The organism is Desulfuribacillus alkaliarsenatis (genome assembly GCF_001730225.1).
In the GTDB taxonomy this organism is placed as follows: Bacteria; Bacillota; Bacilli; order Desulfuribacillales; family Desulfuribacillaceae; genus Desulfuribacillus; species Desulfuribacillus alkaliarsenatis.
Window position 1 is genome coordinate 56,953 of the sequence record NZ_MIJE01000002.1, and the last position, 57,671, is coordinate 114,623.

A 57,671-nucleotide genomic window follows, 5' to 3' on the forward strand; every position below is an offset into this window, starting at 1 on the left:
CTGCAATTATTATACTATCTAGATTACCCATTTGATAACCCTTAGATTCTACAAGCTCCCATACATGCTCCAGTAGTTTAACACTTGATATACCTTTATATTTTTCATCTGTATCAGGAAAGTGCTTACCAATATCACCAAGTGCCAAGGCACCTAATATCGCATCCTTTATTGCATGCAACAGCACATCTGCATCAGAATGACCCAAAAGTCCCTGCTTGTGCTCTATTTTCACTCCACCAATAATGAGCTCGCGATTATCCGCAAAGCGATGGACATCGTAACCAATTCCTATCCTCATTTCTGTGTCCTCCTTGTAAGAATCATTTCGGCAAATGTAACATCTTCTGGTGTTGTAACTTTGATATTCTCATAGCTTCCTTTAACAACAGCAACTGGTTTGCCAAGTAATTCTATTAACATTGAATCATCTGTAATCGTGTCTAAGTCTTTAATTTCTGCAATAGCTTCCGCAAACAAAGTGCGTTTAATAATTTGTGGCGTTTGCGCAGCCCATAGTGTGTTCCTACTCGGTGTCTGCTGAATTAACTTATTATCAGAATTGATAATCTTGATAGTATCCTTGACAGGCACAGCAACAATTGCGGCCCCAATTTCTGTTGCCTTCTGAATACAGCTTTCTATTTCAGCCTGCGTAATTAATGGTCTGGCTCCATCATGCATTAATAGATAATCTATATCCTGTTGTTGAATGTTTTTAAAGCCATTTATTACGCTGTAAACGCGCTCTTTCCCGCCACCAACTACAGCTGTTACCTTGTGTAAATTATACTTATCTACTAACTCTTGTCCATATTCTATTTCCTGCTGACCTACGACAAATATTACCTCTGTAACCTGTGGGTGTGTACTAATTTCCTGCATCGTGCGAACAACCATAGGTACACCCAATAAATCTATGTATTGTTTATTATAACCTACACCTAATCGCTTACCAATTCCTGCTGCAGGAATGATAGCTGCTATTTTCGTTTCGTTGCTTATGTTTGTTTTTATGCTCATAACAATCTCCTCGCAGAAGAAAACTTGTATTCGCTAGTCCGTCAAACAGGTAAATGCTTGTGTAAATAAAGATAGGCTTCTAAATTAGAAGCCTATCTTTAACTTATTATGCTTACGATATAATATCATATTTTATAAAAACTTATAAAGCCTTTTCTAACAATTTTGGTTTAGCAAATATCATACGTCCTGCAGACGTCTGCAATACACTTGTAACTATTACATCGATTTCATTTCCTATATAGTTACTTCCGCCTTCAATGACAATCATAGTTCCGTCGTCTAAATAAGCTACTCCCTGACCGTGCTCTTTACCATCTTTGATAACCTGTGCTCGCATTTCTTCTCCTGGCAGCACTACAGGCTTAACTGCATTTGCTAGGTCATTGATATTCAAGACAGATACTCCTTGGAGCTCACTAACTTTGTTTAGATTGAAGTCATTCGTTACTACCTTACCGTCTATTAGCTTCGCTAGCTTCACAAGTTTTGTGTCTACCTCTGCTGTATCCTCAAAATCGCCCTCCCAAATCTCTACCTTCACCAGTAGTTCTTTCTGAATGCGTTTCAAGATATCTAGGCCACGTCTGCCTCGATTACGTTTTAATGTGTCAGAAGAGTCAGCTATATGCTGCAGCTCATGAAGTACAAACGAAGGAATAATAATTGTTCCGTCAACAAAGCCTGTATTGCAAATATCTGCTATGCGCCCATCAATGATTACACTTGTATCTAGTATTTTCGGTTTACAACCAGTATTCTCAGGTTTCTTATTAATAACTCTGTCCTTAAGCCCCTTAAATTGAAGGATACTGATAATTTCTTCCCTTTTAGAAATTGCTACCTTATACCCTATATAACCTAAAATAATCGATAAGAAAATTGGCACTATTGGCCCTACGACTGGTAGACCAATAACCGCAGGATGAATCAAATATGCAACTAACAAGCCTGCGAGCATTCCAATGACACCCATGACAATCTCTGTAAGCGGAGTATTCGATAAAAAATCTTCAAACCATTTTATAAGTCCAATTACGTAGTCAATAAAGCGTGACGCTAATAATAATGCAAAAACCAACGCACCTAGTGCTGCTCCAATATACTCGGGATAGGATACTCCACCTAAATTAAGTACTGAATCCATAAAAGCAAACATCATTGGCCCGAATTGATAACCAAGTACAACTCCCAGCACAACAAAAAAAGCATATATAATTTTCTTTAGCACCACTTTTCACCTCCTTTAATTCATTATTTACCATTTAATTATATTCTATAAGTAAGTATATTGAAAAAAAAATAATTATATCAATTTATTATCTGTTTTTTTGATATTTGTAATATAGATGTAATCAATTTTCATATACAAAAATGCGTCAGACAGACGCATTTTTGTTCTTCTCAATCAATTCTGTTATAATGCCCATTGCTTCTACTTCATCTATGCCTTTTACCAAAACAAATTCACTAACTAATATTTGCTTTGCATTTTCAAGCATTTTTCTTTCTCCCGTGGAAAGTCCCTTTTCTATCTCTCTAAGCATCAGGCTGCGTACAACCTCTGCTACTTTAAAAATGTCCCCACTTTTAACCTTATCCATGTTTGCCCTGTATCGTTGGTTCCAATTGATGGATGCTTCTGCTTCTTCAGTACACATATTATCCATAACGTTGTTAATTAAACATTCATCAACAACATCTCGAAGACCAATGTTCTGAACATTACCTATAGGAATCATTACTTTCATGTCTCCTACTGGCATCCTCATTACATAATACTTTCGTATTTCACCAAGAATTTCTTTCTCCTCTATGGATTCTATCACTCCAGCTCCATACATAGGGTACACAACTTTATCACCGACATTAAACATAGGACACCTCCACCGAGTATTCCATATATAGGTTAACAGAAAATCGGTAAAAAGTCAAAAGTAAAATATGTTAGCATATATCAGTCTTCTAAGTCAATAGTTAAAATGCTTATTCAGTGAAAAAACGTGCTTTCTTCATATTTAACTGTCTTTATTATCCGTTTTTTTCCTTTTTCTAAAAAATCTTTTGTATGGTCTGCCCTTTCTTCTTAGTCCATAAAGGGCATAGAGAGCCAGTGGTAAAAACAATAGCTTATTAACCTGACTCGGATAGAATAGAGACACTAAAATTATAATCAATATAACTAATGCTGAAACATAATATACTATCCGCGGAAGCCCTAAAGTCTTAAAGCTAGGATATTTAATATTGCTTATCATGAGGTAACTAAGCAATAGCATTCCGATAACCAAAACATAAAATGGTAAAGAAGCGTAATATAATGCAAACGTAGCTAAGATACCTCCAGCTGCTGTGATTGGTAAACCAACAAAATACCCGGGCACCCCATCCTGTACATTAAATCTCGCTAGGCGTAACGCACCACAAATTGGGAAAACGCCGGTGATAATCCAACCGATAGTACCTAAGTCGCTTAATACAGCGGCATACATAATAAATGCTGGCGCAACTCCAAATGTCACAATATCAGATAATGAGTCTAATTCTTTGCCAAATTCACTCTGAGTATTCAGCATTCTAGCCACTCTACCATCGAGTCCATCTAACAGCATGCCAACAATTACCATAATAGCCGCATAATCTGTGCGCCCTTCAAAAACTAGGATTATCGCAATTATTCCCAGAAATAAATTCCCTACTGTTAAAATACTCGGCAGAGCTTTGGCAAACATTAGACTAACCTCCCTATTGGAGTGATGCCCGCTTGCACCTTATCCCCAGGTTTAACAAGCACTTCTACGGAATTAGGTAGAAAATGCTGCGTACCTGAACTGAACTTAATCATACCAATTTTGTCACCTTGGTTAACCTTCTGCCCAACCTCAACCCAAGACACCACTCTGCGAGCCATAATTCCAGCAACTTGAACTAGTAGTACCTTTGTATTAGCATTTTCTATGCCGATATAGTTTCGCTCGTTAACCTCATAGCAGTTTTCTCTAGTTGCAGGTACAAATTTACCTTTTTGGTAATGCTGATATGTAACTTCCCCCGTGATTGGTGTGCGGTTTACATGTACATTCGTAGGCGACATAAAAATATGAATTGCTTTTGCCTCGCCTTTGAAAAATCGCTCTTCATTTACATCCTTAATTTCTACAACTGTCCCATCACATGCAGCATAGATAATATCATCAGCCGCTTCAATCTCCCGTAATGGGTCTCTAAAGAAGTATAAAATAAATAAAATAAGTCCAATACCTAAAACAACCAGTGGTATGTATAAAAAGAATAAAAAACCAGCTACAACAATTGCAAATAACAGTGTAAATATACCCTCATCTTTTAAAGCGTGTTTATTCATAGATAAATTATCACTCCTCTTTCGTATCTAATTGTATGCTATTATTGCAAACTTAACAATAACTAAATATGCCGTTCAAAAAAAGCTTGCTCGCGTATTCTACGTAATCCATCAGCAATCAATTTTGCCCTTACTTCTCCAATACCGTCAATAAGGTCAAGCTCCTCCATGGAAGCGTTGACAATATTAGTTAGTTTCCCATAATATTCAATCAGATTATCTATAACAGATATTGGTATCCTAGGAACCTTCGTTAAGGCACGGAACCCTCTTGGGTAGACTATTTTTTCTCCAATGTTGACCGTAGGCGGATATCCTAAAATGTTAATTATATTCTCAGGCTCTAATAGCTCATCTGCAGACAGGTTTTTCAATTCATTCTTCAGTACGTCTAGGGCACTACGCTCCTCACTATCATTGCAGTAATCCTTAATTACCAGATACGATTCTAGCTCCACGCCCGCTACGAGCTCTTCTAGCTGCATACTAATCAGTCTACCCTCTGTCCCCAATTCAACTATATACTTCTCTATTTCCTCTTTAATCCTTAGTACCATCTCTATACGCTGAATTACAGCCGCCACTTCATTAAATGTTACTATCTCTTCGAACTCTAAGGCACTCAAGTTAATTAATCCTTTATCTAGGACTGACTTGTATTTATCTAGGGTTTGAATTGCTTGATTAGCCTTGCCTAAGATAACACCGATATCCTTTAAGGCATAACGCCAATTACCTTTATAAAGGGTGATAACATTACGACGCTGGGAAATCGATACGACTAATTGCTTCGTTTGTTTCGCTACCCGTTCCGCCGTCCTATGCCTAATTCCAGTCTCCGTTGATGGAATTGAAGATTCAGGTAGCAATAGTGTGTTCGCATAGAGTATTTTCTTCCGATCCTCACTTACGATAATAGCACCATCCATCTTCGCAAGCTCGTACAAATTGGCAGGAGTAAGGTCGCAATTAATATAAAAACCGCCATCTACTAATGGTTCTAGTGCCTCATTGCTGCCAACAACAATTAGTGCTCCAGTTTTTGCCCGAAGCACATTATCTAAGCCATCTCGTAATCCTGTTCCAGGCGCTACTGATTTTAGTATTTTATATACTGGGTCATCACTTCTCATATCCTTCCCTCCAAGCTTGCTTCTAATGCTTCCATAACTGTTTTGACATAAATTAGTCCAATTCCACTAGCATTTAGTTTTCTTGATGTATAGGGTACTACCATTCTCTTAAAGCCAAGCTTTTGAGCTTCAGTTATACGCGCTTCTAGCTTAGTGACTGAGCGGATCTCGCCCGTTAACCCAATTTCCCCAATAGCAACCAAATCATGGGGTACGCCTGTATTACGAAAGCTAGAGGCAATTGCAACTGCCACTCCTAGATCTACCGCAGGGTCATCTAAGCGTACTCCACCTACAGCATTAATAAAAGCATCCTGATTTTGTAGCACCAGACCCGCCTTTTTCTCTAATACCGCCATTATTAAAGCAACCCTGTTATAGTCAATGCCCGTCGCTGTTCTTTTAGGGCTTACATAGCTTGTTGGAGATACTAAGGCTTGTATTTCGATCAAAAATGGCCTGCTACCTTCCATACTTGCCACAATAGTAGCCCCTACCACATCTTTATCTCGGTCAGGCAGGAAGATTTCCGACGGATTTTTGACTTCCTGTAGCCCTTGCTCATTCATTTCGAATACACCAAGTTCATGTGTGGAACCAAAGCGATTTTTCACCGTGCGAACTAAGCGATAAAAGTGGTTTTTATCTCCCTCAATATATAGTACTGTGTCTACCATGTGCTCTAGCACCTTTGGTCCTGCAATTGATCCCTGTTTTGTTACATGCCCAATAATAATTGTCGCCATTTGATGTTCCTTAGCTAAATGCATAAGCTTCGCCGTTGCTTCTCTGACCTGAGAGACACTCCCCGGCGCCGAGGTCACTTCTGGCACATACATCGTTTGGATTGAATCGATAATTAATAAATCGGGCTTATGTTTATACGCTTGCATTGTTATATCATCGAGGTTAGTATCTGCTATAACCAGAATATTTTCATGCAGGGCATTTAATCGCTCTGCGCGCATCTTTAGCTGACTCAGCGATTCTTCACCAGAAATATATAATACCTTCTTACCTGACTTCGCCAAATGGTATGCAGTTTGCAAAATAATTGTCGATTTGCCAATCCCCGGATCACCGCCAAGAAGTACTAAGGAACCTATTACTATGCCACCACCTAGCACTCTGTCGAATTCCTGAATCGTAGTAGACATACGTTGTTCCTGAGTATATTTGACATCTGTAATTGAGGTCGCCTTCCTAGATTCTACATCATTATTGAAAAGGCGCCCGCGTTTATGTGGCTTCTCTCTGCTCGCATCTATCTCCTCTACTAGGGTGCTCCATTGTGAGCATCCAGGGCATTTACCGTACCACTTTAAAGATTCAAAGCCACATTCCTGACATATAAATTTAGTTTTTGCTTTCATTGTTTATCGCCCTTCAATTATTTGTTAATTAAAACTATTGTATCTTTTTATAGCTGGACAAGCAATCTTTTGTAGGGCGCCTTATAAAGGATATATTCCACAAAAAAGGGACTATCTCTAACGAATGTTAATCATTCGTTTTACAACAGTCCCTTTGAAAATTTTTTATGCCTTTTTGTAGGTTAGATGTTTATCCTTCAAGACAATTTTTATTTTTTGTCCTTCTGTAATTTCTCCTAATAATATCCCTTCAGACAGCATATCTTCTATATGCTTTTGAATGGCTCTTTTTAGAGGTCTAGCCCCATATTCACGATCAAAGCCTTCCTTAGCTAAAAACTCTTCTGCATCGGCAGTCAATTCGAAATCTACCCCTTGCTCTTGCAGTCTTTTACGTAGCTCCTCAATCATGAGTTTGACAATACTTGCGATATGCTCCTGCTCTAAGGAATGGAAAACAATCAACTCATCAATTCTATTTAAAAACTCAGGCCTGAATGTTTTCTTCAATTCACTCATAATGCGCTCTTTCATTTGTTCATAATCCCTAGTTGTAGCATCAACTGTAAACCCGAGGGGCTTTGTTTGCTTAAACATACTTGCTCCAACATTCGACGTCATTATAACAACAGTATTTCTAAAGTCGACGGTCCGTCCTTTAGCATCCGTTAACCGCCCATCATCTAATACCTGCAGCAAAATGTTGAATACCTCTGGATGGGCTTTTTCTATTTCATCTAATAGAATTACTGAATATGGTTTGCGTCTGACCTTTTCTGTTAATTGTCCACCATCATCAAAGCCGACATATCCTGGTGGTGAGCCAACTAATCTCGACACAGAGTGTTTCTCCATGTACTCTGACATATCTACCCTAATCATCGCATCTTCATCACCAAACAAACTCTCGGCCAGCGCCCTTGCAAGCTCAGTTTTACCTACACCAGTAGGCCCTAAGAAAATAAATGAGCCAATTGGACGTTTGGGATCTTTAAGCCCTGCCCGTGCGCGACGAATTGCTTTTGCTACAGCTTTAACAGCATCATCCTGCCCAATTACACGTTGGTGAAGAATGTTTTCTATATTTAAGAGCCTTGCCGACTCATCCTGTGAAATCTTTTCCACAGGTATACCAGTCCACACGGAAACAATCTGTGCAATGTCTGTTGCATTTACTTCTGAGTCCTTACGTACTTGCTTTTGCTCCCAATTGCTTTTAATCTCTTCAAGCTTTGCCTTTAAGACCTTCTCTTTATCACGCATCTTTGCTGCTTTCTCAAACTCCTGACCTTGGACCGCTGCCTCTTTTTCACCCTTAACCTCTTCTAGCTGTTTTTCAAGCTCTTTCACATCAGATGGTTGTGTATAGGATTTTAGTCTTACCTTTGAGCCAGCCTCATCGATTAAGTCTATAGCTTTATCTGGCAAAAATCTGTCTGTAATGTAGCGGTCGGCCAAATTAACTGCAGCTGCAATTGCTTCATCTGTAATCTTTACACGATGGTGCGCTTCATAGCGATCCCTCAGACCAAACAAAATGCGCATTGCCTCTTCACGTGTCGGCTCATCAACCTTAATCGGTTGGAAACGCCTTTCCAAAGCAGCGTCCTTCTCAATATGCTTACGATATTCATCTAAAGTAGTAGCACCTATACACTGAAGCTCTCCACGGGCTAAAGCTGGCTTGAAAATATTCGAAGCATCGATTGCACCTTCAGCACCACCTGCACCAATTAACGTGTGGAGCTCATCGATAAAAAGAATTACGTTACCCGCGCTCCGTATTTCCTCCATTACTTTTTTCAGTCGGTCTTCAAATTCACCTCTGTATTTTGTGCCTGCTACTGCTGTACCCATATCTAAAGCCATTACACGTTTGTTACGCAGTGTTTCGGGGATTTCATTATTAATAATTCGTTGTGCCAGCCCTTCTGCGATTGCTGTTTTGCCCACCCCTGGTTCTCCAATAACAACGGGGTTATTCTTCGTCCTGCGACTTAGTATTTGAATTACCCGCTCGATTTCACGATCTCGACCGATAACTGGGTCCAGCTTGCCTTCTTTAGCTACTTCTGTAAGGTCACGGGACAGGCTGTCTAGCGTCGGGGTGCTTGTATTGTTTTTTTGATTTTGGTTGTTCTGATTATGCGACAGCTCACTACCTCCAAGCAGTTGAAGAACCTGCTGCTTAGCTTTATTTAGACTTACACCAAGATTATTAAGTACTCGTGCCGCAATCCCTTCGCCCTCACGGATTAGACCTAACAGGATATGTTCAGTCCCTACATATGTATGCCCGAGCTTACGGGCCTCATCCATAGATAGCTCGATTACTCGCTTGGCCCTAGGTGTATAAGCAACTGTCTGATTGTGATTTTCTCCATAGCCTATCATCTTCTCAATCTCTTGTTGGATACTTTCCATGCTTACATTTAAATTCAATAACGCCTTAGCAGCAATTCCTTCACCTTCACGCACTAGGCCAAGCAACAAGTGCTCGGTACCGACATTGCCATGACCTAGCCTAACCGTTTCTTCCTGTGCAAGTGTTAATACCTTCTGAGCTCTTTCAGTAAATCTTCCTAACATGGTTCTTCCCTCCATTTACTTATCTATTTGAATATTTGCTAATCTTTCACGAATTATTTTGGCTCGCTTGCTATCCCATTCATCTGAAGATAGTTCGCGATTAGCTAATTTTTGTAGATAGCCTGGCCCAGTAATAACCATAAGCTCCTTCAAAATATTAGCGGATATACCTTTTAACATTCCTAAATCAATTCCTAAGCGTACGTCTGAAATGCGCTCCATAGCTTCCTGACCAGAAATTGCTCTGGCATATAATAAAATTCCTAGGGATCTGTAGATTTTATCTTCTATGTTTATTTTCATATGTGCCAAAACATGCTTACGGGCATCTCGCTCATGCTCAATTACTTGTTTAATCACATCCTCGAGGTTTTCAAGGATTTCATCTTCACTATATCCCAGTGTTATCTGGTTAGAAATTTGAAACAAATTACCTACGGCTTCGCTGCCCTCGCCATAGTAACCCCTTACCGCTAATCCAACTCTCTGTATAGCACTTAATAATCGCTTTACTTGCCCAGTAATCACAAGAGCAGGTATATGAACCATAACAGACGCCCTAAGTCCTGTGCCTACATTCGTTAAACAGCTAGTTAGATAGCCCAATTTTTCATCAAAAGCATAGTCAATCGTGGCCTCTAAGGAATCATCTATTTGGTTAGCTAAATCATAGCTCGTTCGTAGCTGGAATCCTGGAAATATACATTGAATTCGCATATGATCTTCTTCATTAAGCATAACATTCGCTGCCTCATCGTCTTTCAGCACGACAGCTGTTTGCATATATTCACTGTCGAGCTTAGGACTTATCAAGTGCTTCTCGACTAATATTTTTCGATCTAACGGGCTTATATCCTTAAGCTTTAATAGCTCAAACGACCCTAACTCCTGTAGATATTGTTGGTTCATGGCATTTCGCGCTTGGTCAATAAGCTGTTTTGTGGCTTTGTCAGTCATTAAAGGCGCAAAGGGTAAGCCTTTAATATTGCGAGCTAGTCTTACTCTGCTGCTTAAAACAACATCTGATTCTGGACCATCCTGCTGCATCCAATCGCTCAGACCTTTGTCTATATATTTCTCCATGGCAAATCCCTCCTTATTGCTCTAATTGCTTTTCTAAGGCTTTGATTTGATCCCTGAACGCTGCTGCTTCTTCAAACCGCTCTTCATAAATACTGTTTTGTAGCTGCTGACGTAGCTGGCTGATTTGTCGTTTCACGGATATATCTCCCGCTATACGTTTAGGTATTTTTCCTGTGTGGCCTAGCTTACCTTGGACCTTCCTAAGTATGTGGTCTAATTGCTCGCCAAAATATTGATAGCAGTCAGCACAGCCCAGCTTTCCTACCTTATAAAATTGTTGAAATGTCATACCACATTGTTGACATTGCTTTTGCTCAAACACATTAGTTTTATTATTGTCGTAATTAAGCAGTCCCGATAATAAGTCGTGGAATGAAAAGTTAGCAGAAACGTCCCCTTTTTCTTTAGCACATTGTTCGCATAAGTGCATTTCGCTTTTTTTATTGTTAATAATTTTTGTCAAATGTACAGCTGCTGGTCGCTTTTTACATTCTTGACAATCCATGTCGACTCCTCCTTGCGATAATATAATAGTTCCCTTGCTCACAGGTCTTTGCCAAGGATTGCTGAAAACATAGCACCCAATAGCTTTGCCCGGAATTTATTCTTGAAAGCTACGTCATCCCCCAGTACATCCCTTGACATAGCGGCCTTAAGCATTTGCTTTTCGCGATTGGTAATGACACGCTCATCATGAAGCCTTTGTATTATACCTAGGCTCTGTTCCTGTGATGCCTCTTCTCCTACAAATTGCATGACAGCCCGATGAAGACTTCTTTGTTTAGGTATATCTATTTTTTGTATTCTAATAAATCCGCCACCACCACGCTTGCTTTTTACAATATAGCCTTTCTCTAGACTAAATCTCGTCTGCATCACATAGTTAATTTGCGAAGGAGCACAGTCAAATCGATCAGCCATCTCGTTTCGCTTTATTTCAATCATGGACACGTTACTTTTTAGAAAAAGTTCCTTTATATGTTTCTCAATAATATTTGAAACGCTCAGCATTCTACATCACCTACATTATGTTAATCTGCCCAAACGGGCTAATGACCTGTTTGACTTTGACTTACTTTGACCTTATAACCCTATTTTAATATATTGTGCACATATCAAGCAACTTATTATATTGAAATTTTTGTTACATCTGATATTTCTTTTATCTTATAATTGGCTTGTTCAAACTCTTGCTCGTCTCTAGCATAGCCATATAAACAACCAATTGACATTAAGCTGTTCTTGACACCCGCTTCTATATCTGTCTCTCTGTCACCAATCATACATGTTATATCATTTTTAAGCTGGTAGTCAGTTATAATCCTGTCCACTAAGTCTACCTTCGTACTCGTGTTAAATTCCCCTGCACTGTAAACTTTATCGAAGTATTGCGCTATTTGCATCCTATGTACTACATGTTTAACATATGCTTCTGCACCATTACTAGCTACAAATAAACGCTTCCCATTAGCTTTTAGGTGTTGTAATAATTGTTCTGTACCCTCGTATAGTTTTCCGTTGCCATCATCAATGTATTTTTGTTCGTAATATATCATGTAATCATCGGCTTTAGTTTTAACAGTGGCTTCTGTATCTGGCAGGATTTGGTCCCATATGTTATCAAGGGTATGGCCAAACATTGATAAGAGCTGCTCTCGTTTAGGTGGTTGACCTGCATAGAGACCCTCCTTACGCAGACGCGCAAAGGTTTGTTTAAATGCTGGTATGGCAACTAAATCTGCTTGAAATAAGGTTCCATCTAAGTCAAAAATATAATTCTTCAAAATCTCGTCCTCCAATATATTATTTCAATTTGTAGTGAGGTTAAACTTTATTATTTATAATTTTGATTTTATATGTAGTTATTTAGTCTAACACATATACACACGAACTATAAATTTTGGCTATGCAAAAGGAGCTGCCTAAAACACATAGACAGCTCCTCTAGATTATATTAAGTTTGAATTATACTTTAAAGCGTTGCACAAGCTCATTCAGCTTTTCTGCCAGCTCTGCTTGCGATTGTGTAACTTTCGCTATATCTTCTACGGCTCCAGCAGTTTCAGAGATATTACTATTAATCCCATGAGAGCTTGCTGTTGCTTCTTCAAGACCCTCAGAAACGTCCTTTAACCCTCGATCAATTTCTTGCATAGATGCTTTTAATTGTTCACTGGTTGCTGCGAAATCAGCTACTAGGTTACTTACAAGTTCTGCATCCTCAAGGTATGCTTGTCCATTAGTAACCATTTCTTGATAGTCTTTGGCTACTATTTCGTTAATATATTTAAGAATTTCCTCCGTATTAACTGATAAATTATTGAAGGCTTCGCGAACAAGTGAAATTGTAGTTTGTATTTCAGAAACAGTCGTTGATGAGTGTTCAGCTAGCTTACGGACTTCATCAGCAACAACAGCAAAGCCTTTTCCTTGCTCTCCTGCACGAGCAGCCTCAATAGCAGCATTTAACGCTAGTAGGTTAGTTTGCTCGGCAATGCCAGAAATTGTATCAGCCATCTTACCTATTTCTTCTACAATTTTCCCTTCCTCAATCGCCTTTACAACCTGTACTCTTTTATCTTCGTACATTTTCTGACTATTCTCCAAGGAAAGCTCCGCGTTATGCTTTAATCTCGTAGCACGTTCTTCAATTTCTTTTACAGATTGGTGTCCAGAATCGGCTTTCCCAGCTAATGTAGATGCTGCATCAACTACCTGATCACCAAACACTTCAACTGACTGCATTGTATCCTTCGTAATATCCATACCAGTAGCAATTTCCTGACTGCTATGCTTTACCGTCTGTGTCTGTGCTAATATTTCTTCAGTGGTTGCCGATAACTCTTCGCTTGATGCGCTTACGTCATTAGCAGCATCTAATACATTTCTCATTACACTACGAGTTTTTTCAATCCCTTGATTTAATGCTTTTCCAAGGTCGCCTATTTCATCATCATAATAGACAGGGACAGTTTTCGTTAAGTCGCCTTCACCAAATGCTTCAGCAAACTTAACAGTCTCCTTAATTGGATTGATAATTAATTTAGGTAATATTATAAACCTTACAACTGTAATCATGACAACGAAGGCAGCAATAACAACTCCCAGCATAATTGCAATGAGTTGCTGTGCTTGATTGTAATGATGCTCCACTTCCATTTTTACATCATTGAATACTGCATTCAAGGCTTGCTCCCTATCTGATACTTCCTGCAGACGGACAGCACCCTCCTCCGTCCTGTTTTCTAAAAATACTGCCTGAACAGCTACTATACTTGTATAGAAGTCGGTATATTCTCTTTCTATAATTGCTGCCTGCTCTGGAACTTGATCCTTTAAGTGTTCTATAGCATCAAACACCGCTAATGATTTTTGAGCAGCCAAAATCGCATATTCATCGTCATTAGTTAAAATACCACTTTTAATATCACTTACTATTTCTTTTGATTGGCTTTCTATATATGCTACATTATGCTCTAATTCTAACAACGACGACATCGTACTGTTTTGATGAACAAAGCTCCCAATCAGCGCGATTACAGTGAATATCCCAAGAACTGCAAAGGGAATAATGATTTTTCTACCAATAGATATTTTCATGATGCCCTCCTTAATTCACTGGAATGAATGAGTGTTTTTCAATAATTTCCTGCCCTTGGTCACTAAGTAATAGCTCTAATAGTGATTGGACCTTGGCTTCATTATCTGCACGATAAACCACATTCAATTCCCTTAAGATAGGATAACTTCCATTTACGATATTATCAGTCGTAGCTTCTACGCCTTCTAAGCGTAATATCTTGATTGGCATACCGCGTTCTTGCAACTCTACAGCAGTCCCTAAAGATAAGTAACCTATAGCATTTGGAATTCCTCCTACTATAGTCGCAACCTCAAGGTTAGCCCCTACTTCTATGGCACTTTCTAAAATTTTAGGCGTTTCTTGTTGCTCCCTGTATGGGCTTTTTATTCCTGCAAAATCTTCGAACAGATCAAGTGTAGCTCTACCTATCTCCTTAGATACTAATACAATAGGTGTATTAGTCCAACCAAAACGCTCCCAGGTTACGTTTTCTTGACTATACATTTCCTTTAATTGAGCTTGTGAAATTTCATTAATTGGATTCCTTTCGTTAACAACGAAGACAATTGTATCTAATCCAACTAATAAATCTTCTACTTGCAGCTTCTCACTATCACTTATTGACCTTGAAGCCATTCCTATATCCGATGCTCCAGAGATAGTATTATTAATCCCTGTTCCACTTCCACCAGCAGCAATCTCAAATTCCACACCATGTATTTCTTTGTGTAGCTCCAATATTTCTGCAACAAACGGAAACATCGTACTTGCTCCAGAAACTCTAATTTGTTCATCAGCTTGTCCATACACCGGATATACAACTGCTAGAACCATAAAACTTGCTATAATTACAAACGTAGTCCTTTTCATTACACTCCTCCTCATCTCCAACTATTTCATTAACACATACTTCTATTTGGAAATATTAGATCATTACGCACTTATTATTTGGCTTATTTTGTCAAACAAAGTAAACTTATTACCAATATCCAGAAAAACAGAATAGGGCAGCTATAAATAGCTACCCCCATTTCTTAGAATGTTAGGCAACTTGGCTATCATATCTATATTACATAGACTTAGACCCATAGCTTTGCGTCCTGACCTTTCAGTCAGTTTGCTATTTTCTGAACATTTTATATTATTGTGCTTAGCGACAAATACGACCAATTACCTACGTTTAATTTCCCAACTAGTATACTACATCACCTATCTATTAACTTCAATATATTTTTGCAATAAATTTCTACATTTTTCTGCTTTTTAACAATTTTCCTTCTATTGCTAACTATTTTAGTGACATTAGCAATGAATTTAACTTCCCCTCTGGAACGGGCTTACTAAATAAATATCCTTGAAATGCATCACAGCGATAATTACGAAGTAATTCAAACTGATCTAAAGTCTCTACACCTTCAGCAATCACCGTAAGGTTTAAGCTATGGGCAAGATTTATCACAGATTTAACAATAGCATCATCCTTTTGGTCAAAGGTGACCCTATTTACGAATGATTTATCTATCTTTAGCTTGTTAATCGGAAGGCTTCTAAAATTGTTCAAAGAAGAGTAACCAGTACCAAAATCATCAATCGAAATCGTTACACCTATTCTCCTGAGAACATGCAACGTCTCAGCCACCCACTCTACATCATTCATGGCCAAGCTCTCTGTAACCTCTAAATCCAAATAGCGCGGCTCTAAATTAGCCTCCTGTAATGCCTGTTCTACCGTCTCTATAAAGCCTTGATGCGTAAATTGTTTTACAGATATATTAACCGCCATATTAGTCGCTGGAAAGTTTGTCTCTAATAACTTTTTCATTGTCTTGCACGCTGTCTTTAGCACCCACTCACCAATCTGCACAATTAAACCTGTCTCTTCAGCTAATGGTATAAAATCCGCAGGGGACACAAACTTTAACCTTGGATGATTCCACCTAACCAACGCTTCTAATCCGATTATATTTTTAGTTTTTATATCTATTTGAGGCTGATAATATAAAACTAGCTGTTCCTTCTCTAGCGCTTGTCTTAACTCATTTTCTAATAGCAGCAGCTCTTCGGCACGTTCATTCATTGAAGTTTGGTAAAAAACATACTGATTTCTACCTTTATTTTTTGCAGCATACATTGCTACATCAGCATTTTTTAATAACATATTGACTTCAATGCCATCTTGCGGATAAATACTCACCCCCACACTTACAGTCATGTAAATTCGCCTATCGATTATTTCAAAGGGCTCCTTAAAAATCGTTAGGATATTCTCAGCAGTATCCGTTAATTTCTGACTTCCTTCATATACAACGGTAAACTCATCTCCACCAACCCGAAAAACTCTAGATTTGCTGTCTAAGCTTTCCTGTAATCGCTCAGTTACAGCTTGTAGCAAAAGATCTCCAAAATCATGCCCTAGGGAATCGTTAATATTTTTAAAACGATCAAGATCAATGATCAATACTGCAAAATCTTTGTGACCTTTGTCATCAAGAAGTCTATTAATGTGGTTAATAAAGCTTACTCTATTAGGTAGTCCCGTCAACGGGTCATGATATGCTAGGTAGTAATTGCTCCGTTCTAGCTCTTTTCGCTCGCTAATATCTTCTTTGACGGCTACAAAACGGATTATTTCATTATCGACATTCTTTATACTAGATATAGAAACAGACTCCCAGAACAACAGACCATTCTTCTTTCGGTTTTGCAATTCTCCACGCCATATACCACCAATTTTTATTGTATTCCAAAGATCAGCATAAACCTCTTCTGCTGTATTGCCAGAGCTTAAGATACGGGGATTGCTGCCAATTACTTCTTCCGACGAATAACCTGTCACTTTAGTAAAACGATTGTTAACATATGTAATGGTCCCCTGTACATCTGTCATTATAATTGAATTAGGGCTATATTCTAATGCATGGGAGTAGATGCTAACCTGCTCTTTAGCTAAGCTTAAATCAGTCATATTGATATATGTTCCGTATCCCCCGACGACCTCACCATCTAACATCAGTGGGACTCCCCTTATAATTACAGGCACTTCATTTCCATCTTTAGTATAACGAACAGTTTCCCTAATAATATTCTTGCCCTGCAGAATTTCCGCAGATGCATAATTATGCATTCTGTTTTCTGGGTCTACTACTTCATTAACATTTTTACCATGTACTTGTTCTAGGGTGTAGCCAAAAATCTCCGAAAATTTCTGATTAACATTCCGAATCCGTTCTTCCTTATCAAAGTACACAATAGCATCAGGACTGTTATGAAATAATGCATCAATAATCGATTCCCAGTACTGAGCAGACATTCTAACTCCCCCTACACCCATATTTTTCTTAATACCATTGTATCTTACTTTATTACTTTCATAAAGAAATTTTATAATCCACAATGAAAACCCCTACAAAAGCAACATTTCAAGTTGTTTGTAGAGGCATTAACTAGAATATTTATTATGTTAGGTATTTATTTTGTCGGCTTTTTACTAAGGTTTAACAACGACTAAAAACATTTTAAAACGCTCTACCGCACCTAGTGCATGAGGAATATTTGCTGGCATAACTACAACTTCTCCTGCAGATGCAATTATTTTTTCGTCTCCAATAGTAATTTCAGCTTTCCCGTCTAAGATATGCACTAATGCATCCCCTGGTGCTGAATGGGCACTGATTCCTTCACCTTTTTCAAAGGCAAACAACGTCATATTAAAGCTCGGCCTCTGCGTTAGCGTTAAACTGACAACTCTACCTTCCTGATACTCGACCAAATTTTGCATGCTTAAAGCTTGTGAAAACGGGATGTTTTTGATAAATTGTTGCTCCATTATTAACCCTCCTAATTTGGCAACTTATTTAAATTGCCGTTTAATAGCTCTATCATACATCTATATTAAGCCTTCTTCTATGAACTTAATCACAGCATTGCTTGAAATTTCACACAGCTAACTAGTAAAAATAACATAGGTCACAATCAAATAAGCTATCATCATTACAGCTGGTGGCATCGAATAAGCCCATGTAGATTTGGCTTTTCGATAGAACAAAGTCATCAATATTAACAAGGACATAACTAGACCACCAAATGCCGTCACTGCCTGAACTGGATCAATTGCCGACAGTATACTCCCTGGCCGATAGAGGCTATCTGAGAAGGTAATAATGAGCATGTTGAATATATTACTACCCAATACAGCTCCAATCGCTAAGTTAACATTCGATAATCGTAATGCTGCATAAACACTCACTACCTCTGGCAGGGACGTCGTAGCCGCAATCAGAAAGCTACCGACAAACGTTGACCCTAATCCAGTTATGACTGCAATTTGGTCCCCAAGGATTGATAGGGAGCTACCAGCTAAAAGTATTATAAAAGCAAATCCCACAAAACCCATGACTGCTTGTTTAACTGTAGTGGTATTAATCTCTACTGCCTTTTCAACATTCAATTCCATCGACGTTTTTTCTATCGTCTCTTTTAAAATCGAGCCCCTAACCTTTCTATTAATCGCCGAAATCAACCACATACCAACTATGTATATAACTATTAACAAATAGCTCGTAAGTCCAATTCCAAATATCTCGTAGCTCGTCCCAGACATAATACCTATTATCACTGTCACCATCATTAGTGTTCCAATTGTAGCTGTAATACGATGTTCTGAAGAAGCAAATAAAAACATCTTCTTTCTGCGAAACCATATATCTAACACCGCTATAATCAGGACATTAAAGATGTTACTTCCTAGGACATTACCTATTGCAATGTCTGGATTGTTAATGGCTATTGCCGATGCTGAAGTGGTAATCTCAGGCAATGAAGTTGCCCCAGCTAACAAAACCGTACCTATCATCAGACCACCAAACGATGTCTTCTCGCTTATGACATCAGCATACTTGGAGACTTTAACAGCCGCTACGATTGTAACAATCGATGCAATAAAAAATAGCACAAAAATCATTGATAGTCCCCCACTGAAATTATAAAAGTAACATTTGCTATGTTTAATATTTAAATTAAATCTATTTAAAAACTTAAATCTTTAATTGATTTCTACTATTAAAAAACGTTTTGTAGCCTAACTGCACAAACATAATAACTGACAAAGCTACGCTGCCGACTATACCTAACATTATAGCGATTTGGTATTCCACTGCAACTATTGGTGAAATGCCAGATAATATTTGCCCCGTCATCATCCCAGGTAAAAACACAATCCCCATACCTACCATTGAGTTAATTGTCGGTAATATCGCTGCATCAAAGGCTGAGTTAACTATCGTTTTTGAGGCCTCCTTCGGTGTTGCACCAAGCATTAATGACGACTCTACTACTGCCCTTTGTTCATAAAATCCGTCTGTTAGCCTGGCAACCCCTAAGCTTATTCCAGTCATTGAATTGCCTATAATCATACCTGCTATCGGAATAAAATATCTAGGGTCATACCATGGCGAGAACTGAATTACTACAAAGTTAAAATATAAAATACTCAACAGTGTACCCGAAACTAATGATACAGCTACGACAATTTTAGTATGGTACAACAACTCTGTTTTAACCCTTTTAAATACATTATGTACTGAAAAAATTAGCATACTGATTAAAAAGACTACGGTAAACCACGGATTATTTATATCAAACATATAGCTTAAAAGATAAGCTACAATTATAAGCTGTAACGTCATACGAATAGTGGCTAAAAGTATCTCTGTTTCCCTTTTGATTCCCTTGATTTTGACTATCACAATCAAAATGACAACAAACACATACGCTGCTGCCATCTGCCATAATTGCAGCTCAATAATGTCGTTCATTAGTCGCCACCTCGCTTTTTAACTTCAATAATGTGTTCAGCAAAAGAGCTTGTTAGCTTTTTTGAATGTGTCACCATAACAAGCGTCTTTCCTCTTTGCTTTACTTTATTTACCAAGCAACCAATAATGAACTCTTCAGTCCCTTCATCTAAAGCGGACGACGGTTCGTCCAACAGATATACCTCTGGATCCATAAGCATTACTCTTGCTATGGCGACACGCTGCTTCTCGCCACCAGATAGGTTTGCAGCATCTTCATCTAGCTGTTTTTTTACATTAACATCGCGCAATGCTTGCAGTAATAACTCTTCATTGGGTATTTGTAACTCTGAAAACTGCAGGCCAATTAACAAGTTCTCCCGAACTGTCCCCTTATAGATAACCGGTGATTGCTGCAGCATCACTACTTGTCTGCGGAGTGCGATAGTGTCTATATCTTCAATTGACTTTCCCTTAAACAATATTCGCCCTTGGTCCGCGCTAATAATTTGATTAAGAAGTTTCAGCAGGGTGGATTTACCGCTACCACTTTCACCGATAATGCACGTAACTTTGGCCGCTGGTATTTCCATGCTCTCTATATCTAATATGCTCTTAAACTTAACACCTTTTAGACTAAAGATATTGTCCATTTTTGTCTCCTCAGTTATCTCTATCTTTTTAACTCATTATAACGTAGAGTTTCTCAGAAGCATATTCTTGATGAGCGAAACTTAGAGCATTAAAGAAACTGCGTTTAAAAAGCTGTAAATTGTAAAATTAAATTTGCCTTTAGCTTGTGACTCGCGTATATTTAACTTTGTAAAATAAATTAGGAGGTTTGTATACATATGAATCCACAAGTTAAATTTAAAATCAAAAATTTTGGCGAAATTACAGCAGAATTATATCCCGATGTTGCTCCCGATTCAGTCAACAACTTTTTGTCACTTGCATCTGATGGTTTTTATGATGGTCTTACTTTCCACCGTGTCATAAAAGGCTTTATGATACAGGGCGGATGTCCTCAAGGAAGTGGAATGGGGGATCCTGGTTACTCTATTAAGGGCGAGTTTAGTGGAAACGGTTTTGACAATAACTTAAAGCACACCGCTGGTGTACTCTCTATGGCGAGGTCTCAGCATCCTAACTCGGCTGGTAGCCAGTTTTTCCTAATGCACAAAGATAGCCCTCATCTAGATGGGAGCTATGCTGCTTTTGGTAAGGTTATAGAAAATCAAGATGTAGTCAATAAAATAGCAGAAACTAAAACTGGTTTTGGAGATAAACCTAAAGATGATGTTGTTATTGAGTCTGTTGAAGTTATTTTGAACGACTATGAAATTGGTGAATTTAAAAAGTATTAATTCTAAATAAGAGTCAGCTCTTCAATCTGACTCTTATTTTTATGCCATAACTTATCAATACAGACATATTGATGGTTAGTTGTCACTTATCTTAACATCAATACCTATAACTCCAATTATTTTTTTATTATCGGCCAGAATAGGCATTGATATCGTAATGCACGGACGATATGAAATGGCGGATACATATATCGGCGAAACATACACCTCACCCTTTCTCGCCTCTTTAAACCAGTCACGATCGCTTGCGTTGGCAATCCCTGCTGGTGGTAGCGATATAACAAATTCTCCATTTAACTTATTCGTCCACGCCGCCTCTAAATCTTTTTCTCGCTTAATTAAACCTTCGAGCTGTTGCATATGTTCATCGGCATTCATTGTAAGAATCATTGAACTTTTTGCAGTATCTTGAATTACTTTACACAGTTTTTGTATCTTATAATCTACCTCTTGCTTTTTAGCGTCCGTCATGTCTAGTAAAGTGATTTTGCTTGTTGTATTTACTAATTGGTTTGCAACTTCACTTAAAATATCACCCATATCCTGTGTTTCAACAAGATGCTTTTCTTGCTCTATTAAAGCATCGGTAACTCCTTCAACCTGATTGCTAGTTTCTACGCACATGCTCACCATATCTTCTAAGAATTGACTAATTTTTTGGTTTGCTTCATATTGTAGCTGTCTTGCCTCACTTGCTTCAGACAGCTTCTTTTCCATAGACGCACTAGCCTTCAGAATGGTAGCCAAATTTTCTTCAGCTGTAGCTGTTGCCATGGTTCCAATCTCTACAGCTTTTGCACCATGCTCTGATGCCTTTGCCGCCTCACTAACTCCAGTATTTATCTGAACCAACAAACTATTCGCCGAATTGGCTGCTGCCGCGCTATCACTTGAAAGCTTCTGGATTTCTTGCGCTACAACCGCAAAGCCCCTACCATGCTCACCAGCTCTCGCCGCCTCAATCGAAGCGTTCAAAGCTAAAAGGTTAGTCTGTACAGACACCCCTTGAATTGCCGCCAGGAAGCTATCAATTTCCTTTGTCATCTGTGTTAGATGGCGTATTCGTTCCTGTATTTCCTGTGACGATTCTTCTATGTCTTCCATAGCACTTGTAGCCTCCGCAACCGCAGTGCTACCATGTTTAGCATATGTGCTTGTATCTATACTATCCTGATATATATCTGTTGCTATTGATGTAATCCTTTCTGACGCAGCACTTACTTCGGAGGACTGTTCATTGGCTTGTTCTATGGCTGCAACTATATCCTGGGTCATCTTTTTTGTATGTTCTGCCTTGCTGTTAATGTCTTTAGATAAATCACTGGAATTAACAATAGCGTTATTCACCTGCTGAACAGCTGCAACTACCTTACTAGAGGATACCTGCGTTTCCTTTGTGAACTGTCTTACTGTTTCAGAAAGTTCAGCAATATATGACGCTAATTCACGGATTTCCCTTGGATATTCTTCTGGCTTTAATATCTCAGACATATTACCAGATGCGTAATCAGCCACTTTTTCCGTTAACTTTTTTATACCTTCCTTATTAGACCACCACATTGCATCTCCCCCTCAAGCTCTATAGTAAATGCCATAAAGTTAACATATCAAACAATTGCAATTACACTTCACCGTCAATTATATTACATCCTGCGTTAGCTTTTATAACATTATACTACGCTCTTTTTTTTTTGTAAATGCATTTTTAAAAACAAACAAAAAACCCATTGCGTTTTCGCAACAGGTTCATAGATAGCACATTATACTTTTATCAAATCTAGCATCTGTGAGAGCTGCTTCAGATTTCGAGCGTCCCGTAACCCTAACTGGAAGAGTTTCTGAACTATAGCAGTAGCTTTCCCTTCGGTATAGTCACGTTCTCGTATTTTCTCTCCACTTATAATGACTACCGGCTTACCTTGTCGTAAGTATTCTTCAAGAAGTGAAAGATTCGCTAGGTTTCCTAAGCCGATTGGAGTGTCTGAAATAACCAAAACATCCGCTAGCTCGAGCATTTTTCTTTGTTCAGTAATCGCATTTTCTGAAATCGGTGCAAATGGTTCTTCTTCAATAACTGGAATTCCTAGGCTATTAGCAACCTGCCAGTCAGTATCTCCAATATTTAGGATTCCTGAAGACACTTGATATCCCGAACTCACTAATAACTCCATAAGTGCAGCGCCTTTTCCACCACCAGCTATGATATGCAGCTTCTTGCCATTGCCTGTTCTATTTATCTTAGCGGTGTTAATCATGATAACCTGCGGAATTCCCGTTACCGGGTGATTCATAATCACAGGATTACAATCGTAAACCTCTCCAATATTTTTCTTCGTCAACACTTCTTGTGGCGTACCAAAAGCATAAATTTTGCCCTGATAGAGTAATGCTAGGCGGTCACAGTGGGAGGCCGCCAGATTTAAATCATGTAGGACGCATACACTGGTCAGGTTTTCATCTTCATTTCGCTGTCGAATAAGATTTAGCACTTCTACCTGATGGTGAATGTCAAGGTTCGATATTGGTTCATCGAGCAATATAATCTTCGGCTCTTGTGTTAGCGCCCGTGCTAAAATCACCCTTTGTCGTTCGCCACCACTTAACGCTTGGACATTCCGATCCCGTAAATGCCACGTATTCGTTGCTTTCATTGCACGCTCAGCTATCTGGTAGTCGTGTTCTCCTTCATTTTCGAAAAAAGAAAGATGCGGGTGTCTCCCCATCAACACTACTTCCATTACCGTAAATGCAAATGGCATTACACTTTCCTGTGGTACAACGGCTAGCTTTCGTGCCAATTCCTTTGTATTCCATTGCTCTAAATCCTTCGAATCTATATATATGTGCCCCTGTTCAAGCTTCAATTGGGCAAGAATAGATTTTAACAATGTAGATTTCCCTGAGCCGTTCGGTCCAATGATACCAAGAATCTCGCCTGGCTTAATATCTAATGTTAGGCCATCCAATATAGGCTCTGCATCATAGGTACAGGTTATATTGTTGATTTGTATCTCTACACTCATTAAACCCACCTCATGTCTATACTCGTATCATTACACACTCAATCCTTGCTTCCAAAATTATTGTAGCCACTTCTATAAGTGGCGAGAGTGTTCAAATCCTATATTTCTTTCGCTTGCGCAATAAGTATCCAAAGAACGGCGCTCCAACAAAAGCAGTCACAACGCCAACCGGTATTTCTGAAGGAGAAAGCATTGTTCTAGCGATTGTGTCTGCCCATAGCAAGAAAATGCCTCCGACGAATATGCTCATCGGCAACAGTGCTCGATGATCTGGCCCTATTAGCAACCGAACGACGTGCGGTACAACCAGTCCAACAAACCCGATTGTACCAGCAATAGATACTGCTAAAGCTGTTACTAAAGTTGCTAGAACCAATACGAGTAGCTTTATTTTTTCCGTAGCAACCCCTAGGGTTTGTGCTACAGAGTCACCCATCGACATAATATTTAGTGGTCGAGCTAGCATACATAACCCTATAATGATAAAGACGAGGAGTAAAGCAGTCCAGGATAGTCGCTCCCATCCACTCCTACCTAAACTGCCCATCATCCAAAATACAACTTGATGTAAGTTTGAATACATTCTAATTAATAGTAAAGACAACACTGCCGACATAAAAGAACCAACAACTACACCTGCTAGTATCAATGTTGTTACATCAACCCGATTGCCTATTTTCGCTAAGCTATATACCAAGAACATCGCTAGCGCTGCACCGATAAAAGCCGCCATCGGAATCCCAACGACTGCACTGCCCACAATTCCCGTGATTGTAATTGAAATTGCTGCGCCTGCAGCTGCTCCAGAAGAAATCCCCAATATATACGGATCTGCTAATGGATTTCTAAGCAGACCTTGAAAACTCGCCCCCGCTACCGCTAAGCTACCCCCAACTAAAATGGCCGTTAGGTTCCGAGGTATACGTACTTGCCAAATAATTGTCTCTGCCATAGACGCCCAATAAGGATCAATGAAATTACGGACAAAAGGAACTTTACTCAACATAATCAACAGCGCAGTCCAGGCATCTATTCCCGCGCTACCAATTGAGGAGGTTACTAGAAATGATATTAAAAGTATTGCCGACAGCAATACATACCATAGCCACCTGTTATTCTTCACGTGCAGCCTCCTCTGTTCAAATTTCACTTAATAGCTCGATGGTTTAGTTAAATAACTGTGGATATAAGAACTCTGCTATTTCTTCAATACCTTGCGCAGCACGCTGGGTAGGGCGCACTAAAATATTCGGATCGATGTTATCGGTAACGCGATCTTCTACTACTGCCGTTACTTGACTATAACCACTACGCTTTGCTACATCGGCAGCAGTACTAGCTGGATGTGTTATAATAATTGCGTCAGGATTATCAGCAAGTACGGATTCCATACTGTATTCTACCCACGGACTTTCTACCGTAACAGCATTCACTCCACCTGCAATTATTAGTAACTCATGCTGCAAAGATCCTACGCTAGCAGAATATAGCGGCTCGTAACCAATCTCTAAAAATACACGCAAACGGTCTTCATCATTTATTGTCGCTATCTTTTCTTCTACAGTAGCAATTTGATTTTGCATATTCTCAATAATCTCTTCTGCCATAGCTTCTGTTCCAGTTACAATACCTACTTCTCGATATATCTCATAAATACCTTCTATAGATTGAGCTTCTACCGCTAGCACGTTAATACCTAAAGCCTCTATCTCATCTAAAGTCTGAAAATTAGCTGATGGCATTCCTACTACTAAGTCTGGCTCTAATGCCAGTAAGCTTTCCATATTAATAATCCAGTCACCTACGATTGCCTTCGATGCTGCTACGACTGGATAATCACAGTTTAATGTAACTCCAACGATTCTATCCTCTAAACCTAAATCGAATAACACCTCTGTCATTCCAGGTACTATTGATACAATACGTTGTGGCAAATCACGATCTTCTGCTACTTGGTCTTGCCCATTTTCCTGTATATCTATTGGCTTAGGTTGTTCTGTATGTTCAGACTGTGTTGATTGACCGCAGCCAATTACGGCTACTGCAAATAACAAGCTAATAATAATCAATGATGCCAATTTATGTTTTTTCATTATCCTTTAACCCCTTTTTATTTTTAACAAAATTAAAAATTCTACCCTAAGGTAGAATTCACTAAACAAGAGATTTTAGCAAATCTCCCAACCTCGGGGAGTTTGTTACTAACTACAGGCAGGTTCCTGGCTTCCAGTGCTTACTGACCTTTACTAAATACAAATTGGTAAGTTGATACTGGTTACAGTGGCGAGACCGCTTAGGCTTAACCTAATTCCCTTTTAACCCTTCTGGGCACCTATCGTTTATATAAGTTTGTACTCTAATTTTACTATGTTGATATTGATACAGCAAATTAAAATTTTATAAACAGACTCTAAATATCTATCACGACACCAACCTCTTGTATTTCAAACGAATCACGCTTACTAGAAATCATTGTGATTGACCCAGGTTTGATAGTGGTATCCCACAGATCGTATCTATTATCAAAATGATTTAAGAGAGCTTTAATTGTCCCCCCGTGGGTAACTACAATTATTGTCCCATCGATCTTGTTGTCGGTAGCAAGATTCTTCAGTAACTCCAATGACCTTTGTGTCATATCGGCAATCGATTCACCACCAGGTATTTTAACCATTTGCGTATCATTATACCAGCAATCAAATTGCTCACGGTAGTTTTCATAGACTTCTGTAAATGTCAGACCCTCCCATAGACCAAAGGATAGCTCACGAATTCTATCATCTTGAAAAATATTGTTGTTTGAAATTCCAAGCATCCTCCGAATAACATCTCCAGTCTCAATAGCACGAGCTAAATCACTTGTGTATATTGCTAAAACTTCTGTTTGCTGTCCCCGCTGCCAGTTGAGCATCCAACTGCCGACCATCCGTGCTTGCTCTCGACCTTTATCATTGAGCGCTATATCGCTATGACCTTGATATTTTCCTAATCTATTCCACTCAGTTTCCCCGTGTCTTACTAAGATTAATTGCATGCCATCAGCACTTCCTTTATTGCTTGCAATAAGCGTTCATTTTCAGCGCGGGTCCGTACTGCTATTCTAAAGTGATATGGTGTTAGATTTGTAAATGAATCACAGGTGCGGATAAGAATTCCCTGTTTTTCTAGCTGTTCATAAAGATTTTTTGCTGTTATTTTCCTTGATTTAATGCTTAATAATAGAAAATTCACGTCACTTGGCAGCACATCCAGTAATCCTATAGAACTTAGCTCGTTATATAAAAACTCACGCTCTTCGGCCACAGTGACCTTCGTTTGTTGTATATAGTCTAAGTCTAATAAAGCCGCTTCTGCTGCTACGAGGGCGAATAAATTGGTGTTCCACGGTGGTAATAGCGCTTGTATTTTCTTTATTGTTTGTTTTGAGGATACAGCGTAGCCGATTCTAAGTGCTGGAATCGCAAAAAACTTAGTCAAAGAACCCAAAACTATCAAATTATGATATTCATCTACATATGAGCGTAGCGATACATGCTTATCATCTGCAATAAAATCAATAAACGCTTCATCTACTATTACTGTTACATTCTTTTCCTTAGCAACATTGATGATTTCTAGTAATTCATCTCGCTCGAATACTTTGCCCGTAGGATTGTTTGGGTTACCTAGAAATAATAAATCCTCGAATTGCAATTCTTGCAAAATTTCCTCTATTGGTAATGAAAAATGATTCGCTATGTCTAATGGTATGGCCTTTATGTTGGCATCTAAAATCCCTTGTCCATACTCAGCAAATGTTGGTGCAAGCACAATTACTCGTTTTTTGTAAAATAGTCTCCCAAGTAAATATATCAATTCTGCTCCACCATTACCAAGTGATAGATTTTCGATGGGAATTGACAAGTGTTTTGCTAGTATCGTACGACACGACATAGCATCAGGCTCTGGATAGTTATGAATAGCCTTTATTGACTGGTTGATAGCATCTATTGACTGAACAGATGGACCTAAAGGATTTATATTTGCGCTAAAATCAATAATTTCTTCTAAGGGAGTTCCCCATTTCCGCGCCGCGGCCCAAACATTTCCGCCATGGAATGGCTTCGATTTCTGATTTATTGCTGGCACTAACGAACACCCCCAGATATCATCTTAGTAGTATATACTCGCCAATTAGCGTTTTTCTTTCGAATATATTCCGCTATTTCCTGCTCACAATGAACTCCTTGCTCAAAAAATATGCCCATAACTGTGCCGCTGTGAGCTACGTTCACACCTAGCGCATTCCAGTACTTACCGATGTCAACTATTTGCTGTAGCTGTGGTTTTGGCAGAATCTCCTGATTGGCCCAGGCGCTTATTGTTGCACCTGCACCTAATTTTTCGGAATCTTTTTCTATCACGCCTTCTTTTATTAGCTTAAGTGCCTTTTTTACTTGAGTTTCTTTTTTATCATTTAGCTGTTTAAGCTTTCTTCTATTATTAAAGGCAATCGTATCAACAGTGCCCCCAGGGTCTATTATGACAATGCTAATATTGAGTGCTTCTCCAAGCTTCTCCGTCCAGCGTCCTGTTATGTGGTCAAAAATAGTAATACCAGGGTACATTATGCCATCGCTTGGCTCAATCGAGATTGCCACATTTGCAAGTTCATCAGCCGTAGGATCCACGCCAAAAAATCGACGGGTTGCAGTGTAAGCCGCAACTATATCTGCCGTGCTACTAGCCATACCTTTGCCTGTTGGTAAATCAGAGCTGTGTATGTATTGCAAAGTCTGATTATTTGCTTGTTGATTCGAATTTGATTGTTGGTTCAAATTTGCATATTCGTTTGAACTTGCGATTGAGATTGCCCTTTGGACTTTTGCCAACGAAGCACTCTCACCATCTTCTGTTCTTTCTTTAATTGCTTTAAATCCTTTATCTGATATATCATCTGACTGAAATACAGAAACCTTTGACCACATATCAATTGGACATGTCACTAGAAAATCAATTCCATCAATTCGCCCCTGCACTAGCTCTCCACAAGTCCCTGGAGCCGCTGCCGTACCTATTTTAATTTTATCCATAGAAGCCTTTCAGTCCCATCACGGCAAAAATTATTAATAATGTTTCTGACACTTCACAGGTTGCTCCGTAGGTGTCACCTGTATGGCCGCCTAATTTCCCTGCTATCCAATGTACGAATAGCGCTGCTGCCGTCGCAGCAAGTAATATTATAAGCATACCAAATAACGACGCAACAGGAGAAGCTAATACACTTACTGCTACTACCGTAATCATCGCTACTATCACTATATTGGTTGTAACATAGGAGCCATAACTCTTACCTAAACCAGAACCTGAGCGTGCGTATGGGTAATACTTAATAGCATATACAATCATCGCTCTCCCGAGCACTGGGGCCAACAACAATGCCCACATCTTAATGTTCACTGGCAAAGATGCTAGAAAAGCAAATTTCAAAAGTACATTCGCGACGAACACTAAAACGCCCATAGCACCCACGCGACTGTCACGCATGATTTCTAATACTTTTGAGCGCTCCTTGCCACTGAACACCCCGTCAGCAGTATCCATTAGACCATCAGCGTGCAATCCACCATGAAGAATCAGCCATAATACGATTATCAGGGCATCTCCGCCTAGACCTAGGCCTAAGGCATTCGCCAAATAGGCAGTAGCCGCTAAAATTAACCCGATTAATATCCCAACAATCGGATAGTACCGTAGTGATTCTGCCATTTCCCGTTCTGTGGCTATATGATTACTGCGGGCTGGAATAATCGTTAGAAAACTAACTGCTAACAAAAATAGCCGTATCTGATACTGTATTGCTCCCACTTCTCTACCACCTCTAATCAATACTCAATACCTCTACGTGCTTCCACTCCAATTTGGTACGGATGTTTAATCATTTTCACTTCTGACACTAAGTGCGCTACCTCAATAAGTTCTTGCGGTGCATTTCTACCCGTCATTACGACTTCTATGTCTTCCGGAATGCCTTTCAACCAAGTAACTACCTCTTCCGCAGTCACAAGATCATACTTAAATGCATTAAGAAGTTCGTCAAGGATTACAAGCCCATATTCTTTGCTGGCGACTGTATCTTTTGCAAGTTTCCATGCCATTTGCACCTTCTGTCTGTCTATATCCGTAATATTCTTAAGCCCAATCCAACACTGACCGCATTTCTGGCAATTCATAAACCCCGATTTAATAACAGCGGCATGTGGGCATGTTCTACCAAATTGATAAACTTCAATACCGAGCTTTTCAGCTGAGCTGAGCTCACCAGTATAGGTGCTTCCCTTCATAAACTGAATAATACGCACTTTGACTTTATGACCCGCTGCGCGCATAGCAAGACCGAGTGATGCTGTCGTTTTACCTTTGCCGTCACCTGTATATATTTGAATCATCTTCAACCATCCTCCGATATGTTTTACATTAGAGCAAACTTCCTAGTGCAATTGCGCCTACTATAGAGCTTAATAAAAACAAGCATGAGACAGCTACCATAATGTATAAACTTTGTTGAATGTGCTTTGCTTCTATCGATGTAATTGGTTTACCCATCCTGGCTCTATGTGATGGGACTCCTTCGTAATAATTCGTTCCACCTAGTTGGATTTGCAATGCCCCCGCCACAGCAGCTTCTGGTATCCCGCTGTTAGGGCTTGGATGCTTAGCTGCATCATTCATTATTGCATGCCAAACGCCCTTTATCCTTCCTGGTACCAATGGAGCAATAACAAGGTAGAACAGACCTGTTAATCTGGCTGGAATAAAGTTAGCAATATCATCCAACTTAGCACCTGCCCAACCAAAGTGTTGATACCGTTCGTTTTTATAGCCAATCATTGAATCCAAGGTATTCACTGCTTTGTATGCCATAGCTAGTGCAGGCCCACCAAGCATTCCATAAAAAATCGGTGCAGTAACACCGTCAACGGTATTCTCTGATACCGTTTCTATGACGCCGCGACTAATCTCGTGTTCATCCAAAGAGTCGGTATCTCTGCCAACAATCATCGCCAATGCTAATCTAGCTGCTTTGAGATCACCACGAAGTAGTGGTTTTGTCACGTCAAGAGCATGTCTGTATAGACTGTTGAGAGCTATCGTTTGACTCATAATTAAGACACTGATAAACCACCCTAAATATGTGTGCACCCGAAACGCCGCTGCTATCACTCCTAATACTAGTGCATAAGTTCCAATAACGATAATAATAACAACAATAGTACCTGCTAGTTTAAGCTGTTTATCGGATTTTGCCCATGCCCTTGCTATCCTTTCCAAGAGGGAAATACTTTTACCAATATAAATAACAGGGTGCGGAAGTCTCTTCGGGTCACCAATTAAAGCATCAACGAGGAATGCTACTATTAAAATAACCGCCAGTTCCATAATCATGCACCCTTAGTCTTTTTCGTTAAGCCAATAATCTCATACAATCGTTCCATATCCAATGACTCTCTTACGGCATCTGCTAGACGGTTATAGTTTTGCTCCTTCTGATAAACCCCTAGCTGCTGCTCTTCTATCGGCGAAAGGCCTTTCTCTGCACGCAAGTCATTAATAAAGGCTTTTAGTATAGTGATATTATCAAAAAAACCGTGTACATGGGTTCCAAAGATCTTACCATTTTCAGAATAAGCGCCATCGACTACGTCTGTTTCTTGACCTGAACGGGCTTTTATCTCCAGCAATGGTGCTGCTCCAGCATCCAATTTGGATTGTCCCATATGTATTTCATAACCGCGTACTGTCTGACCGCTTACATCTTTCCAAAATCCTGTGGTTGCCATGAGTTTTGCTTCTACTTGGAAGGTGCTTTTTGTCGCACTATAGGTCGTACTTATCGGTAGCAGTCCTAGCCCCTGTTGATTACCAACATCGGCCTCTGTGCCAGTTGGATCTAACAGCTCCTTGCCAAGCATCTGATAGCCTCCACAAATCCCTACTATCCTTGCCCCTTTTGCAGCTAATTCAATAATTTCTTTGTCATATCTCTGTTCTTTCAAATAAAGTAAATCTAGAATTGAGTTTTTTGTACCTGGTATTATAACGACATCAACATCACCTATACACTCGCCTTTATTAACAAAGCGCAGTTCTGTGTCAGGCAACCGCATAAACGGCATCATATCTGTAAAATTTGAAATTCGTGGCAGCTGAGTTACAGCAATCTTTATAACATTTTCACTCGTTTGTTTGGCTTTGTTGCCGGCACGGTTAGCTTTGTTACTCGCTTGTAATTGCTTTATCTCTGATAACCATACGGAATCCTCTTCCTCGATTCCATGGTCATGCAAGTAAGGTATTACGCCTAGAACGGGAATGCCAGTCTTTTGTTCAAGAAAGTCTAATCCTGGCTTTAACAAGTCAATATCCCCTCGGAACTTATTGATGATAAAACCCTTTACCCGTAATCGTTCTTCTGGTTCTAATAGCTCAAGGGTTCCGACCAATGAAGCAAATACACCACCTCGGTCAATATCAGCAATTAATAGCACAGGGGAATCAGCGAGTTCTGCAGTCTTCATATTGACAATGTCGCGACTTTTTAAATTCACCTCTGCAGGACTTCCTGCTCCTTCAATTACTAGAACCTCATATTGTTGTTTAAGCTTATTGATACACTCAAGTACTAAACCATGGGCACCAGGTAGAAATTTGCTCCGATAATCCTTAGCTGACATATCTGCATAGGGCTTCCCCATCACAACAATTTGTGCATGCATATCCTGCTTCGGTTTAATCAGTACAGGATTCATTTCTACTGTTGGTTTTACACACGCTGCTTCCGCCTGTACTGCCTGTGCCCTGCCGATTTCTCCACCATCAGGGGTTACAGCCGAATTCAACGCCATATTCTGCGCTTTAAACGGTGCCGTTTGAAATCCATCTTGATAAAAAATTCTACATAAGGCCGCCGCCAAGACACTTTTTCCCACATTGGAGGATGTCCCCTGTAGCATAATAGGTTTTCCTGTCATTCTAGAATCGCCTCCACACTGCTATTTGAACAAAGCCATTACAAATACTTTTAATCAACTATAAGCTATTATTTAATCTGCACTGGAATGCCACAAACAACGAGATGTACTTCGTCTGCTTGCTTTGCAAGCTTTTGGTTAGCTAGACCATTCAAGTCACGAAAAACCCTCGCCTCCTTATGTTCTGGGACAACATCCATACCCACTTCATCAGCTACAAGTATAATCGTCCCTGAAGCATTTGCACACCCATCTATAAAACGCTCGATTTCATTAATGCATCGTTGTTCAATTCCTTCATCCCAGTGAAATACTCCAGTCACAAGCTCTGGCTGGAGCTCTGACTGATACATCAGATTGGCTACCCAGGTGCCTACGCCATCGATTAGATACAATGGAGTGCCTTCGCTTTGAATCCTATGCTTTGGAGCACCTTCGCCTTGAAGTACTTCTGAGATAAAAATGGGTTCTTCAATTGTAATCCAATGCTTTGGCCTTCTGACCGTGTGTTGTTTCACTCGCTTCGCAAACTCTTCATCAAAGATTTTGCCCGTAGCAATATAATAAACGGTTGTATTTTCAGATGTATTTTCATTAGCTTTCTCGTAATCAAAGGCTAACTTCTCAGCAAATGAGCTTTTACCGCTTCGACTTCCTCCGACAACCATAACCAATTTCGCCATTACGTAGTCTCCTTGGATAACATTAATCACCACAATATTCTTTTTCGATTTTAATTCCCTTGGTAATATAAGAGTGCATTTACAACACTGACTGCGCTTGGGCTTCCACCGCGTGTGCCACGCACCGTTACATAGGGCACGAGGTTTTTTTCTATCATTAGCTCCTTGGATTCCATGGCCCCAACAAACCCGACAGGTGTACCAACGATTAATGCTGGTTTTGCTATGCCCTTCTCAATTAAATCAAGCACTTCAAATAGAGCTGTCGGAGCATTACCAATTGCAACAACCGAGCCATCGAGCTGACTGCCCCACAGTCGCATAGCTGCCGCTGCCCTAGTAATCCCTAACTCTTGGGCCGCTTTGGCAATATCTTCATCGGCAATTTTGCAATAGGCATCGCCTCCATACCCTTGCAATTTTTTGCGATTGACTCCTGCAAGTAGCATATTTACGTCTGTATAGACATTGCAGCCTCCACGCAGGGCTTCAATTCCTGCTCGACTTGCTTCTTTATGGATGCATATACTGTCAAGTATGTCTGGATCACCTGTTGTGTGGATGATGCGCTTAATAATATCTTTTTCCACGGGAGCAAAACTCTTCCCTTGAAGATACTCATCTATAATGGACATGCTCTTACGTTCAATTTCTTGCGGATTCCAGATGATTTGTAAGTTTTCGCCGATACTCATAGTGCTTGTGCCTCTTTGATTCGATCTTCAACGATGTCTAATATGCCTGGATGTGGACCAAAATGCTTTGCCAGCACAAAGACAACATCTGGATGCGTAGTCTTTAGCATCATTAAACGACTTGGAATATCACGTTTTATATGATTACCTGTAACAAGGAACATCGGCATAACAATAATTTTTTCTACACCCTTCTTAATTAAACGCTTTGCTGCATCTCCAATATTCGGCTCACCAAAGGATAGAAAGCCTACTTCATACAGACCTTCAGGGTTTCGCTCCTGAATATTTTTCGCCATTTGATGAATTTCTTGATTTGCCTCTTCTCTACGACTTCCGTGTCCTAACAAAATTATGCCTTCTTTCATATTAAAAACCTCCATTTTTTCATGTAATTGGCTGACAGCGCTCTTGGTGAGCACTGCTTTGATTGCTCTGCTCGATTCCTACTCCTGTGACCTTTTCTATTAATTGTTCGATAGTATCTGCTATCTCTGGATATAAGAGCTCTGGTCTACGAATTACTAAGCTTGTTATATCGAGCTCGGATGCCGATTTGATTTTCTCGTGAAAACCTCCACTATGACCACTTTCTTTTGTCAGCATGACATCAATATTGTATTGTCTAAACAAAGCCGTGTTCAGCATTTCCGTAAATGGTCCCTTCATTGCAACTATGTTTGCTAGGTCTACCCCTATCTGCTCACATAATTGTATCGATTCTGTACAAGGCAGGACACGAACAATTAGCTCAGCTCCTACCCTTTTCATCATTGGTACTAATACTGGTAGGCTTTTACTACCTAAGGTACTAAACACTCTTTGATTAGGTTTAATCAGAGTCTCTACCTCTTCAAGATTTTGTACATGTTTTACCAGAGGATGCTCATGCACATCGCCGGCCTGTCTTTCATAACGGATATACGGGATTTGCAAAGCTGCAGCTACTTTCATTGCTAACTTGCTAATCTCGATGGCATAAGGATGTGTAGCATCAACCAGGCATTGGACTTGATTATCCAAAAGCGCTGTTGTCAATGTATGTTCATCAAATCTACCTTGATTGATATATGTGACACCTTGCCGAGTTAGGAGGTTCGAACCAAATGCCGTGACTACGGATGCACCGACTCGATGCCCCGCATTTTGCAATGCACTAATCGCTGCCCTACTCTCTGTCGTACCCGCTAAGACAAATATCATAATTGATATCCCCTTGGCGTTACCATTTTCCCGTTAATAATCTTCGTTTGCGAGTTTCCAATAACTACAGTTGTCAGCATGTCAATTGGATGATTCAGCATTTCCTTCAGGTTTGTAATAATTACTTCCTCTTCTCCACGTTTTGCATTGCGGACAATGCCAACAGGCGTCATCGGGTCTTTATGCCATAGGAAAATTTCCCGCGCTGTATTAATGTGATTGGGTCGGCCGTGGCTCTTAGGGTTGTAAAGAACGACAATAAAGTCCCCTAGCCCTGCTGCTTCGATGCGTGTCATGATTTTCGTCCATGGTGTTAACAGATCACTTAAGCTAATGACAGCAAAGTCGTGCATAAGTGGTGCTCCTAGCGCCGCAGCAGCAGCTGTAGCGGCTGTAATCCCTGGTATGACTTCTACTTCAATATTTTTGTCATTATACTGCTCCTCTACGAGCTCCAAAACAATTCCCGCCATGCCGTACACGCCTGGGTCGCCACTGCTAACGACAGCTACGCACTTCCCTTCGCTGGCTAAGTCGGCTGCTGCCTTGGCACGGTCTATTTCCTTGCGCATGCCTGAGCTTATAACTTCTTTATTTACCAATAAATCTTCGATTAAATTCAAATACGTTTTATAGCCGACAATTACATCTGCCGTTTCAATTGCCGTTATGGCTGCTGGCGCACTGTAGCTTCGGTCACCAGGTCCCAGTCCCACCACCAGGATTTTTCCATGGCAATGCTGATTGTCACGCTGTTGATTATTTGTTTCGGTATGATTGTTATTCCATACTTGGCTGCAATCTTTGCTGCTGGTTCGCATACTCCACCAACTCCTATGCTTTTTCTCACCCATTCGGATGGAATATAATTTTCTTCTAATCTACTTATTTCGTCTTTTGGCACTTCTATAATAGGCAGCTCCATTTTTGCTGCCAGTTCCTTAATTCCAGGTTCTGCTGCTTTGAAATCTATGGTAGCTAGTGCCTTCAAGCTGTTTCTATGAATGTCGTATTGCTCTAGTGCACTTTCCACCGCTGCCTGGAGTTGGGTATACAGCGCCCCTTTACGGCATCCAATGCCGATGATTAATGTCTTTGGTATGATTTGAATGCTATTGTGTTGCTGTTTGTGCACAAACGGACTTACGATTACCGTTGGATTATTTGTTGCATCTTTATCCTGGTCGTTATACACAAACCCTTCGGTTATATTGTTTGTAAGCGGAAATGGGCTTGTTATACTTACTGTTTGGTTTTCAACGAGCAAGCGATTAAAGGTTTTCACCTGACTTATAGGTTCTATGACTGCACTCAGTCTTTTTGCTATAATATCGATGGCTGGTTTGTGATTGACATCGGTGGCAGTGGTAATTACAGGCATAGCTCCAATCGCACTTGCAACATCTTCAGCTAGCTGATTGGCGCCACCTACATGTCCTGATAAAAGGCTTATGGCAAATTTACCTGCTTCATCAAGTACAACAATACCTGGGTCTGTATACTTTGACCTTACTAGCGGCGCTAGACTACGAACGACAATCCCCGTGGCCATAATACAAATGACATGAGAATACTGGTGAAATGCCTCCGAAAATACATTTTGCCATTCGTCGTAAAAGCTGACGGTAACCGTAGGTCTTAATACCTCTAAACGATCTTCAATCAAATCCTCTAGTTTTGTATGCAATCGTTTAGGTATATACAAGCTGATTGATTGATATTGACTTGCTTGTATCTTTTGTGTATTTTGCATGTTTTCTGCTAATACTGTTGCCAGCCTTAGACCATTCTCCGTCAAACATAACACCGCTATAGATTGATATTGTATCTGATCTTGCGTAAACTCGTTGCTACTGTCGATATTCATGGGCAAAATCCTTGTCGTATAATTTCGATTTGCCTGTATGATTTAGGAATTCCCCTACTAATATAAGTGCTGTTTTCGTTATACCTGCTTCCCTAGTAAGCTCCCCTATTGTTTCCAATGTGCCCTTTACAATGCGTTCCTCTGGCCATGAGGCTTTTTCTACTACGGCAATTGGCATATCCAGTGGATGCACCTGTGACAATTCCTCTACGACTCTATCAATCATGCCAACAGATAGAAATATTGCCATCGAAGACTTATGAGATGCTAGACTTTTCAAGCTCTCTGAAGCGGGTACAGGTGTCCTTCCTTCTAAGCGTGTTACAATCATCGTCTGTGTTCCATCTGGAATCGTGTATTCTCTACCAAGGCTAGCGGCGGCGGCCAAGAAGGAGCTAACCCCAGGAACTACTTTATAAGGAATATTAAACTCGTTTAGCATATCGATTTGTTCACCGATTGCACCATACAGGCTCGGATCTCCTGTATGTAAGCGCACTACTAGCTTCCCTACCTGGTACCCCTCAACCATCTCTCGAACAATTTCCTCAAGGGCTAAATGCGCACTATTGACAATTTTCGCCCCTTCTTTGGCATGTGATAAAACCTCTGGATTTACTAATGACCCCGCATAGACGACGACATCCGCCTGCTGAAGTAGCTTATACCCTTTTAGCGTAATCAAATCTGGATCGCCCGACCCTGCACCAACAAAATATATCATTGTCTCAACTCCCACTCTTCATAGCTTTCGTTTCTAGTAAACTTATAGTAGCTACCAATTTTACTTTTATAATTTATTTATTTTTTAAAGTCTATTTTTTCTTCTTTATGATTATGGTTGATAGATAATCGAGCTTTCTATCTAGCAGTTCTGTGATGTCTTCAGTATAATAGCTGTCTGCAAAGCCACAGCGACTTGCATAGTAAAAATCTTTCTCCTGACCTAATTCAGCTAAGATGTCTGAGAGCTTCTGTATTTGGTTCCCTGCCTTAAGCAGTACTACATTGTCAAACTGATTTATCGTTTGCTCTAGGCTCTCTTTGTCTTTTAGTGCAGGGATTATCACTACGCTTTCTTCCGATTCAGCTAATGGCACCTGGTATGTAGCTGCCATCAAATTGATAGAGCTAATTCCGGGTACAATTTCAATCAAGGCTTCTGGGGCTAAAGCTTTAATGTGTTTCATTACATAGGTAAATGTTGAATAAAGCGAGGGATCACCTAAAGTAACAAAGGCAGCATCTTTACCCTCTTGTAATATGTTCGCAATCTGCTTAGCTGCTTGTTGCCAGCTTTTTATGAGTTCTGCCTTGTCTGCTGTCATTGGCATATGTAAATCAACCTGCTGCCAATCCTTATCAACGGCTCCTTTGGCAATTTCTAAGGCGATACTGCGCTTTTCCATCTTTGATTTGGGGACAAGCAACACTTCTACTTGTTCTAAAATTCTTTTTGCCTTAAGTGTCAGAAGCTCAGGATCGCCTGGACCAACACCGATTCCGTATAGCTTACCGTTCATTGGCTGCTCCCTCCTTTGTATAGTCTGTTTTTGTATTGTCTGTTTTTGCTGCTGCTATAATAGTTACTGGATTTCTTGCTTGCCACATCTGTGCGTTGCCGCGACTCACTATGTAGGAAATAGCCACTTGTGTAACTTCTATTTCATACCCTAGTTCTTCAAGTATTTTATAGGCGTCTGTCGCCGTATTGAGAGTGACGGAGTTCAGGACGATTCTTCCACCCGTTGTAAGCTTGCTATCACAAACCCGAAGAATTTGTTCGAGATTACCTCCACTCCCTCCGATAAATATGCGGTCAGCAACAGGCAACCCTTCTAGCGCATCTGGCGCAAGCCCTTCAATAACGTCGATTGCTACCTTAAATTTCTTGCTATTTTCCTTCAGCACTTTGATGGCTTCTGGATTTTTCTCAATTGCTATCACTTTGCCATCTGGAACCATCCGCTTGATTTCAATAGCAACAGATCCGCTCCCTGCCCCGATATCGTATACTGTAGCTGCAGGAGTTAGTTGGAGTTTTGCAAGCGATAGAACACGAATTTCGTTCTTCGTCATCGGCACACCTTCGCTGCGAACGAATTGTTCATCGGGAATGCCGAATGCTTCATACACTTTATTATTGAGAGTCATTCCATATCACCATCACACTATTACTATAGTCGTTCTTATCATCGACTAGTGTCCCAATCGTCGTATTTATAATTTGTTCATGGGCATAAGTTAAATCTTTGCCGATTGCTACTCGCCAATCGCACGCTACTATTTCCATCGCCAGCGAATCTAGCAATTTTTTGGCAATAGTTTGAGGTGTCCAGGGAGTCCCTGTAACCATAGCCGTAACCTTTGCCCCCTGTATAATGTCAACTAAGCCCGCTTCCGTTCGTCCATGCATACTGATAATTTGCGCCTCTACCCACGGCCTTTGTAGCCTTGCAAACATCACTTGCACAGAGCTAATACCAGGAATGAAAACAAGTTCTTTTGCTTGAAAATGTTTTGTAAGATAGTTAGCAAAGCTGAAAATCCCTGTATCTCCAGATACCAATACGGTAATATTGTTCAGCTTCTGCAGGTTTTTCATCTGGGTCACTACATTCAATAATTCTTTGTCAACTATAAGCTGTTGCTGCCCTGGGACTGCAAATGCTTCTAGTAATCGCTTCGCGCCCACTACGACATCGGCCTGTTCAATTGCCTGTTTCGCTATTGGTGTTATATACTCCACAGCACCTGGCCCTGTGCCGACTACCTTAATTTTTCTCTGCGATGTAGATTGTTGTTTTTCCATCATAGTCTCCACCCCAGTTCTTTCCCTAAGTCCGCTGCCTCAAGGTCATAGCCTAAAATCTGTCCGTCAAGGGCATACATAACTGTGCCCACACTAATCTGCGGTAACGACTCAGCTTCGTTATGATATCGAACCTCTTCAATAAGGTCGATTACCCTTTGGCTAGCCGCTGTAGCTAATGATGTATAGACCTGCTGCAAGCCATACTGTTCAACTATGTCCTTCCCAGCATCAATTGTGTTGAGTGCCATGATGTCGCGAATTGCCTGTACAGGTGCTTCCATTAGCGCTACATGGGCGGCTAGAGTTTCCCTTCGCCCATCTGCTACTTTACTATGGGTATGAAAAATTCCCGCTGAAACCTTTATCAGCTTGCCGATATGTCCAAATAGGAGAATCCCTCTAATCTGTTCGTGCTTGGCGCATTCCTTAATCATAGCGCCTATGAAATTACTGGTCTGCACAATGGCATCTGAATTTACTCCCAGGCTCAACAGCTTCTTTTCACCCATACCCCCTGGAGTCAGTGCAATAACCGATTGACCCATGGCAATTGCTTGGTGTATTTGCGGGATTAGCGAGTCGAGGTAAGCTTCCTCTGACATCGGCCGCACAATACCGGTCGTTCCAAGTATAGATATGCCTCCGATTATACCTAGCTTTGGATTGAGGGTTTTATTAGCAATCTTGGCTCCTTCTGGTGCAGAAAGTGTTATCGTAGCCCCCATACCGCTTGACAAAAGCTCCTGCGCTTGCTGCATAATCATCTGCCTTGGCACTGGATTTATCGCATATTCTCCGACTGGAACGGACAAGCCAGGCTTTGTTACCTTACCAATGCCTTCTCCACCTGTTATTACAATTTCTTGGTTACCCCCAGTATGTAGTTGAACCTCGGACTGGATGCACATATTGTTAGTAACATCAGGGTCGTCGCCCGCATCCTTGATCACTCCCGCTTTCGCTGTTGTACCTTCGATTTTAGCAAAGGCAACTGGGATTCTTACCTGTTCCCCGTTAGGAAGGGTAATAGTAACCTCAGTAACATCGTTCCCTAGTAGTCTTTCTATGGCAGCACGGGTAGCTGCTGCCGCACAGGTGCCAGTTGTATAGCCTGATCTGAGTTTGGTCTGATTGCCCATTTATTTCATGCCTCCACGTTTATACGCACGACAGGCTACTAGCAATCTAGTCACTGCCTTTGGATTCGAGCGCAGGTGTAAGTGTAAGTATGATGCACAAATATTGCCCTTGCTATAGCCTTCTAATCGTCCAGCGGCACCCTTACCTCCAACCAACGAGAAAGCTGCATGTGCTTTTAAACCTGTGTCTGCATCTAAGCTTCCCTGTTCCGCTTGAACCCGCTTTGTAGGAATTATCTTAGAGTAGTGAAATTCATGTCCTCGGAGCAATTCCCCTGCGCCTGCAATCAAAGAATCTTGCAGAGCCGTTGCCTGCACATAGCCCAAGGCAACCAAACGTTTCGTCATTTCAATTTGAATAGGAACAATCCCTACTCCATTCCAACTGCGGCCCTCACGATCTCTAATCGATTCTGCTAAATACATATATCCACCGCATTCTGCAAATATAGGTATGCCACTATCCGCCATCAACTTGATAGAATCTACCATTGAGCGATTATCTGCCAGTTGTTCAAGAAACATTTCTGGAAAGCCTCCACCTATATATAAGCCATCTACATCTGGTAGCTTTGCATCTCGCAAAGGACTAAAGTAGTGAAGCTCCGCTCCAAGTTCTTCTAAAAAATCGAGACTATCCTGATAGTAGAAGCTAAAGGCTTCATCTTTAGCGACGCCAATTTTTACTTTTTCCAGCTTTTTTGCTTCAATACCGTCAGTACTTCTAATTGTTTCATACTCTTTATGATTATAATTTTGATTATGCTGCGCCTGTCGGCCAACTGCTAGCAGTTCATCAAGATTAATCTCTGCCTCGACCATGTCAGCCATTTTTGAAATCGCAGCTGCTAGTTCTTGATTCTCTTCTGCTGGCAGTAGGCCTAAGTGACGTTCGGGCATACGAATATCATCGTTTTTACTTAGGCAACCTATGACCTTTACTCCTAGTTCTTGTTCAATCTCTTTTTTTATGAATGATTTGTAATAGTCACTACCTGCATTGTTAAGAATAACACCCTTTATCCGCAGTTGTGGCTCGTACTCGCTAAAGCCTTTAATCAATGCTAGACAGCTTCTGCCCATGCCTTTGACGTTAACCACAAGCACGACAGGGATATCTAAAATCATCGCAATATGGGCACTACTCCCTAGCAGACGTTCATGCTTTGCGCCATCAAACAACCCCATTACACCTTCAATTATTGCCACGTCTGCTTGCTGAGTATGCTTCGCATACAAGTCTTTAACCACTTGTTCGCTGCCCATCCAACTATCCAGGTTATGAGAACGCGTGCCCGCCGCATGATAATGCAAACCAGGATCTATATAATCCGGACCAACTTTAAATGGCTGAATTGTTAATCCACGCCTTTTAAGTGCAGCCATAATTCCTAATGTCAATGTTGTTTTGCCTGCTCCACTTTGCACCCCAGCTATCAGCAGTTGCGATCCCATATCGTCACCTCAAATCCTTTTATTACTTCCCTTCACTTACTCCTGCTTCGGCAAAGGTAGCCATCTCATTTATGATCCTGGTAGCTGCTTCTATCATATGAAATGCTAATACAGCTCCTGTACCCTCACCTAAACGCATATCAAGGTATAACATCGGTTGAAGCCCAATCATATCCAGCATAACCTTATGTCCTGGCTCTTGAGATATGTGAGAAGCTATTATGTAATCTTTTGTCTCTGGTTTTAACTTATACGCTACTAAGGCTGCCGCAGTAGAGATAAAGCCATCAATCACAACAGGCACCTTTTTGGCTGCTGCTCCTAAAATCACACCTGTTAAGGCCGCAATCTCTAGCCCTCCGACTTTTCGTAATACATCGAGCGGATTATTTACATCGGGTTGATTAATTTCTATCGCTGTTCTAATTGCTTGTTGTTTTTTATGTAATCCTGCGTCATTAACGCCAGTCCCTCTACCTGTAATCCTTTCTAACTCATCACCGCTAAAGCAAGCTAGTATAGCGCTACTCGGAGTCGTGTTGCCAATGCCCATTTCACCTGTGGCGACAATAGTAGCACCTTTGTCTATTTCCTTCGTTACAATCTCAATCCCCACTTCTATGGCTTCGATTGCCTCTTCCATAGTCATCGCTGCTTCCTTGACCATATTACGAGTGCCACGACGTACATTTTTCTGATATAAACTCGGATGTTCGGCTATTGGAGACGCTACACCCACATCTGTAACAACTACCTTAGCGTCAGCCTGTTTAGCTAATACATTAATGGCAGCTCCTTCACCAAGAAAGTTCAAAACCATTTGCGGCGTTACTTCTTGTGGAAATGCGCTCACACCCTCTTCTACCACTCCATGGTCACCTGCCATGACGAGCACCGTTTTTTTGCCTAGCCTCGGCATTGGGTTTTGTTGAATGCAAGCGAGCTTTACGGCTATTTGCTCCAATACTCCTAAGCTCCCAGGGGGTTTTGTTAAAAAATCCAATCGTTCCTGCGCCTTTATTCCGTACTCTGTGTCTGTTTCCACTACTGCTTCTAGCGTTCTCTGAAATTGTTCCATTTGTTAAACCTCCATCAATTATAATTCCCATGGAAGCTGTATGTTCATTTCACGTTTGTTTCTAAAAAAATAGCCTCTACCCTGAAGTAGAGGTTATTATCTCAGAATTTCTCTGACCATACCTTCCTCGAGGGGTCTTCCAGCTACTCATTACAGGCAGGTTTCCTGGCTTCCAGATCATCCTCCCCATACCCTTCCCAATTCATGGTGGTTACGTATGGTTCGTAGCTGGTTACAGTGGCGGGACCGCTCAGGCTTTCCTGATTCCCTTTTAACCCAATTATGGGCACCTATAACTATTTGGTAGTTGCTTACATTATATCGCTCAAATGAAGCTACAACAAATTAAAATTTTATAAAATACTTGCCTTTTCATCTAGTCTATTTACAATCTGTTTGGCTTCTGTAACTGATTTCGGTCGATAAGAAGTTTCAGAAAATATTTCGGCCACCTGGGGTGTCTCTAATGCTGTTCTTGCTACCAGTTCTTTATCTCGTAATAGATCGCCTGAGCCTGTCGCACAAATTTTCCCATCTGCCATTACAACAATTTCACTTGCCCACTGAAAAGCAAGGTCAACATCGTGAGTTGATATGATTAATGTCTTTCCTTGTTGCTCGAGATTCGCTAGGATTTCGAAAAGCTCCCTTTTAGAGGCTGGGTCCAGACCGACAGTAATCTCATCAAATACTAAAATATCAGGGTGCATTGCTAGCACTCCAGCAATGGCTACTCTCTTTTTTTGGCCTAAACTTAAATTTTGTGGAGGCCGCTCTGCTAGATTCTTAATCCCAACCTGCTCCATTGCTTTGTTTGCTCGCATTTGTACTTCTTCCTCATTTAGGCGTTGGTTTCTCGGTCCAAATGCTATATCCTCTCTAACAGATGTGGCAAACAGCTGGGAGTCTGGATTCGCAAACACAAATCCGACCTTCTCTCTTATTTGTTGGATATTTTCCTCGTTGACTTCGCTTCCAAAAATTTTGACATTTCCTGTTTGAGCTAGCAATAAACCATTCAAATGATATAGTAATGTCGATTTCCCGCAGCCGTTAGCCCCCAAAATTGCTACTTTCGCCCCTTCAGGTATAGAAAGACTGACCTGATGTAGCGCCTTCGTGGAATCAGGATAACAATAGCTTATACCTTTGATTTCCGCGGCGTATTGCATATTTGTGATTGTACTTCTATCAATATCCATAAAACAGCACCCCCCTATCTATTAAAATTAGGAGTATCGCTATAAATATTACTATAGTCGCTAACAGCAAATCCTTAATATTAATCGTTTTCGCGGGCCCCATTCGTAATGTCCCGTCAAACCCTCGTGCCTCCATGGCGCGATGTAGCGTCTCTGACCTATCGAAGGCGCCGACAAACATACCACCTAAGACCTCACCAAGTGTATTATACTTCCTAGGATTATTTTTGAATTTGAAATTTCTTGACCGCAGCGCCTTCTCTACATCTCTTATTGCATCTCGAAATAGGAACACGTATCTAAACGTTAAAAACAAAATCGCTGTCATATAGGGCGGTAGCTTTAAATTTCCTAATGCTTGAAAAAACGAGCTTATTGATTGTGTTGATAACAATATAATCATCACCGCTGCGGATGTTAATGCCTTTAATAATAGTGCCCCTGTAAATTGGTATTGTTCAGTAGTTGGCTGTAATCCATTACCAAATAGCAATGGTATTGCCATTAATACGAGAAAGGGAAGCAGCCAAGATATCTTCTTTACCGTGGGTTTTAAAGGCACCTTCCCAGCTACCGTTGAAAACAGAACAAGTGAAAAGGCGACAAGCAATGTTGAAATCGATGATAAACTCAGCGTTAATATGATGTAACTTACCGCTGCGACAATTTTCGTTCGTGGTTCCCATCGATATAACCATGAATCGTTATGATGTTGTTTGCATGTTGCGTATTCCCACTTGTTTGACTGTAATGCCTGTTGTCTCATACCATTACCAACTTTCCCATATCAAGCTTAGCACTAACGAGCAAAAACCGTTCTACTCTGTTCAGTAGGTGATTAATTGTGGACGAGTGCGCTGAATAAATCGGATAACTAAGCCTGTCATCAACCCTTCTATGAAAATCAATGGTACGTGACTCATTACCAGTACATTGATAACAGAGAATACCCCTTGATTGTATATATCACTACTTAGTAATAACGCCATAATCATAATGGTAACAATTAATATTACGGCCAATCCACCTGTAATGGCGCTTCTCCAAAACAATTGTACGTTTGATAGTTTGCGGAATATGTAGGCAACGATTAACGCTGGAATAGCCGTAATTAAGAAATTAACTCCAATTGCAATAATGCCACCATGCTGTAAAATCGTTGCTTGTAGCAATAAGCCAACAAAGATTGCTATTGGCGCTCTTCTACCCAGTAGAATGCCTAACAATCCTATTAGCAAAAGATGCACCGAACTCGGCCCAATTGGAAGGTGAATCGACGATGTTACAAAGAACGCTCCCGTTACTAAGCTAATCTTTGGTATCTCCTTTGATTGTAAGCCTTTGACTGAGTATGCTAAAATCCCCGCACTTATAGCAGCTGCTGTACCTGTAACTGGCAAGCTAAATACTCCATCAGAAATATGCATAACTTATTTCACTCCCTTTATAAAAATAAAAGATTCCTTAGCCTTAGCTAAGGAATCTCCCCATCTTAGAGTCCCTAAATACTCTGAGCTGCACTTTTCCATGTAACAACTCATTATAGCAGGCAGGTCTTCTGGCTCGCAGGTCATTCTCCCCTCTTTCCTTCCCGAGATTTATCTCAGTGGTATTAAGAGGTTCGTATCTACTTACAGCGGTGGGTCCGCGCCGGAATTACACCGGTCTTCCCTATTCTCCCAGCTCTCGCTGAGCACCTTGCTATTTCGTCTCACTATTTATTTGTATTCATCCTATCACATATTTAACTATTATTATGCAATTTGCTGTATTTTTTATAATTTTTTAATCTTTTGTTATGTTCTTTGTTATGCTATTCTTTCTTCCAGTATTTATGAGAACGAGCACTAAGTCCATCCAGTGAATAGATATCTTCTAAGCTATCAATCATATTGTTTGAGTTAGTGTTACGATCGTCAGTTAAATCTAGTACATTTCGTGTCCATCTATATCCTCTATTATACGGACACACATACAAGCAGATATTACAATTAGTACCGCACTCCGCCCAATATTTATAGCATCTTTTATGGTCAATTATCCAACGTAAATAGTGTGAATTCCCAGTCTCATCTACTGCTTCTTTCGCTCGTTTTCCATTGCTAATCGCATTGCTAGGACACTCTCGTGCACATTTCTTACATGTATCACAAAACTCTGTAACACCAAAATCGATTGGTTCATCTGGCAATAAAGGCATGTCCGTAATAATTTTAGCAACCCTCGTTCTTGACCCTAATGTCGGACTGATGACTTTCCCATGTCTACCGATTTGACCTAGCCCTGCATCAATCGCTAAAGGAACATTTAATGCCGTACAATTGATACTCGGTAAAGCATTAAAGCCTAATGCATTAATAAACCCTGCTACATTCATGCTCACCTTACACATGTCTGTATAGACCTTAGAGGTTTCTCCATAAGCTAATAAGGTGGGAGCGTAGCGAAGTCGGTCATAATTCATTTCAAACATTAAAACAATAACGGTATCCATTGCCTTTGGTAACACACGAGTTCCATCTGCCATTAAAACTGGCTTCGTAATTTGATGATATGCTGAATTTTCGTCAGAAAACCTAATAGGAAAGCTCTCTTTTTTCTCTGGATCATACCATTCTGAATAAACCCATCTCCGATCGAGCTTCGTAATACCTACAGCATCTGCACCATACATCATAGCAGCTTTTTTGACGACCTTAGTCGTTTCCACTGGGTCTTCGAAGGCTCCTTCATATGGTATTGAACAGACAAAATTGTCCCAGCTATTGGCCGACTGGTCTGGCACATTAATACCAAAACCAATTTTGTCAATAAAATTCATTGCACCATGGTGAAAGGCATAATCAAAGCGATTATACCCTTGTTTCCCAGACTGAACATGCTCTTTTAATATTTTATTTCTTTCAGCGTCAATATCTTTTAATTCCTCGTTCCAGAGCGTTTGCATGATTACATGGTTTTTTTGGTTAAAGCGCTGATACTCTTCCCCTACCTCATGAATCTTTGCTGCTGTATTCTGATTGTTATTCATAGTCGCCCTCCAAATCGTGACCTATCATCATATATCCGACCGTTGGTACAGTTTTTATAAACCCTACATCACCTTTTAGGATATCGAGCTTACGACGAATTCGTGCAACGCAGACGCGAAGGTACTGGGTTTCGTTACGATATTCCGCCCCCCAAATCTTGCCTAGCAATTCCTCGTGTGTTAATACGCAGCCGACGTTTTTCGCAAGCTCAGCTAATAATTTAAACTCTGTAGGAGTAAAGGTAATTTCTCTGTCCTTTACATGAACACTCATACTCATAAAGTTAATCTTTATGTCCCCTAATTCAAGTAATGTCTCACTGTCGGCTCGTATTTCACTTTGAGTCCTACGTAACACGGTTTTAATTCGAGCCAGTAATTCCTGAATATCAAATGGTTTTACAATATAATCATCAGCGCCTAGCTCTAATCCTTTCAGTACATCTGCCAAATTCCCCTTTGCCGTAATAACAACAATCGGTACTGATGAAAATTCTCGAATTTTCTCTAATACCTGGAACCCATTTAGTTTTGGAAGCATTATATCTAACAATATTAAATCGGGCAGGTTTTGTTCAAACATGTCTATTGCTTCTTGTCCGTCAGAAGCTGTTATAACATTATATTTACTGGCAACGAGGTTCGCTCGAATAAACCTTTGAATTTTATGTTCATCTTCGACGACGAGTATTTTCTGGTGCATTGATATCATTCCTTTATTATTTTTTAGGTAAAATAAAGTGAAATGCACTGCCTTTGCCCTGCGTACTCTCGGCCCAAATTTTCCCTCGATGTGCTTCTATAAACCCTTTGCAGATAGCTAGACCAAGTCCACTTCCCATTGTGATTAAATCGCTATCAATTCTATAATATTTAGTGAAAATTTTCTTTAGCTTCTCCTCAGGAATTCCTGGCCCTTGATCTCTTACTATGAAATGAACTGAGCGACCTTGACTCTCTGCGTAGACTTCAATCAATCCATCCTCCGGCCCATATTTAATGGCGTTATCAATCAAATTCAATAACACTTGGAGGACTCGATGTTCATCAATATAAAGCAAATCTGTCCCTCCATCAATATGATACGTGATATTATCTGCATAATGGCGATTAACTATATGGCCGTATCTTTTTATAACCCTTTCTTCTAGCTTTTCAACAATTCTATTAATCGTTACATAGGTTTTATCTAGCTTAATAACGCCTGCATTGATTTTAGATATATCTAGAAGCTTTTCTATAAGATCGTTTAGCCTTTCACTCTCTTCGTAAATGTCTAGTAAAAATTCTTTACGATCTGTCTCTGACCAAATTACATCCTCTCGTAGCAAGGTGCTGACGTTACCCTTAATGCTTGTGAGCGGAGTTTTTAGCTCATGACTTACTGTTGCGATTAAATCATCCTTGATTTTATCCGCTTCCTTACGTTTTGTTATATCATTAATTAGATATCCCCAATGTTTAATTGGGCTGCTATCTTTAGATATTGGGAACTTGGTAAAGCGCAGAAATTTACGATCTGTAGTCTCTATCTCAAAAAAGTAGGTACTATTATTGTTCTCTGCAGCTTCCATATATACTTGTACTTTTACAGAATTGACTGCTATATTAGTAATCTTAGAAATCATTTCATCTAATGTGTTCATTAATCCGCCATCATTATGAATCAAATTCATAGCTACTTTATTGCTATAAATGATGTCGCGATTATTAGTTAATATTATGCCTTCAGTCAAACCCTCTAGTACTGATTTAAATAATGATTTGTAATAACGTGTCTTCTCCTTCTCAAGCTCCTTTTCTAGAGCTTGACTTGCCTGGTTGCTAATTATCTCCAGTATAGTTAACCATGATTTTTCTACTTTCAGTTCTCTATCAGCAATAATACATAAACATCCTCTTTTTTTGTCTTGTAAGTAAAGAGGAACCTGTAACAGCAATAATTCTCTCCTGGTTACCTGAGCTTCTCCCAGCATAGAACTCTTTTCTAGATTCGACAGTATATATTCTTGCAAAGATGTTCGCTCTTGATAATCCTTGGTGGATACATAACTAGCAAGCACATTAAAGCTACCTCGGTTATTTGCAACAACAATTGCTGCTCCTTTAATAGACCAATCGTTAACCATCATTTCTAAAACATCCTCTAGCACGCAGCTACAGCTTGGTGAACGCACGAGTAATGTTGATATATCTTTAGCTGTCTGTAGTTGTTTATCTAATATATGGTTCATCATAGAAACGCCCCATCATCTTGTTTCTTTTTAAAAGTATTATGAAAAAGTATGAGTCCTAATAATATTGCACAAATAAATACAATACCTAAATTGCTATACATCGCAGCCGTATCGTTTGCTAGAAATGGATTTAGTTTAATTGCTGTAGCCGAATAATCGAGTGCCTTCCCACTAATAGCAGTAAATACAGCACCCGATAAGTAGTATGTTAGGTTAAAAATTCCCATCCCGACACCTATTTGTTCAGGAGGAAGAATTTGTGATACCGTGTTTGCTATTGATGAATGAAATGTAGCAAAGCCAACGTATGAAACAGCAAGTACAAATCCAATCAAGATAGGTGATTCTCCAGCAATAACTGATAATAGAAAGAAACTAAACAGTAATATTCCTGTTCCTGCATAAACAACTGGTATACTTCCCACTCTGTCAGCGAACTTTCCACTATAGCTTCCTAGGATAGCTGCACTAATAGCCGCTGGAAATATCATCAGCCCAATCTCTGCACTCGAAAGCCCATACAGTTCCCTAAGCATCAGTGGAATAAAAAAGAATAGGGCTGCCATAAATGTTCCCGAGACAAGAAATGTAGTTAACAAGCTCCTTCTAAATTTCTGGTTTATAAACAGCTGTGGTTTAATAAATGGGTTTTCAACCCTTAACACATGCCATATAAATAAGGCTAACAATATTAAGCATGCAGGTACAAGCCATAGTAGCAACTGATTTATCGCAATTAACACACTTGTTATAAATAAAATCAAAATAAATGCCCCTACTTTGTCAAAGCTCCCCGCTTTTATAGTTCCAAATGGCAACCATTTATTGTGTAAATAAATACTAAATATAGAAAGTAGTGATACTAAAAATAAATAGTTCCACCCGAAGGAGTCTATTATTATTCCTCCAAGCATATATCCAATACCTGCACTAAATGCTATAGATGACGAAATAATACCTAATGCTTTTCCCCGATCTTCTGGTGGTGCATATCTAGTTGCAACTATCATCATTAAAGCCGGAATCGCACCCGAGCCACAGGCCTGAAGATATCTTGCAAGCAGGAGCATCCAATAAGTATCTGACAGAAATCCTAAAATAAGTCCGACATTGAAAACAAGCAATCCCAGCGTTATTAAATATTTAACAGGGTACATATCCGCTAGTTTACCAGTTATAATTGCACTTAATGCAAATAATACAATAAAACCAATAACAACCCAACTAATCTCAGAAGGCAATAGTTGGAATTGTTCGGCAATGTCAGGCAGGGCCACATTGAACATTGAATTATTATTAGCTGAGAAAAAGATTGTTAAGCTTAATAACGGTATTACTTTATTCATTGTTTGCTTGTCTAATATCAAACACTCTTGCTGTCTTTCCCCCATAATAGATGACCACCTTAACTAGTATCTGCAAGTTATAAATGTCCTTTTATATCACAATAACACAGACATATAATTTTTTTATATTTTACTTATTTTTTTTATGTTTTTTTAAGCTTTTATTTCCATCAATAAACATCATTACTAGATTTTATTTAAATTGTTAATCAAATCTGCGTGCCTTCTATAATTAGGTTTTTATCTTTTTTTAATTATGCAGACATCTTCACATATGCTATCATTAAATAGAACTGCATGTTTATGCAATATCTGCTGAGGTGAACTTAAGTGGCATGTACTTGTCGAAATCAAGCGAGTAGAGCTATATCTATACAAACAGTATTATGGACATTGGCACTTATAACATTATTTATGGCTTTACTGTATGGGTATAACAACGACCCGTTCCAGCATGAGTTAGAGCTTAGAAACGCCTATCCAGATATATACCATTTAACAGAAGTTAATGTTAATCCTATTATCTTTGAAGCTACCGATATCGATAATAATAGTTTAGGGTTTATCTCTATAGTCCAGGCCCAAGGCTATGGTGGACCTGTGACGGTCGCAACATTTATTGATTATGAAGGCACTATAGAATCCGTTCGTATCATTAACCACAAAGAAGATTTTCCATTTTTAATTCGAATTGAAAACGCGGATTTCTATAAGTTTTTTGTCAACCAGAACGTAGTTGAGGTCTTAAACCCAAATTATCAAATTGACGGAGTAACTGGAGCAACCATCTCTGCTAATGCAATTGCTAGAGCTGCTCTTCAAGGTAGCTACGGAATTGGAGATAGAATGCTTAGTCTTGAAGTATCAATGCCTAATTCTGAATGGAGAATACAGCCAACGGAATGGATGTTTATAGCATTATATTTAATAGTTATTTTGTGTATTCTTAAAAAATATACAAAACCACGCTTTCTAATATTATTGGCTAGCATGATATTGCTAGGGTTTTATTTGAATGGTGCTATAACAATTTCAAATTTCGTTACCATATCCTTAGGGTATATACCATCATTTATGGACCGTCTCATATGGTGGTTAGTAGTTGTAGGTACAGCCTTACTTACAATCATACTTGGCAAAAACATCTATTGTGCATGGCTTTGTCCTTTTGCTGGATTACAGGAACTACTCGCTAAGATTGGCGGGGGTGGTATAAGAATAAGTGCCAATGTTAAGAAGTATGCTGACCCAATAAAGTATTTATTAACTTGGCTAGCTTTGATACTAGCGCTTGCTACAAGCAACCCTGCTATAGCTGGTTATGAACCTTTTGCCGCTATTTTTGGCTTCCAAGCAATTGGCGTCCAATGGCTAATCCTATTTATAATTATTTTTATATCTATGTTTATCGTAAGGCCATGGTGTCAATTTTTCTGTCCTGTGGGTGTTGTATTAACAACTTTTAGTAAAATACGTTTATCACTTTCAAAGCAAATAAGGAGACTGCCAGCATGGGAAGACCGTTCAAAACAGGAGACATTATAATATTATTTATTATTGGCACCATAAGCATAATGATTCTTATCTATTTCTATCAAGCTTTATTATTTAATAACTAGTTGTTTATTTCATTTAGGCAGTATATAGGGGGATAAAATTATATGAAAAAATTGATTAAAAAAAATCTTCGTCTAGCTTCAATCGTGTTTGCATTGATTGTACTTACCACTGCACTATCAGCTTGTGGTGGAGGTGGAACTGATAACGATTCAACATCAGAAACTACTCCACCTGATATTCAACAGCCTGAACCTAGCACACCAGAAGTAACCGTCGCTGATATTATGGCAAACATTGATCAATCTATTTACTTAGACGCTACCCATATCAATGCTGGTTTTGACTGTAGTATATGCCACACTGAACTGCCAGAAGATGCAACTCCACCTGAGCCTACAACGGAAACATGCTTAAGCTGTCATGGTGGAACTTATGATGCTTTAGCTGAAACAACTGCGCACTTAGGTGAAAACAATCCTCATAATTCACACGAAGGACAACTAGGTTGTACGTTCTGCCATAACGTACATGAACCTTTTTATAACTATTGCGCTCTTTGTCATTCATATGATGTAGATGTCAGATTTAATTAACTCCATATACCAGAAGAAATGTGAAGATTCCTCAGCAAAATATTGCTGAGGAATCTTTAAATTTCACATTAATATTAAAATGTTTTATAAAGTATTTGCTTTCTTTATATAATTTTAATCTTTTCGTAATCGTGTTTATGCCTATTTAATACTTTATATGTAAAATTAAATTATGAACACCATGTTCAAATTGTGTTAAATGTATCACATGGTATACATCACAATTCAAGTAAGGTCTTATAAATTTTAACTCTTTAGAGGGGGTTTTAAAATGAGCAAAAAGAAACAAGCAACAAACAACACTGAAGCTACAAAAGTTGGAGTATCTAGACGTGACTTGTTTAAAGGTGCTGGCATTTTAGGAGCAGGGGCTTTATTAACAACTACTACTGCTAAAACAGTAAGTGCTGCAACACCTAACAAATCGCTAGATGTATCTGATCGTTGGTACATCAAGAAAGTAAGCAAGGCAACAACAGAGTATGATTTATCTAAAACTCAGCGATTCAACGAAAGAGAAGGGTCTGTGCGTGGCCCTGGTTATCAGAACTATGTAGGTGAGGAAAAGGAAAAAGAGCGCGCTGAGGCAGCAAGAGAAATCAGAGAAAGAGGACTTAAAGAAAATATTCCTGGTTGGTCTCTATTAGATCAAGCTTTAGCACATGCAGCTGGATATAGTTCTCGATTTAATAATGTAATGCTACAATCAAGCCCTATTTCTGCAAGGACTCCAGAAGAAATAGGTGCACCACCTTACAACGAGACACCTGAGGTTGCGGCTAAGCATTTAAAACGTGCTGCGATAGCATTAGGCTGTGCTGATGTCGGAATCACAGCTCTTCGCAGAGAATGGACTTACAGCGTTGGCGGTGATGGTAGAAAGATAGAATTTGCCGATGTAGATCAAGTTATTGAAGAAGATGATCGCCGTATTATCCCTAACAAAATGAATAATATCATTGTAGTATTAATTCCTCAGCCGTTGGATGCAATTCATTGCGGACAGACATTATTAGGCGGTGGGTATACTGGAAACCTTGCGTACCGTTTAGGTGCTTGGACTGAAGGAGCTATTGCCGAATTTATTCGCTCTTTAGGTTATAACGCAATGCCAGAACAGAACAATACATTTATCACTGTACCTCACGCAATTGAAGCTGGATTAGGAGAATTAGGACGACATAACCGTTTAATCCACCCAGACTACAGTATGAATAACCGTCTATTCCCTATTCTAACTGATATGCCGTTAGCACACGATCAGCCGATTGATTTCGGAGTGCAGGAGTTCTGCAAAACTTGTATGAAGTGTGCTGAAGAATGTCCTGCTGGTTGCATTAGTTTTGACAGAGATCCTACTTGGGAAATAAAGGGTCCTTGGAATAACCCTGGTCATAAAGCATGGTTTGAAGATGCTGTTAAATGCAGATGGAATATGAGTATTGAGAACTGTGCTAATTGCCAGTCCGCGTGTCCTTATACTAAGAAGAACCATACTAAGATTCATGCTGCTGTAAAAGCTACTATAGCTAAAACAAGCGCATTTAACGGTATGATTGCTAGTATGGATGATATGTTTGCTTATGGAATCGGTAAAGATCCAAAGAACTGGTGGGATTTAGATCTTCCTCGCTTTGGACACTATGAGCTATAAGATATAATAAAATTCTGGAGGTGACATTTATGGGATTTTTCTGGTATACAATTTTAGGAGTTATTTTCGGTGCAGGGGCTCTTTGGTTATTAAATTGGGCTAAAGAAAAAGAAATTAAAATTCGTTGGTATTCAATCACTTTATTTGTCTTAGGATTATTTACTTTGCTTCTCACAATCGAAGCATATATAGGTAACTTGCAAGAGTTTGAATCTAGGGCAGCAGGATTAACACTCGTATTTATGGGAATCCCTGCATTACTTCTTATTGGAGCAGCTGTGGGGCTTACAGTAAAAAACATGAAGTCAGTACCTGCTGTGAGCACTGAAAGCACTGAAGTTAAGGCTTAATATTTTCCCCAAATAAAATATAAGAGCAACAAAAAACTCGGATGCCTCCGGGTTTTTTGCTATTTAACCATATCTACTTTATCCAATTTAAAGTATAATGAATTTTATGTGCTCATAATACACTATTAAAATAATCAATATTATAATTTGAGAGGAGAAAAGAATGGAAAGCAAAAAATTATTAGCTAGTTTTTTTGGAGTAGTGATTATTGCTCTTGTAATCCTTACTGCAGCGACTTCTTGGTTCACTGTTGACCAGTCTGAGCAGGCTATTGTAGTAACTCTTGGCAACCCTGACCCAACAATCATACCAGCTGGATTGCACTTTAAAATGCCATATCCAATCCAACAGGTGCAAAAGTTATCAAGGGAGACTTTTAGCTTGACCTTTGGCTATGAAGAGACAAGAGACGGATACATCGTCCACGAAAAGGATGCAAAAATGGTAACAGGAGACGAGAATATTATTCTTGCAGATTTAGAGGTGCAATGGCGCATTACTGATCCTGTAGCGTTCTTATATAACACTGAAGACCCTTTAAGCATTCTATATAATGCAACTTCTGCCTCCTTACGTGGGACAATTGGAAGCTCGAGCGTTGATGAAGCTTTAACTGATGGAAGAAGTGAAATTATGAATTATGTAAGGGACTTACTAACTCATAAAGTTGACTTATACAACCTTGGCATTACCATCGTTAATGTTAACCTGCAAGATGTAGATTTGCCAAATGAAGAAGTAAGTAGAGCCTTCAGAAAAGTAACCGATGCCCGTGAAGAACGTAATACCAAAGTAAATCAAGCTAATCGCTATAGAAATGAGAATTTAAATGTTGCGATTGGTGAAGCTGAAGCTATTATCAGTCGTGCTGAAGGACAACGTATTGCTAGAATTGAAGGGGCACGCGGAGATGTTGCGAAGTTCAATGCAATTTATGAAGAGTATGCTAACAATCAAGCAATTACTCGCCAGCGACTTATCTTAGAGGTAATGGATGACATTCTTCCAAATGCGAAAATCTATATTATGAACGAAGGATCAGATACTGTAAAATACCTTCCACTAGAAGCGATTAGAGGAGGTAGCCAATAATGTCAGATTTCAAAAAAATGATAGACCAACTTAACTCAATGAATAAGGGAGAACAACAATTCAAGACAATCAATGGTGGTAACAATCAATCGAATACAAGCTTTAATAAACCTATCGATATGAAAAAGTTTACACCTGCTTTTATCACGATATCAGTTGTCATTTTCTTATCATTAGTGGTGTTAAATAGTCTATATATAGTAAAGCCAAATGAATATAAGGTTGTAAGACAATTTGGCGAGGTGGTTCGCATTGTAGACGAACCTGGGCTAAATTACAAAATACCGCTGATACAAAATGTATCAACTTTGCCTAAGCATTTACTCATA

At 39.7% G+C, this 57,671-nt stretch carries 58 protein-coding genes and 4 riboswitches (2 of these 62 only partly in view); of the genes, 7 read left to right on the forward strand and 51 right to left on the reverse strand.

What is annotated here, in order from left to right:
- From ispF to BHF68_RS04010, 20 genes are all read right to left on the reverse strand, one after another.
- Nucleotides 1–301 carry the 5' portion of a 2-C-methyl-D-erythritol 2,4-cyclodiphosphate synthase gene (gene ispF / locus BHF68_RS03915; protein ID WP_069642359.1) on the reverse strand. Its footprint begins 176 nt before the window's first position, so 301 of the gene's 477 nt are visible here — the first part of the coding sequence; its start codon is at nt 299–301; its stop codon lies off the left edge, out of view.
- On the reverse strand, nt 298–1,023 hold the full coding sequence (gene ispD, locus BHF68_RS03920; protein WP_069642360.1) for a 2-C-methyl-D-erythritol 4-phosphate cytidylyltransferase: 726 nt from the start codon (nt 1,021–1,023) through the stop codon (nt 298–300). The genes ispF and ispD overlap by 4 nt, the downstream gene beginning before the upstream one ends.
- A 142-nt stretch (nt 1,024–1,165) precedes the next feature.
- Nucleotides 1,166–2,254: a PIN/TRAM domain-containing protein gene (locus tag BHF68_RS03925; protein WP_069642416.1), complete on the reverse strand. Its 1,089-nt coding sequence runs from the start codon at nt 2,252–2,254 to the stop codon at nt 1,166–1,168.
- A gap of 148 nt (nt 2,255–2,402) precedes the next feature.
- Nucleotides 2,403–2,900 carry a CarD family transcriptional regulator gene (locus tag BHF68_RS03930; RefSeq protein ID WP_069642361.1) on the reverse strand — a complete coding sequence of 166 codons (498 nt, stop codon included), beginning with the start codon at nt 2,898–2,900 and terminating at the stop codon, nt 2,403–2,405.
- A 141-nt stretch (nt 2,901–3,041) separates the two neighbouring features.
- The gene (gene pssA / locus BHF68_RS03935; RefSeq protein WP_069642362.1) at nt 3,042–3,755 is read right to left on the reverse strand and encodes a CDP-diacylglycerol--serine O-phosphatidyltransferase; all 714 of its coding nucleotides are present in this window, start codon (nt 3,753–3,755) and stop codon (nt 3,042–3,044) included.
- A complete protein-coding gene (locus BHF68_RS03940; protein WP_069642363.1) occupies nt 3,755–4,387 on the reverse strand; it encodes a phosphatidylserine decarboxylase in 633 nt (210 codons plus the stop codon). Before BHF68_RS03940 ends, pssA begins: the two co-directional genes overlap by 1 nt.
- Before the next feature lie 62 nt (nt 4,388–4,449).
- Nucleotides 4,450–5,520 carry a DNA integrity scanning diadenylate cyclase DisA gene (gene disA / locus BHF68_RS03945; protein WP_069642364.1) on the reverse strand — a complete coding sequence of 357 codons (1,071 nt, stop codon included), beginning with the start codon at nt 5,518–5,520 and terminating at the stop codon, nt 4,450–4,452.
- On the reverse strand, nt 5,517–6,893 hold the full coding sequence (radA, locus tag BHF68_RS03950) for a DNA repair protein RadA (protein ID WP_069642365.1): 1,377 nt from the start codon (nt 6,891–6,893) through the stop codon (nt 5,517–5,519). Before radA ends, disA begins: the two co-directional genes overlap by 4 nt.
- A 165-nt stretch (nt 6,894–7,058) precedes the next feature.
- A complete protein-coding gene (locus BHF68_RS03955) occupies nt 7,059–9,482 on the reverse strand; it encodes an ATP-dependent Clp protease ATP-binding subunit (RefSeq protein ID WP_069642366.1) in 2,424 nt (807 codons plus the stop codon).
- Between the two features lie 15 nt (nt 9,483–9,497).
- Entirely contained in the window at nt 9,498–10,565 is a 1,068-nt protein-coding gene (locus BHF68_RS03960) for a protein arginine kinase (RefSeq protein WP_069642367.1), read from the reverse strand.
- Between the two features lie 13 nt (nt 10,566–10,578).
- On the reverse strand, nt 10,579–11,070 hold the full coding sequence (locus BHF68_RS03965) for a UvrB/UvrC motif-containing protein (protein WP_069642368.1): 492 nt from the start codon (nt 11,068–11,070) through the stop codon (nt 10,579–10,581).
- A gap of 38 nt (nt 11,071–11,108) precedes the next feature.
- Nucleotides 11,109–11,576, reverse strand: coding sequence for a CtsR family transcriptional regulator (locus BHF68_RS03970; protein ID WP_069642369.1), 468 nt, complete (start codon nt 11,574–11,576; stop codon nt 11,109–11,111).
- Nucleotides 11,577–11,692: 116 nt separating this feature from the next.
- Entirely contained in the window at nt 11,693–12,349 is a 657-nt protein-coding gene (locus BHF68_RS03975; RefSeq protein WP_176719869.1) for an HAD family hydrolase, read from the reverse strand.
- A 181-nt stretch (nt 12,350–12,530) separates the two neighbouring features.
- Entirely contained in the window at nt 12,531–14,165 is a 1,635-nt protein-coding gene (locus BHF68_RS03980) for a methyl-accepting chemotaxis protein (RefSeq protein ID WP_069642371.1), read from the reverse strand.
- Between the two features lie 10 nt (nt 14,166–14,175).
- Complete coding sequence (locus BHF68_RS03985; RefSeq protein WP_069642372.1) at nt 14,176–15,018, reverse strand: phosphate ABC transporter substrate-binding protein; 843 nt, start codon at nt 15,016–15,018, stop codon at nt 14,176–14,178.
- A 172-nt stretch (nt 15,019–15,190) separates the two neighbouring features.
- Nucleotides 15,191–15,280, reverse strand: a riboswitch (cyclic di-GMP riboswitch).
- Nucleotides 15,281–15,436: 156 nt separating this feature from the next.
- Nucleotides 15,437–17,458, reverse strand: coding sequence for a sensor domain-containing protein (locus tag BHF68_RS03990; RefSeq protein ID WP_176719870.1), 2,022 nt, complete (start codon nt 17,456–17,458; stop codon nt 15,437–15,439).
- 177 nt (nt 17,459–17,635) lie between these two features.
- Nucleotides 17,636–17,974, reverse strand: coding sequence for a cupin domain-containing protein (locus BHF68_RS03995; protein WP_069642373.1), 339 nt, complete (start codon nt 17,972–17,974; stop codon nt 17,636–17,638).
- A gap of 117 nt (nt 17,975–18,091) precedes the next feature.
- On the reverse strand, nt 18,092–19,108 hold the full coding sequence (locus BHF68_RS04000) for a sodium:calcium antiporter (RefSeq protein WP_069642374.1): 1,017 nt from the start codon (nt 19,106–19,108) through the stop codon (nt 18,092–18,094).
- 73 nt (nt 19,109–19,181) lie between these two features.
- The gene (locus tag BHF68_RS04005; protein WP_069642375.1) at nt 19,182–19,961 is read right to left on the reverse strand and encodes an ABC transporter permease; all 780 of its coding nucleotides are present in this window, start codon (nt 19,959–19,961) and stop codon (nt 19,182–19,184) included.
- Nucleotides 19,961–20,593, reverse strand: coding sequence for an ABC transporter ATP-binding protein (locus BHF68_RS04010; RefSeq protein ID WP_069642376.1), 633 nt, complete (start codon nt 20,591–20,593; stop codon nt 19,961–19,963). Before BHF68_RS04010 ends, BHF68_RS04005 begins: the two co-directional genes overlap by 1 nt.
- Nucleotides 20,594–20,791: 198 nt before the next feature.
- Between BHF68_RS04010 and BHF68_RS04015 the strand changes: the two genes are divergently transcribed.
- On the forward strand, nt 20,792–21,307 hold the full coding sequence (locus tag BHF68_RS04015) for a peptidylprolyl isomerase (RefSeq protein ID WP_069642377.1): 516 nt from the start codon (nt 20,792–20,794) through the stop codon (nt 21,305–21,307).
- A 75-nt stretch (nt 21,308–21,382) separates the two neighbouring features.
- Here BHF68_RS04015 and BHF68_RS04020 read toward each other — a convergent pair whose 3' ends face one another.
- From BHF68_RS04020 to BHF68_RS04170, 31 genes are all read right to left on the reverse strand, one after another.
- Complete coding sequence (locus BHF68_RS04020; RefSeq protein WP_069642378.1) at nt 21,383–22,867, reverse strand: methyl-accepting chemotaxis protein; 1,485 nt, start codon at nt 22,865–22,867, stop codon at nt 21,383–21,385.
- A 200-nt stretch (nt 22,868–23,067) separates the two neighbouring features.
- Nucleotides 23,068–24,330 carry a heme ABC transporter ATP-binding protein gene (locus BHF68_RS04025; RefSeq protein ID WP_069642379.1) on the reverse strand — a complete coding sequence of 421 codons (1,263 nt, stop codon included), beginning with the start codon at nt 24,328–24,330 and terminating at the stop codon, nt 23,068–23,070.
- A 91-nt stretch (nt 24,331–24,421) separates the two neighbouring features.
- Nucleotides 24,422–25,453, reverse strand: coding sequence for a FecCD family ABC transporter permease (locus tag BHF68_RS04030; protein WP_069642380.1), 1,032 nt, complete (start codon nt 25,451–25,453; stop codon nt 24,422–24,424).
- 43 nt (nt 25,454–25,496) lie between these two features.
- The gene (locus BHF68_RS04035) at nt 25,497–26,423 is read right to left on the reverse strand and encodes an ABC transporter substrate-binding protein (protein ID WP_069642381.1); all 927 of its coding nucleotides are present in this window, start codon (nt 26,421–26,423) and stop codon (nt 25,497–25,499) included.
- A 100-nt stretch (nt 26,424–26,523) separates the two neighbouring features.
- Nucleotides 26,524–26,681, reverse strand: a riboswitch (cobalamin riboswitch).
- 59 nt (nt 26,682–26,740) lie between these two features.
- Complete coding sequence (locus BHF68_RS04040) at nt 26,741–27,364, reverse strand: histidine phosphatase family protein (RefSeq protein WP_069642382.1); 624 nt, start codon at nt 27,362–27,364, stop codon at nt 26,741–26,743.
- Nucleotides 27,355–28,458, reverse strand: a complete 1,104-nt coding sequence (gene cobD / locus BHF68_RS04045; RefSeq protein ID WP_176719871.1) for a threonine-phosphate decarboxylase CobD — start codon at nt 28,456–28,458, stop codon at nt 27,355–27,357. Before cobD ends, BHF68_RS04040 begins: the two co-directional genes overlap by 10 nt.
- Nucleotides 28,458–29,402 (reverse strand): GHMP family kinase ATP-binding protein, encoded by a 945-nt coding sequence (locus BHF68_RS04050; RefSeq protein ID WP_069642383.1) that lies wholly within the window; start codon nt 29,400–29,402, stop codon nt 28,458–28,460. Before BHF68_RS04050 ends, cobD begins: the two co-directional genes overlap by 1 nt.
- Complete coding sequence (cobS, locus tag BHF68_RS04055) at nt 29,395–30,177, reverse strand: adenosylcobinamide-GDP ribazoletransferase (RefSeq protein ID WP_218070321.1); 783 nt, start codon at nt 30,175–30,177, stop codon at nt 29,395–29,397. The genes BHF68_RS04050 and cobS overlap by 8 nt, the downstream gene beginning before the upstream one ends.
- Before the next feature lie 17 nt (nt 30,178–30,194).
- On the reverse strand, nt 30,195–30,758 hold the full coding sequence (locus tag BHF68_RS04060) for a cob(I)yrinic acid a,c-diamide adenosyltransferase (RefSeq protein WP_069642384.1): 564 nt from the start codon (nt 30,756–30,758) through the stop codon (nt 30,195–30,197).
- A 28-nt stretch (nt 30,759–30,786) separates the two neighbouring features.
- Complete coding sequence (gene cbiB / locus BHF68_RS04065; RefSeq protein ID WP_069642385.1) at nt 30,787–31,749, reverse strand: adenosylcobinamide-phosphate synthase CbiB; 963 nt, start codon at nt 31,747–31,749, stop codon at nt 30,787–30,789.
- 2 nt (nt 31,750–31,751) lie between these two features.
- Nucleotides 31,752–33,341, reverse strand: coding sequence for a cobyric acid synthase (locus tag BHF68_RS04070; protein WP_069642386.1), 1,590 nt, complete (start codon nt 33,339–33,341; stop codon nt 31,752–31,754).
- Between the two features lie 68 nt (nt 33,342–33,409).
- Nucleotides 33,410–34,024 (reverse strand): bifunctional adenosylcobinamide kinase/adenosylcobinamide-phosphate guanylyltransferase, encoded by a 615-nt coding sequence (gene cobU / locus BHF68_RS04075; RefSeq protein ID WP_069642387.1) that lies wholly within the window; start codon nt 34,022–34,024, stop codon nt 33,410–33,412.
- Nucleotides 34,025–34,074: 50 nt separating this feature from the next.
- The gene (locus BHF68_RS04080) at nt 34,075–34,719 is read right to left on the reverse strand and encodes a precorrin-8X methylmutase (protein ID WP_069642388.1); all 645 of its coding nucleotides are present in this window, start codon (nt 34,717–34,719) and stop codon (nt 34,075–34,077) included.
- The gene (locus BHF68_RS04085; RefSeq protein ID WP_069642389.1) at nt 34,716–35,087 is read right to left on the reverse strand and encodes a sirohydrochlorin chelatase; all 372 of its coding nucleotides are present in this window, start codon (nt 35,085–35,087) and stop codon (nt 34,716–34,718) included. The genes BHF68_RS04080 and BHF68_RS04085 overlap by 4 nt, the downstream gene beginning before the upstream one ends.
- 19 nt (nt 35,088–35,106) lie before the next feature.
- Nucleotides 35,107–35,922 (reverse strand): precorrin-6A reductase, encoded by an 816-nt coding sequence (cobK, locus tag BHF68_RS04090; protein WP_069642390.1) that lies wholly within the window; start codon nt 35,920–35,922, stop codon nt 35,107–35,109.
- Nucleotides 35,919–36,644: a precorrin-3B C(17)-methyltransferase gene (cobJ, locus tag BHF68_RS04095; RefSeq protein WP_069642420.1), complete on the reverse strand. Its 726-nt coding sequence runs from the start codon at nt 36,642–36,644 to the stop codon at nt 35,919–35,921. Before cobJ ends, cobK begins: the two co-directional genes overlap by 4 nt.
- Nucleotides 36,590–37,789 carry a cobalt-precorrin 5A hydrolase gene (locus BHF68_RS04100; RefSeq protein ID WP_084019195.1) on the reverse strand — a complete coding sequence of 400 codons (1,200 nt, stop codon included), beginning with the start codon at nt 37,787–37,789 and terminating at the stop codon, nt 36,590–36,592. Before BHF68_RS04100 ends, cobJ begins: the two co-directional genes overlap by 55 nt.
- Complete coding sequence (gene cobM / locus BHF68_RS04105; protein WP_069642391.1) at nt 37,773–38,513, reverse strand: precorrin-4 C(11)-methyltransferase; 741 nt, start codon at nt 38,511–38,513, stop codon at nt 37,773–37,775. Before cobM ends, BHF68_RS04100 begins: the two co-directional genes overlap by 17 nt.
- A 91-nt stretch (nt 38,514–38,604) precedes the next feature.
- Entirely contained in the window at nt 38,605–39,312 is a 708-nt protein-coding gene (cobI, locus tag BHF68_RS04110; RefSeq protein ID WP_069642392.1) for a precorrin-2 C(20)-methyltransferase, read from the reverse strand.
- A complete protein-coding gene (cbiT, locus tag BHF68_RS04115) occupies nt 39,302–39,943 on the reverse strand; it encodes a precorrin-6Y C5,15-methyltransferase (decarboxylating) subunit CbiT (RefSeq protein WP_069642393.1) in 642 nt (213 codons plus the stop codon). Before cbiT ends, cobI begins: the two co-directional genes overlap by 11 nt.
- Nucleotides 39,930–40,604 carry a precorrin-6y C5,15-methyltransferase (decarboxylating) subunit CbiE gene (gene cbiE, locus BHF68_RS04120; protein WP_084019196.1) on the reverse strand — a complete coding sequence of 225 codons (675 nt, stop codon included), beginning with the start codon at nt 40,602–40,604 and terminating at the stop codon, nt 39,930–39,932. The genes cbiT and cbiE overlap by 14 nt, the downstream gene beginning before the upstream one ends.
- Nucleotides 40,601–41,743: a cobalt-precorrin-5B (C(1))-methyltransferase CbiD gene (gene cbiD, locus BHF68_RS04125; protein WP_069642395.1), complete on the reverse strand. Its 1,143-nt coding sequence runs from the start codon at nt 41,741–41,743 to the stop codon at nt 40,601–40,603. The genes cbiE and cbiD overlap by 4 nt, the downstream gene beginning before the upstream one ends.
- Nucleotides 41,744–43,198, reverse strand: coding sequence for a cobyrinic acid a,c-diamide synthase CobB (locus tag BHF68_RS04130; protein ID WP_069642396.1), 1,455 nt, complete (start codon nt 43,196–43,198; stop codon nt 41,744–41,746).
- 22 nt (nt 43,199–43,220) lie between these two features.
- Complete coding sequence (gene cobT / locus BHF68_RS04135) at nt 43,221–44,276, reverse strand: nicotinate-nucleotide--dimethylbenzimidazole phosphoribosyltransferase (protein ID WP_069642397.1); 1,056 nt, start codon at nt 44,274–44,276, stop codon at nt 43,221–43,223.
- Between the two features lie 138 nt (nt 44,277–44,414).
- A riboswitch (cobalamin riboswitch) is annotated at nt 44,415–44,585 on the reverse strand.
- 44 nt (nt 44,586–44,629) lie between these two features.
- Complete coding sequence (locus BHF68_RS04140; protein WP_218070322.1) at nt 44,630–45,478, reverse strand: energy-coupling factor ABC transporter ATP-binding protein; 849 nt, start codon at nt 45,476–45,478, stop codon at nt 44,630–44,632.
- A complete protein-coding gene (gene cbiQ, locus BHF68_RS04145; RefSeq protein ID WP_069642398.1) occupies nt 45,468–46,244 on the reverse strand; it encodes a cobalt ECF transporter T component CbiQ in 777 nt (258 codons plus the stop codon). Before cbiQ ends, BHF68_RS04140 begins: the two co-directional genes overlap by 11 nt.
- 61 nt (nt 46,245–46,305) lie before the next feature.
- Nucleotides 46,306–46,905, reverse strand: coding sequence for a CbiM family transporter (locus tag BHF68_RS04150; protein ID WP_069642399.1), 600 nt, complete (start codon nt 46,903–46,905; stop codon nt 46,306–46,308).
- Between the two features lie 104 nt (nt 46,906–47,009).
- A riboswitch (cobalamin riboswitch) is annotated at nt 47,010–47,195 on the reverse strand.
- Between the two features lie 96 nt (nt 47,196–47,291).
- Nucleotides 47,292–48,509 carry a reductive dehalogenase gene (locus BHF68_RS04155; protein WP_069642400.1) on the reverse strand — a complete coding sequence of 406 codons (1,218 nt, stop codon included), beginning with the start codon at nt 48,507–48,509 and terminating at the stop codon, nt 47,292–47,294.
- The gene (locus BHF68_RS04160; protein ID WP_069642401.1) at nt 48,502–49,212 is read right to left on the reverse strand and encodes a response regulator transcription factor; all 711 of its coding nucleotides are present in this window, start codon (nt 49,210–49,212) and stop codon (nt 48,502–48,504) included. Before BHF68_RS04160 ends, BHF68_RS04155 begins: the two co-directional genes overlap by 8 nt.
- A 16-nt stretch (nt 49,213–49,228) precedes the next feature.
- The gene (locus BHF68_RS04165; protein WP_069642402.1) at nt 49,229–50,746 is read right to left on the reverse strand and encodes a sensor histidine kinase; all 1,518 of its coding nucleotides are present in this window, start codon (nt 50,744–50,746) and stop codon (nt 49,229–49,231) included.
- A complete protein-coding gene (locus tag BHF68_RS04170; RefSeq protein ID WP_084019197.1) occupies nt 50,743–52,137 on the reverse strand; it encodes an MFS transporter in 1,395 nt (464 codons plus the stop codon). The genes BHF68_RS04165 and BHF68_RS04170 overlap by 4 nt, the downstream gene beginning before the upstream one ends.
- A 285-nt stretch (nt 52,138–52,422) precedes the next feature.
- Between BHF68_RS04170 and BHF68_RS04175 the strand changes: the two genes are divergently transcribed.
- The 6 genes from BHF68_RS04175 to hflC all read left to right on the forward strand — a co-directional run.
- Nucleotides 52,423–53,637 (forward strand): 4Fe-4S binding protein, encoded by a 1,215-nt coding sequence (locus BHF68_RS04175; RefSeq protein ID WP_069642403.1) that lies wholly within the window; start codon nt 52,423–52,425, stop codon nt 53,635–53,637.
- A gap of 116 nt (nt 53,638–53,753) precedes the next feature.
- Nucleotides 53,754–54,245 carry a cytochrome c3 family protein gene (locus BHF68_RS04180; RefSeq protein WP_069642404.1) on the forward strand — a complete coding sequence of 164 codons (492 nt, stop codon included), beginning with the start codon at nt 53,754–53,756 and terminating at the stop codon, nt 54,243–54,245.
- Between the two features lie 271 nt (nt 54,246–54,516).
- The gene (locus BHF68_RS04185) at nt 54,517–55,899 is read left to right on the forward strand and encodes a reductive dehalogenase (protein WP_069642405.1); all 1,383 of its coding nucleotides are present in this window, start codon (nt 54,517–54,519) and stop codon (nt 55,897–55,899) included.
- 29 nt (nt 55,900–55,928) lie between these two features.
- Complete coding sequence (locus tag BHF68_RS04190; protein ID WP_069642406.1) at nt 55,929–56,249, forward strand: VcrB family reductive dehalogenase putative membrane anchor; 321 nt, start codon at nt 55,929–55,931, stop codon at nt 56,247–56,249.
- Between the two features lie 163 nt (nt 56,250–56,412).
- On the forward strand, nt 56,413–57,342 hold the full coding sequence (gene hflK / locus BHF68_RS04195) for an FtsH protease activity modulator HflK (RefSeq protein WP_069642407.1): 930 nt from the start codon (nt 56,413–56,415) through the stop codon (nt 57,340–57,342).
- Nucleotides 57,342–57,671, forward strand: partial view of a protease modulator HflC gene (hflC, locus tag BHF68_RS04200; RefSeq protein WP_084019198.1) — the start only. 666 nt of this gene lie beyond the right edge of the window; the window shows 330 of its 996 coding nt (coding positions 1–330); it begins with the start codon at nt 57,342–57,344; its stop codon lies off the right edge, out of view. Before hflK ends, hflC begins: the two co-directional genes overlap by 1 nt.

Excerpts from the sequence above, each read along its gene's own strand:
- ispD (WP_069642360.1), bottom strand. The coding sequence starts at position 1,023 with ATGAGCATAAAAACAAACATAAGCAACGAAACGAAAATAGCAGCTATC.
- BHF68_RS03930 (WP_069642361.1), bottom strand. The coding sequence starts at position 2,900 with ATGTTTAATGTCGGTGATAAAGTTGTGTACCCTATGTATGGAGCTGGA.
- pssA (WP_069642362.1), bottom strand. The coding sequence starts at position 3,755 with ATGTTTGCCAAAGCTCTGCCGAGTATTTTAACAGTAGGGAATTTATTT.
- BHF68_RS03940 (WP_069642363.1), bottom strand. The coding sequence starts at position 4,387 with ATGAATAAACACGCTTTAAAAGATGAGGGTATATTTACACTGTTATTT.
- disA (WP_069642364.1), bottom strand. The coding sequence starts at position 5,520 with ATGAGAAGTGATGACCCAGTATATAAAATACTAAAATCAGTAGCGCCT.
- radA (WP_069642365.1), bottom strand. The coding sequence starts at position 6,893 with ATGAAAGCAAAAACTAAATTTATATGTCAGGAATGTGGCTTTGAATCT.
- BHF68_RS03955 (WP_069642366.1), bottom strand. The coding sequence starts at position 9,482 with ATGTTAGGAAGATTTACTGAAAGAGCTCAGAAGGTATTAACACTTGCA.
- BHF68_RS03960 (WP_069642367.1), bottom strand. The coding sequence starts at position 10,565 with ATGGAGAAATATATAGACAAAGGTCTGAGCGATTGGATGCAGCAGGAT.
- BHF68_RS03965 (WP_069642368.1), bottom strand. The coding sequence starts at position 11,070 with ATGGATTGTCAAGAATGTAAAAAGCGACCAGCAGCTGTACATTTGACA.
- BHF68_RS03970 (WP_069642369.1), bottom strand. The coding sequence starts at position 11,576 with ATGCTGAGCGTTTCAAATATTATTGAGAAACATATAAAGGAACTTTTT.
- BHF68_RS03980 (WP_069642371.1), bottom strand. The coding sequence starts at position 14,165 with ATGAAAATATCTATTGGTAGAAAAATCATTATTCCCTTTGCAGTTCTT.
- BHF68_RS03985 (WP_069642372.1), bottom strand. The coding sequence starts at position 15,018 with ATGAAAAGGACTACGTTTGTAATTATAGCAAGTTTTATGGTTCTAGCA.
- BHF68_RS03990 (WP_176719870.1), bottom strand. The coding sequence starts at position 17,458 with ATGTCTGCTCAGTACTGGGAATCGATTATTGATGCATTATTTCATAAC.
- BHF68_RS03995 (WP_069642373.1), bottom strand. The coding sequence starts at position 17,974 with ATGGAGCAACAATTTATCAAAAACATCCCGTTTTCACAAGCTTTAAGC.
- BHF68_RS04000 (WP_069642374.1), bottom strand. The coding sequence starts at position 19,108 with ATGATTTTTGTGCTATTTTTTATTGCATCGATTGTTACAATCGTAGCG.
- BHF68_RS04005 (WP_069642375.1), bottom strand. The coding sequence starts at position 19,961 with ATGAACGACATTATTGAGCTGCAATTATGGCAGATGGCAGCAGCGTAT.
- BHF68_RS04010 (WP_069642376.1), bottom strand. The coding sequence starts at position 20,593 with ATGGACAATATCTTTAGTCTAAAAGGTGTTAAGTTTAAGAGCATATTA.
- BHF68_RS04015 (WP_069642377.1), top strand. The coding sequence starts at position 20,792 with ATGAATCCACAAGTTAAATTTAAAATCAAAAATTTTGGCGAAATTACA.
- BHF68_RS04020 (WP_069642378.1), bottom strand. The coding sequence starts at position 22,867 with ATGTGGTGGTCTAATAAGGAAGGTATAAAAAAGTTAACGGAAAAAGTG.
- BHF68_RS04025 (WP_069642379.1), bottom strand. The coding sequence starts at position 24,330 with ATGAGTGTAGAGATACAAATCAACAATATAACCTGTACCTATGATGCA.
- BHF68_RS04035 (WP_069642381.1), bottom strand. The coding sequence starts at position 26,423 with ATGAAAAAACATAAATTGGCATCATTGATTATTATTAGCTTGTTATTT.
- BHF68_RS04040 (WP_069642382.1), bottom strand. The coding sequence starts at position 27,364 with ATGCAATTAATCTTAGTAAGACACGGGGAAACTGAGTGGAATAGATTA.
- BHF68_RS04050 (WP_069642383.1), bottom strand. The coding sequence starts at position 29,402 with ATGGATAAAATTAAAATAGGTACGGCAGCGGCTCCAGGGACTTGTGGA.
- BHF68_RS04060 (WP_069642384.1), bottom strand. The coding sequence starts at position 30,758 with ATGATTCAAATATATACAGGTGACGGCAAAGGTAAAACGACAGCATCA.
- cbiB (WP_069642385.1), bottom strand. The coding sequence starts at position 31,749 with ATGGAACTGGCGGTTATTTTAATAGTAGCATTCCTCGTTGATGCTTTA.
- BHF68_RS04070 (WP_069642386.1), bottom strand. The coding sequence starts at position 33,341 with ATGACAGGAAAACCTATTATGCTACAGGGGACATCCTCCAATGTGGGA.
- cobU (WP_069642387.1), bottom strand. The coding sequence starts at position 34,024 with ATGGCGAAATTGGTTATGGTTGTCGGAGGAAGTCGAAGCGGTAAAAGC.
- BHF68_RS04080 (WP_069642388.1), bottom strand. The coding sequence starts at position 34,719 with ATGAGTATCGGCGAAAACTTACAAATCATCTGGAATCCGCAAGAAATT.
- BHF68_RS04085 (WP_069642389.1), bottom strand. The coding sequence starts at position 35,087 with ATGAAAGAAGGCATAATTTTGTTAGGACACGGAAGTCGTAGAGAAGAG.
- cobK (WP_069642390.1), bottom strand. The coding sequence starts at position 35,922 with ATGATATTTGTCTTAGCGGGTACGACAGAGAGTAGGGCAGCGATTAGT.
- BHF68_RS04100 (WP_084019195.1), bottom strand. The coding sequence starts at position 37,789 with ATGAATATCGACAGTAGCAACGAGTTTACGCAAGATCAGATACAATAT.
- cobM (WP_069642391.1), bottom strand. The coding sequence starts at position 38,513 with ATGATATATTTTGTTGGTGCAGGGTCGGGCGATCCAGATTTGATTACG.
- cobI (WP_069642392.1), bottom strand. The coding sequence starts at position 39,312 with ATGAACGGTAAGCTATACGGAATCGGTGTTGGTCCAGGCGATCCTGAG.
- cbiT (WP_069642393.1), bottom strand. The coding sequence starts at position 39,943 with ATGACTCTCAATAATAAAGTGTATGAAGCATTCGGCATTCCCGATGAA.
- cbiE (WP_084019196.1), bottom strand. The coding sequence starts at position 40,604 with ATGATGGAAAAACAACAATCTACATCGCAGAGAAAAATTAAGGTAGTC.
- cbiD (WP_069642395.1), bottom strand. The coding sequence starts at position 41,743 with ATGGGCAATCAGACCAAACTCAGATCAGGCTATACAACTGGCACCTGT.
- BHF68_RS04130 (WP_069642396.1), bottom strand. The coding sequence starts at position 43,198 with ATGGGATCGCAACTGCTGATAGCTGGGGTGCAAAGTGGAGCAGGCAAA.
- cobT (WP_069642397.1), bottom strand. The coding sequence starts at position 44,276 with ATGGAACAATTTCAGAGAACGCTAGAAGCAGTAGTGGAAACAGACACA.
- BHF68_RS04140 (WP_218070322.1), bottom strand. The coding sequence starts at position 45,478 with ATGGATATTGATAGAAGTACAATCACAAATATGCAATACGCCGCGGAA.
- cbiQ (WP_069642398.1), bottom strand. The coding sequence starts at position 46,244 with ATGAGACAACAGGCATTACAGTCAAACAAGTGGGAATACGCAACATGC.
- BHF68_RS04150 (WP_069642399.1), bottom strand. The coding sequence starts at position 46,905 with ATGCATATTTCTGATGGAGTATTTAGCTTGCCAGTTACAGGTACAGCA.
- BHF68_RS04155 (WP_069642400.1), bottom strand. The coding sequence starts at position 48,509 with ATGAATAACAATCAGAATACAGCAGCAAAGATTCATGAGGTAGGGGAA.
- BHF68_RS04160 (WP_069642401.1), bottom strand. The coding sequence starts at position 49,212 with ATGCACCAGAAAATACTCGTCGTCGAAGATGAACATAAAATTCAAAGG.
- BHF68_RS04165 (WP_069642402.1), bottom strand. The coding sequence starts at position 50,746 with ATGATGAACCATATATTAGATAAACAACTACAGACAGCTAAAGATATA.
- BHF68_RS04170 (WP_084019197.1), bottom strand. The coding sequence starts at position 52,137 with ATGGGGGAAAGACAGCAAGAGTGTTTGATATTAGACAAGCAAACAATG.
- BHF68_RS04180 (WP_069642404.1), top strand. The coding sequence starts at position 53,754 with ATGAAAAAATTGATTAAAAAAAATCTTCGTCTAGCTTCAATCGTGTTT.
- BHF68_RS04185 (WP_069642405.1), top strand. The coding sequence starts at position 54,517 with ATGAGCAAAAAGAAACAAGCAACAAACAACACTGAAGCTACAAAAGTT.
- BHF68_RS04190 (WP_069642406.1), top strand. The coding sequence starts at position 55,929 with ATGGGATTTTTCTGGTATACAATTTTAGGAGTTATTTTCGGTGCAGGG.
- hflK (WP_069642407.1), top strand. The coding sequence starts at position 56,413 with ATGGAAAGCAAAAAATTATTAGCTAGTTTTTTTGGAGTAGTGATTATT.